This is a genomic window from Vitreoscilla stercoraria DSM 513 (assembly GCF_000382305.1).
GTDB lineage: Bacteria > Pseudomonadota > Gammaproteobacteria > Burkholderiales > Neisseriaceae > Vitreoscilla > Vitreoscilla stercoraria.
Genome location: NZ_KB908019.1, coordinates 57672 through 115342 on the forward strand (window position 1 = coordinate 57672; position 57671 = coordinate 115342).

53 protein-coding genes (2 of these 53 cut by a window edge) are annotated in these 57671 nt (G+C 43.5%); 35 read left to right on the top strand and 18 right to left on the bottom strand.

The window, feature by feature from the left end:
* A protein-coding gene (locus H150_RS0101650) for an ATP-binding protein (protein WP_019957303.1) crosses the window boundary here: on the bottom strand, nt 1-1352 show its 5' portion. 145 nt of this gene lie to the left of the window's left edge; only the first 1352 of its 1497 coding nucleotides appear in the window; its start codon is at nt 1350-1352; its stop codon lies beyond the left edge, outside the window.
* Nucleotides 1353-1949: 597 nt separating this feature from the next.
* Here H150_RS0101650 and H150_RS0101655 point away from each other — a divergent pair.
* Nucleotides 1950-4763 carry a hypothetical protein gene (locus tag H150_RS0101655; protein WP_019957304.1) on the top strand — a complete coding sequence of 938 codons (2814 nt, stop codon included), beginning with the start codon at nt 1950-1952 and terminating at the stop codon, nt 4761-4763.
* A gap of 105 nt (nt 4764-4868) precedes the next feature.
* Here H150_RS0101655 and clpB read toward each other — a convergent pair whose 3' ends face one another.
* On the bottom strand, nt 4869-7445 hold the full coding sequence (gene clpB, locus H150_RS0101660) for an ATP-dependent chaperone ClpB (RefSeq protein WP_019957305.1): 2577 nt from the start codon (nt 7443-7445) through the stop codon (nt 4869-4871).
* 111 nt (nt 7446-7556) lie between these two features.
* On the opposite strand from clpB, the gene H150_RS0101665 reads away from it, so the two are divergent.
* Nucleotides 7557-8507 carry a TraB/GumN family protein gene (locus H150_RS0101665; RefSeq protein WP_081619522.1) on the top strand — a complete coding sequence of 317 codons (951 nt, stop codon included), beginning with the start codon at nt 7557-7559 and terminating at the stop codon, nt 8505-8507.
* A gap of 51 nt (nt 8508-8558) precedes the next feature.
* On the opposite strand, the gene fnr is transcribed toward H150_RS0101665, so the two are convergent.
* Nucleotides 8559-9275, bottom strand: a complete 717-nt coding sequence (gene fnr, locus H150_RS0101670) for a fumarate/nitrate reduction transcriptional regulator Fnr (RefSeq protein ID WP_019957307.1) — start codon at nt 9273-9275, stop codon at nt 8559-8561.
* Nucleotides 9276-9565: 290 nt separating this feature from the next.
* On the opposite strand from fnr, the gene hemN reads away from it, so the two are divergent.
* From hemN to H150_RS0101710, 7 genes are all read left to right on the top strand, one after another.
* A complete protein-coding gene (hemN, locus tag H150_RS0101675) occupies nt 9566-10978 on the top strand; it encodes an oxygen-independent coproporphyrinogen III oxidase (RefSeq protein WP_019957308.1) in 1413 nt (470 codons plus the stop codon).
* Nucleotides 10979-11121: 143 nt separating this feature from the next.
* Nucleotides 11122-11616 carry a ribonuclease E activity regulator RraA gene (rraA, locus tag H150_RS0101685; RefSeq protein ID WP_040755584.1) on the top strand — a complete coding sequence of 165 codons (495 nt, stop codon included), beginning with the start codon at nt 11122-11124 and terminating at the stop codon, nt 11614-11616.
* A 25-nt stretch (nt 11617-11641) separates the two neighbouring features.
* Entirely contained in the window at nt 11642-12055 is a 414-nt protein-coding gene (locus H150_RS0101690) for an OsmC family protein (RefSeq protein WP_019957310.1), read from the top strand.
* Between the two features lie 2 nt (nt 12056-12057).
* Nucleotides 12058-12495 (top strand): hypothetical protein, encoded by a 438-nt coding sequence (locus H150_RS0101695; RefSeq protein ID WP_019957311.1) that lies wholly within the window; start codon nt 12058-12060, stop codon nt 12493-12495.
* Nucleotides 12496-12657: 162 nt separating this feature from the next.
* Nucleotides 12658-13500 (top strand): sulfurtransferase, encoded by an 843-nt coding sequence (locus tag H150_RS0101700; protein WP_019957312.1) that lies wholly within the window; start codon nt 12658-12660, stop codon nt 13498-13500.
* A gap of 86 nt (nt 13501-13586) precedes the next feature.
* The gene (gene aqpZ, locus H150_RS0101705) at nt 13587-14282 is read left to right on the top strand and encodes an aquaporin Z (protein ID WP_019957313.1); all 696 of its coding nucleotides are present in this window, start codon (nt 13587-13589) and stop codon (nt 14280-14282) included.
* A gap of 48 nt (nt 14283-14330) precedes the next feature.
* Entirely contained in the window at nt 14331-15152 is an 822-nt protein-coding gene (locus H150_RS0101710; protein WP_081619523.1) for an SMI1/KNR4 family protein, read from the top strand.
* Nucleotides 15153-15186: 34 nt separating this feature from the next.
* On the opposite strand, the gene H150_RS0101715 is transcribed toward H150_RS0101710, so the two are convergent.
* Nucleotides 15187-16542, bottom strand: a complete 1356-nt coding sequence (locus H150_RS0101715; RefSeq protein WP_019957315.1) for an MATE family efflux transporter — start codon at nt 16540-16542, stop codon at nt 15187-15189.
* A gap of 366 nt (nt 16543-16908) precedes the next feature.
* Complete coding sequence (locus H150_RS0101725) at nt 16909-17694, bottom strand: inositol monophosphatase family protein (RefSeq protein WP_019957317.1); 786 nt, start codon at nt 17692-17694, stop codon at nt 16909-16911.
* Between the two features lie 149 nt (nt 17695-17843).
* On the opposite strand from H150_RS0101725, the gene H150_RS0101730 reads away from it, so the two are divergent.
* The 8 genes from H150_RS0101730 to H150_RS0101765 all read left to right on the top strand — a co-directional run bounded on the left by H150_RS0101730 (nt 17844) and on the right by H150_RS0101765 (nt 28149).
* Nucleotides 17844-18650 carry an RNA methyltransferase gene (locus tag H150_RS0101730; protein WP_019957318.1) on the top strand — a complete coding sequence of 269 codons (807 nt, stop codon included), beginning with the start codon at nt 17844-17846 and terminating at the stop codon, nt 18648-18650.
* Between the two features lie 21 nt (nt 18651-18671).
* Nucleotides 18672-19535, top strand: a complete 864-nt coding sequence (locus tag H150_RS0101735; RefSeq protein WP_019957319.1) for a DUF1853 family protein — start codon at nt 18672-18674, stop codon at nt 19533-19535.
* Between the two features lie 166 nt (nt 19536-19701).
* Nucleotides 19702-21015, top strand: coding sequence for a trigger factor (gene tig / locus H150_RS0101740; protein WP_026353389.1), 1314 nt, complete (start codon nt 19702-19704; stop codon nt 21013-21015).
* A gap of 87 nt (nt 21016-21102) precedes the next feature.
* Nucleotides 21103-21723 (top strand): ATP-dependent Clp endopeptidase proteolytic subunit ClpP, encoded by a 621-nt coding sequence (gene clpP, locus H150_RS0101745; protein ID WP_019957321.1) that lies wholly within the window; start codon nt 21103-21105, stop codon nt 21721-21723.
* Nucleotides 21720-23015, top strand: coding sequence for an ATP-dependent Clp protease ATP-binding subunit ClpX (clpX, locus tag H150_RS0101750; RefSeq protein WP_019957322.1), 1296 nt, complete (start codon nt 21720-21722; stop codon nt 23013-23015). The genes clpP and clpX overlap by 4 nt, the downstream gene beginning before the upstream one ends.
* Before the next feature lie 303 nt (nt 23016-23318).
* Nucleotides 23319-25793, top strand: coding sequence for an endopeptidase La (lon, locus tag H150_RS0101755; RefSeq protein ID WP_019957323.1), 2475 nt, complete (start codon nt 23319-23321; stop codon nt 25791-25793).
* 173 nt (nt 25794-25966) lie between these two features.
* Nucleotides 25967-26236, top strand: coding sequence for an HU family DNA-binding protein (locus H150_RS0101760; protein ID WP_019957324.1), 270 nt, complete (start codon nt 25967-25969; stop codon nt 26234-26236).
* 74 nt (nt 26237-26310) lie between these two features.
* A complete protein-coding gene (locus H150_RS0101765) occupies nt 26311-28149 on the top strand; it encodes a peptidylprolyl isomerase (RefSeq protein WP_019957325.1) in 1839 nt (612 codons plus the stop codon).
* 71 nt (nt 28150-28220) lie between these two features.
* Here H150_RS0101765 and H150_RS0101770 read toward each other — a convergent pair whose 3' ends face one another.
* Nucleotides 28221-28802 (bottom strand): superoxide dismutase, encoded by a 582-nt coding sequence (locus H150_RS0101770; protein ID WP_019957326.1) that lies wholly within the window; start codon nt 28800-28802, stop codon nt 28221-28223.
* A 202-nt stretch (nt 28803-29004) separates the two neighbouring features.
* Between H150_RS0101770 and dnaB the strand changes: the two genes are divergently transcribed.
* The 10 genes from dnaB (at nt 29005) to H150_RS0101820 (ending at nt 40084) form a co-directional block, all read left to right on the top strand.
* Nucleotides 29005-30417, top strand: coding sequence for a replicative DNA helicase (gene dnaB / locus H150_RS0101775; protein ID WP_051082972.1), 1413 nt, complete (start codon nt 29005-29007; stop codon nt 30415-30417).
* Between the two features lie 129 nt (nt 30418-30546).
* Complete coding sequence (locus H150_RS14655; RefSeq protein ID WP_019957328.1) at nt 30547-31188, top strand: GspH/FimT family pseudopilin; 642 nt, start codon at nt 30547-30549, stop codon at nt 31186-31188.
* Nucleotides 31189-31270: 82 nt separating this feature from the next.
* Entirely contained in the window at nt 31271-31939 is a 669-nt protein-coding gene (pilV, locus tag H150_RS0101785; protein ID WP_019957329.1) for a type IV pilus modification protein PilV, read from the top strand.
* A 12-nt stretch (nt 31940-31951) separates the two neighbouring features.
* A complete protein-coding gene (locus H150_RS0101790; protein WP_026353390.1) occupies nt 31952-33157 on the top strand; it encodes a PilW family protein in 1206 nt (401 codons plus the stop codon).
* Entirely contained in the window at nt 33142-33756 is a 615-nt protein-coding gene (locus tag H150_RS0101795) for a pilus assembly PilX family protein (protein ID WP_019957331.1), read from the top strand. The genes H150_RS0101790 and H150_RS0101795 overlap by 16 nt, the downstream gene beginning before the upstream one ends.
* A gap of 28 nt (nt 33757-33784) precedes the next feature.
* The gene (locus tag H150_RS13520; RefSeq protein ID WP_019957332.1) at nt 33785-34210 is read left to right on the top strand and encodes a type IV pilin protein; all 426 of its coding nucleotides are present in this window, start codon (nt 33785-33787) and stop codon (nt 34208-34210) included.
* 86 nt (nt 34211-34296) lie between these two features.
* Nucleotides 34297-35148, top strand: coding sequence for a presqualene diphosphate synthase HpnD (gene hpnD / locus H150_RS0101805; RefSeq protein ID WP_026353391.1), 852 nt, complete (start codon nt 34297-34299; stop codon nt 35146-35148).
* A complete protein-coding gene (hpnE, locus tag H150_RS0101810; protein WP_019957334.1) occupies nt 35145-36449 on the top strand; it encodes a hydroxysqualene dehydroxylase HpnE in 1305 nt (434 codons plus the stop codon). Before hpnD ends, hpnE begins: the two co-directional genes overlap by 4 nt.
* Before the next feature lie 103 nt (nt 36450-36552).
* Nucleotides 36553-37920, top strand: a complete 1368-nt coding sequence (gene radA / locus H150_RS0101815) for a DNA repair protein RadA (RefSeq protein WP_019957335.1) — start codon at nt 36553-36555, stop codon at nt 37918-37920.
* 22 nt (nt 37921-37942) lie between these two features.
* Complete coding sequence (locus H150_RS0101820; RefSeq protein ID WP_019957336.1) at nt 37943-40084, top strand: AAA family ATPase; 2142 nt, start codon at nt 37943-37945, stop codon at nt 40082-40084.
* Between the two features lie 64 nt (nt 40085-40148).
* Here the strand turns inward: H150_RS0101820 and H150_RS0101825 are convergent, their stop codons facing one another.
* From H150_RS0101825 to H150_RS0101855, 7 genes are all read right to left on the bottom strand, one after another.
* Nucleotides 40149-40640, bottom strand: a complete 492-nt coding sequence (locus tag H150_RS0101825) for a DUF4442 domain-containing protein (RefSeq protein WP_019957337.1) — start codon at nt 40638-40640, stop codon at nt 40149-40151.
* Complete coding sequence (ygfZ, locus tag H150_RS0101830) at nt 40637-41518, bottom strand: CAF17-like 4Fe-4S cluster assembly/insertion protein YgfZ (RefSeq protein ID WP_019957338.1); 882 nt, start codon at nt 41516-41518, stop codon at nt 40637-40639. Before ygfZ ends, H150_RS0101825 begins: the two co-directional genes overlap by 4 nt.
* Nucleotides 41519-42640 carry an N-ethylmaleimide reductase gene (gene nemA / locus H150_RS0101835; protein ID WP_019957339.1) on the bottom strand — a complete coding sequence of 374 codons (1122 nt, stop codon included), beginning with the start codon at nt 42638-42640 and terminating at the stop codon, nt 41519-41521. It lies immediately after the preceding gene.
* A 78-nt stretch (nt 42641-42718) separates the two neighbouring features.
* On the bottom strand, nt 42719-44692 hold the full coding sequence (locus H150_RS0101840; RefSeq protein WP_019957340.1) for a DNA topoisomerase IV subunit B: 1974 nt from the start codon (nt 44690-44692) through the stop codon (nt 42719-42721).
* 137 nt (nt 44693-44829) lie between these two features.
* Entirely contained in the window at nt 44830-45315 is a 486-nt protein-coding gene (locus H150_RS14660; RefSeq protein ID WP_051082961.1) for a hypothetical protein, read from the bottom strand.
* 42 nt (nt 45316-45357) lie between these two features.
* Complete coding sequence (locus H150_RS0101850; RefSeq protein WP_019957342.1) at nt 45358-45906, bottom strand: RNA pyrophosphohydrolase; 549 nt, start codon at nt 45904-45906, stop codon at nt 45358-45360.
* 122 nt (nt 45907-46028) lie between these two features.
* Nucleotides 46029-46637: a hypothetical protein gene (locus H150_RS0101855; protein ID WP_019957343.1), complete on the bottom strand. Its 609-nt coding sequence runs from the start codon at nt 46635-46637 to the stop codon at nt 46029-46031.
* 241 nt (nt 46638-46878) lie between these two features.
* On the opposite strand from H150_RS0101855, the gene H150_RS0101865 reads away from it, so the two are divergent.
* The 5 genes from H150_RS0101865 to argF all read left to right on the top strand — a co-directional run bounded on the left by H150_RS0101865 (nt 46879) and on the right by argF (nt 51013).
* On the top strand, nt 46879-47673 hold the full coding sequence (locus H150_RS0101865; protein WP_019957345.1) for a thymidylate synthase: 795 nt from the start codon (nt 46879-46881) through the stop codon (nt 47671-47673).
* The gene (locus H150_RS0101870; protein ID WP_019957346.1) at nt 47670-48161 is read left to right on the top strand and encodes a dihydrofolate reductase; all 492 of its coding nucleotides are present in this window, start codon (nt 47670-47672) and stop codon (nt 48159-48161) included. Before H150_RS0101865 ends, H150_RS0101870 begins: the two co-directional genes overlap by 4 nt.
* A gap of 158 nt (nt 48162-48319) precedes the next feature.
* On the top strand, nt 48320-48673 hold the full coding sequence (locus tag H150_RS0101875) for a hypothetical protein (protein ID WP_019957347.1): 354 nt from the start codon (nt 48320-48322) through the stop codon (nt 48671-48673).
* Nucleotides 48674-48877: 204 nt separating this feature from the next.
* Entirely contained in the window at nt 48878-50002 is a 1125-nt protein-coding gene (gene dapE / locus H150_RS0101880; protein ID WP_019957348.1) for a succinyl-diaminopimelate desuccinylase, read from the top strand.
* 12 nt (nt 50003-50014) lie between these two features.
* The gene (argF, locus tag H150_RS0101885; protein WP_019957349.1) at nt 50015-51013 is read left to right on the top strand and encodes an ornithine carbamoyltransferase; all 999 of its coding nucleotides are present in this window, start codon (nt 50015-50017) and stop codon (nt 51011-51013) included.
* A 63-nt stretch (nt 51014-51076) separates the two neighbouring features.
* Here argF and lptG read toward each other — a convergent pair whose 3' ends face one another.
* On the bottom strand, nt 51077-52147 hold the full coding sequence (gene lptG, locus H150_RS0101890) for an LPS export ABC transporter permease LptG (RefSeq protein ID WP_019957350.1): 1071 nt from the start codon (nt 52145-52147) through the stop codon (nt 51077-51079).
* Nucleotides 52144-53253 carry an LPS export ABC transporter permease LptF gene (gene lptF / locus H150_RS0101895; RefSeq protein ID WP_019957351.1) on the bottom strand — a complete coding sequence of 370 codons (1110 nt, stop codon included), beginning with the start codon at nt 53251-53253 and terminating at the stop codon, nt 52144-52146. Before lptF ends, lptG begins: the two co-directional genes overlap by 4 nt.
* Before the next feature lie 107 nt (nt 53254-53360).
* On the opposite strand from lptF, the gene H150_RS0101900 reads away from it, so the two are divergent.
* The 3 genes from H150_RS0101900 (at nt 53361) to H150_RS0101910 (ending at nt 56355) form a co-directional block, all read left to right on the top strand.
* Nucleotides 53361-54800 (top strand): leucyl aminopeptidase, encoded by a 1440-nt coding sequence (locus H150_RS0101900; RefSeq protein WP_019957352.1) that lies wholly within the window; start codon nt 53361-53363, stop codon nt 54798-54800.
* Between the two features lie 282 nt (nt 54801-55082).
* Nucleotides 55083-55586 (top strand): PAS domain-containing protein, encoded by a 504-nt coding sequence (locus H150_RS0101905; protein WP_019957353.1) that lies wholly within the window; start codon nt 55083-55085, stop codon nt 55584-55586.
* 1 nt (nt 55587) lies between these two features.
* Nucleotides 55588-56355: a phosphate/phosphite/phosphonate ABC transporter substrate-binding protein gene (locus H150_RS0101910; protein WP_019957354.1), complete on the top strand. Its 768-nt coding sequence runs from the start codon at nt 55588-55590 to the stop codon at nt 56353-56355.
* A 48-nt stretch (nt 56356-56403) separates the two neighbouring features.
* Here the strand turns inward: H150_RS0101910 and iscX are convergent, their stop codons facing one another.
* The 3 genes from iscX to hscA form a co-directional block, all read right to left on the bottom strand.
* On the bottom strand, nt 56404-56598 hold the full coding sequence (iscX, locus tag H150_RS0101915) for a Fe-S cluster assembly protein IscX (RefSeq protein WP_019957355.1): 195 nt from the start codon (nt 56596-56598) through the stop codon (nt 56404-56406).
* 28 nt (nt 56599-56626) lie between these two features.
* Complete coding sequence (gene fdx / locus H150_RS0101920) at nt 56627-56965, bottom strand: ISC system 2Fe-2S type ferredoxin (protein ID WP_019957356.1); 339 nt, start codon at nt 56963-56965, stop codon at nt 56627-56629.
* A 135-nt stretch (nt 56966-57100) separates the two neighbouring features.
* On the bottom strand, nt 57101-57671 hold the end of the coding sequence (gene hscA / locus H150_RS0101925; protein ID WP_019957357.1) for a Fe-S protein assembly chaperone HscA. The gene runs 1280 nt beyond the window's last position; 571 of the gene's 1851 nt are visible here — the last part of the coding sequence; its start codon lies off the right edge, out of view — the gene reads right to left on this strand; its stop codon occupies nt 57101-57103.

Below are 57671 nucleotides of genomic sequence, written 5' to 3' on the forward strand. Positions count from 1 at the left end.
GCAAATTCAGGTTCAAAAAGACAATGTAACAATTGTTCTGAATTTATAGGCGAAGTTTGATTTTCTGCAAGCCAGCCCAAGTCCATTGCATATAAAGTAATGGCGTCAAAATCTATGCCTTGACCATCATCTTCGATGTTTAAAATGTGTTGTGAATCTGTGCTGGTGAAAGAGACGGTGATTTGCCCTAATGAATTTTTGCCTTGGTGTTCGCGCAAAAGAGGTTCTTCAATCCGATACATGGCTGCATATTGAATCAAATACCATGCGCAGTCTTGTAATTTATAAGCCAACTGCAAAGGAAGATGTTGAAATAAATGTGATGGGCACGTTAAGTGAATGCTTTTGTGATTGTGTTGTGCGATGTTCGCCAAATCGTGTTGCCATTGTTGAAGTTGATCATCTTCTTGCCAAGCCAGTTCCATAGAATAATTGGTTGGTTCGGATGCCAAATGCGCTTCTTGAGGTGTTTGTTTTAAAGCCTCAAAACGGGCATCAATTTGTTCCATCAGATGGACAAGATTTTGTAGTCTCTGGGTTAACACAAGTAGCGGCTGAAAATGGGTGCGGTTTAAATAATGTTGTTGTTTTAAATCGAGTAGTTGTAAATTAAATTCATCCAGTAAATGGCACAATACAGTTAATTCGTATTGATTTGCCATTTGTTGCAATTGTTCAGTGTGTTGTAATAAAGTTGGAATGAGTAGTTTGTAAGCTTCAGGACGGCTACATTCTTGTTTTAAAAGATAGGATAAGGCTTCAATATGTTTGGTGGTTTGTGCAATGATGTTTTGTAGAGAACTGGTATCTAAGTAAATCAGTGACAGTAAAAACTGAGTATGTGTATCAATAGCATGAGGCATGACATTATCGACTTGAGAGTCTAGGGTGATTTCGTTGACGGTCACCAAGATGTGTGTAATGTCTTGTTGCTCATAAATACGTGTAAAGTGAAAGCTTAAGCACTTTGAGATATGTGTGCCAGTGTTTTGGTCGGTGAAGTGTAAGTCTATGTGGCTTAATGGATTGAGTTCTTGTAATAAGTGAAGTGAAATAGTAGGGTCAAATAATTGTTGCAAAAAGCGCTCAATCAAAGGCACTTCTGTTTTTGAAATGAAGGGACGTAAGGCTGCGACCATATTTTTACCGCGCAATTCAGATTGGTGTAGCAGGGTATTTAGATGGCGTGAGTGTTGTTGGTTTAGATGGTGGTTTCTATCTAGTAAAAACAGTCCGCTGTTGATGTTTTGAAACATCATTTCATATTGCTGTTGTTGTGCTAATGAATGTTGTTGTTGTCGTTGAAATTGGTTTTGTTGTTGCCAAATAAAATAAGCATATAAAAACTGCATGACTATGCCTAACAGCGGCATGATGTACCAGGCGGACTGAAATTGCCACAGCAAATAAGTTGTGAAAAACAGAATGCCACTTAATAGTAAGTTAAATAAAAAAATAAGATGTAATTTTTTATAGTGGCTGATAGATGTTTGGTCAAAGAAATCGGTAAAGTGCATAAATTCACCTAATTTATACTTAAGTCATTAAAATTTAAACAATTTAAAATTTAAAAATACCGTTAATCAACGCGTGACATTCAATAACGCTCATGGAAAAGTTTTGATGATGGAAACTTTTATATTGTTTAACTTACTAATTAATATTAGAGATGTAGGTGAGTATCCCATTTAATTTATTAATTTAAAATGATTATTTTATGTCTGGCCTATTATTCGGTGGAATCAATATATGGGCATTGAATCATGGTGTGATGGTCATTGTTTTTATGATTTTGGCTTGTGAGTTTACATTGAATTGCATATTATGCAACTGTTTATTGATTAGATCGATGCAATTGAGATCTATATATTATTCCATGCAAATTATCATTGCTTTGTATAACATGAAAAGTCTTGAAGGTGATCCATCCGTGATTCGGAGAGTGTGAAATGAATGCTGAAAAGAAGCTGATTATTGGATTGGGGGATTTGTTTAAATCTTCTAGTGAATTAGATGGAATGGCTGCTCCCGTAGCAAACAGTTCTTATGCAGCAGTGCGTATTTGCAGTAGCCAAAATCAGTTTGTACCTACTGATGGTCTATTTTTGTGGCAACCGTATTGTGTGGATTTAAGACGCACTTTATTAAAGCAATTACTACCATTCTTAGATAATGAGCCAGCTCAAAAGAAAAAAATTCCGTTTGCAGATTTTAAGGTGTCACGTCGTTATGCACGGGTGTTGTTTTCTCAACATCAAGATTGGGTGTGGAGTTGTGTGGCTTCTAGTTTGAGAGACAATGCCATTGAGCCTGACAGTGTGGTTATGCTTATTGATATGGTGGATTCTTTTGCCAATGCAGTATGGGTAGATTGTTTGTTTGGTTTGAAGCAGCAATATCCTAATTGTCACTTTTATCCTGTATTCTTCTTGCCGAAGATGGATGACTTATCGGTTGAGCAAGCCGCGGTTATTGGGGCTGCGGTGACTGAATTAAGTCAATTAAGCCAAGGTAAATGGACGCCCTCGGATATTCGTACTGGCAATGCTTATACTAATGATGCACCTTTATGGGACATTGCTTATTTACAGCAATATCCAGAGGCGCAAAGCAATACGGTAACTTTGCAATTAATAGATGCTTTGTTGAAGTTGTCCAATGTCGAGCACAATGATTATGGGACTTTGCGTCAAAGTTTGAGTCAAGAGGGGCATAAGATTTTTCAAGGCAGTACCGCTAAAAGTATGCAGTTACTACCACGCTTTGCTTCTATGCTTGAAATTGCATTGGACTTTGATGTGGAGGCTTTAGAAGAATTATTAATGCTCAAATGCCAAGCAAAATTATTGACTGCTTTAAGCCAAGGTAAGGGTGCTGAGCAAGAGCAATACAGCTTAGAAGCTTTGAATCAATTGGGTTTTATTTTAACCAGTGAGCAATTGTGTTTAGATGCTGATAGTTGCAATATGGTTTTGGGTGAGTTACACAGTATTGAAAATGAATGGGATCAATACAAACGCCAAGTTTTATTGGAATTGGAGCACAGAAAAGACAGTTGGCATGATAAAGCTGAATTCATTGCAACCAATTTTCGCAGTTATTATGATACTAAATTTCGTCAAAAAGGCGTTGAAAAGTATTACGACCATTCCGATATTCGCTTAAATAAAATGTCTAAAGCGTATATTGCTAAAATTGAAAAACATTTTTGGCAATCATGGCAGCAAGGTCAAAGCGGTTTAAGTACCTTGAAATCAGTCATTGAGAGTTTAATCATTCATTATGTTCAAGACCATCACAATTATTTGATTAAGCAAGAAAAATCCATTGAGCAGGTTAAAACTGGCGCGGCGTGGTGGGAAAGTATGTCTGGGCAATGGCAACGTGGTGATTGGACAGAGCGTGCAAAAATTGAAACTGAGGTTTCGATTGAAGAAGTGGCCAATCAAATGAGTGATTTGTTCATGCATCGTTGTCACTATAAAGCCAATGTGTTTGCCGAACGTTTGATTTTAGGTATGCAGCCTTATTTATTGAATTTACAACAGCAATTGTCTAATGCCGCTGAAGCATGGTTAAGTCATGCCACTCAAGCACAAAAAAAACTGAATCAGTCTTTAAGTTTACAGCAAGAAAAATGGTTTCATCGCATCAGTGACAGTGTTCAAAGCTGTTATCTCTTGAAGCCAAATCAAGCCAGCTTGCAATTGTTTGTGGATGTGATTCGGGCGAAGACGGATGCCGCCGCAATTGAGTTGCATCAATTATGGACCAAAGGTTTAGACAGTAATTCTAATTTCAACGTTTTGTTGAATTTTATTGGACAAGGTTCTTGGCAAAGTCACGCTGATGAAATTTCAGCGCAAACAGCGAGAGAGGTTATTCAAACCAATCCTGATATCTTAAGCAAAGTGTTTGAGTTGCGCATCACTGCTTTGGATCAAAAACAAGTACAACATCTTGGTGGTTTGACCTTGAGTAATTTGAATCAGCAATTTGAAACACTGATTCGACCATTAGGCGATATGTTGACAACGCAATACAGCATCAATGAGAGTGCATGTTTGCTGTGTGAAGACAATATTCAGAAAAATGAATTGGTGGCTGTTTGGTTGGCGCAATGTGTGCAACAAAGTATGCCAACTGCAAAAGTAATTTCTTTCCATGGTGAGCGCAGTGTGCAGTTTGTGTATGCCAGTACATGTTATTTAGACGAATGGGTAGAGCTACCTGAGTTTTTGAATGCCTACCGTCAGTTTAAATTTGATGAAGAGGCTTTGTTGCATCTGCATATTGATGGCAGTAACGATACCATTGAAGTGATGCAAAGAAATAGCATTAACCGCAATCGTGAATTAATCCGTCAGCATTTATTATTGGCTTTGATTACAGGACGCTTGGTTGAGGAATCTTCGGCATATGTATTGAATATATCGGATACCAACACTGCTTTGCGATTTGAAACCAATGATTTGGTTGAAGTGGTGGACTATATTGCATTTGAGCACATTCAGCAATTGGTGGAAGCCAATGAGCAAATGCGCACGAAGAAAGTATTTACCAATCAATCTGAAGCATTGCTAAATCAATTGGACGTGGTATTGAATCACATCAAAGAAGCGAGTTTGCCTTTAGGTGTGGATTTGGAAGATGCAGATTGGCGTGATGCGGGTCGTTATGTGGTTTGGAGTAGGGCTGCGCATTATTTGCGTAAGCAATGGCTTAAGCCCAGTGTCAATGGCAAAAAACAACGCGTAGCATGATGTATGGAATCAATAAAAAAGACGCTAACAGCGTCTTTTTTTGATGGTACTTATCATCTATATAAGCGTCCTGTAAGCTTTACAGGACGCTTGGTTTATCCAATATTATCCAAATACCAATTGACCATTTTGGGCAGAAATCAAAATGGTGCTGTTTGGGGCGTATGAGCCTGACAACAATTTTTGTGCCAATGGGTTTTCAATTTGTGCTTGAATCGCGCGTTTGAGTGGACGTGCGCCATACACAGGATCAAAACCAACTTCAGCCAAAACATCCAAAGCATCATCATCAATTTGCAAATGCAAATCCAAACTTGCCAAGCGTTTGCGCAAGCTGCTCAATTGTATGCCTGCAATGGAACGAATTTGCGCTTGTCCCAAACTGTGGAATACCACCACTTCATCAATACGGTTAATCAATTCAGGGCGGAAATGCACTTTCACATCATCCATGACGGCAGACTTGATGTCTTCGTATGCTGCATGCTCGCCGAGCAATTGAATGTTGGCACTGCCGATGTTGGAAGTCATGACAATGACGGTGTTTTTAAAATCTACGGTGCGGCCTTGTCCATCGGTCAAGCGACCATCGTCCAATACTTGCAATAAAATATTGAACACATCAGGATGCGCTTTTTCCACTTCATCCAAAAGCACCACGCTATAAGGTTTGCGGCGCACTTGTTCGGTCAAATAGCCGCCTTCTTCGTAACCGACATAGCCCGGAGGCGCACCAATCAAGCGCGAAACCGAGTGTTTTTCCATGTATTCGGACATGTCGATGCGAATCAAGTGTTCTTCGCTGTCAAACAAAAAGCCTGCTAAGGTTTTGCACAACTCGGTTTTGCCTACGCCAGTGGGACCTAAGAACAAGAAGCTGCCGTAAGGCTTGTTTGGGTCGGATAAGCCTGAGCGTGAACGGCGAATGGCATTGGCCACAGCCGTTACCGCTTCGTCTTGCCCAACCACACGTTGGTGCAATACCGCTTCCATATTCAGCAATTTTTCTTTCTCGCCTTGCATCATTTTGGCTACAGGAATACCAGTCATGCGGCTGACGATCTCGGCAATTTCTTCAGCACCGACTTCGGTGCGCAACAATTTATTGCCTTCTTCACCTTTGGGGCTGTTTTCAGCGGCCTGTAACTGTGCTTCTAATTTAGGCAATTCTTCGTATTGCAATTTGGCGACCGCTTCCCATTTGCCTTCACGCTGCAATTGCGCCATTTTGATTTTGATTTGATCAATTTGCTCTTTGATGCCGGCAGAGCCTTGTGATACGGCTTTTTCAGCTTTCCAAACCTCGTCTAAATCAGAGAATTGCTTTTGTAAATCACGCAATTCTTCTTGTATTAAATCCAAACGTTTTTTAGAGGCATCGTCGTTTTCTTTTTTTAAGGCCGCTTCTTCAATGGTCAATTGAATGATGCGGCGATTGAGTTTGTCCATGCTTTCGGGCATGGATTCGCTTTCCATTTTGATTAAAGACGCTGCTTCATCAATCAAATCAATCGCTTTGTCTGGCAAAAAGCGGTCGGTGATGTAGCGCGCTGACAATTCGGCTGCGGCCACAATCGCAGGGTCGGTGATGTTGACTTTGTGGTGGATTTCGTAACGCTCTTTTAAGCCGCGTAAAATCGCAATCGTTGACTCTACGCTCGGTTCATTGACCATGACTTTTTGGAAGCGGCGCTCTAAAGCGGCATCTTTTTCAATGTATTGGCGGTATTCGTCCAAAGTCGTCGCACCCAAACAATGCAATTCGCCACGTGCCAAAGCTGGTTTTAACATATTGCCCGCGTCCATCGCGCCATCGGCCTTGCCTGCGCCAACCAAAGTGTGGATTTCGTCGATGAAAATGATGGTTTGACCGTCGTCTTTGGCTAAATCGTTCAGAACGGCTTTCAAACGTTCTTCAAACTCACCCCGAAATTTCGCGCCCGCAATCAAACTCGCCAAGTCCAATACCAACAAGCGTTTGCCTTTCAAAGACTCGGGCACTTCGCCATTGACAATGCGTTGTGCTAAACCTTCGACAATCGCGGTTTTGCCCACGCCCGGTTCACCAATCAACACAGGATTGTTTTTAGTGCGGCGTTGCAAAACTTGAATGGCACGGCGAATTTCGTCGTCACGACCAATCACAGGGTCGAGTTTGCCATCGCGTGCGCGTTGGGTTAAATCCAAAGTGTATTTTTTCAAAGCTTCACGTTGGTCTTCGGCATTGGCATGGTCCACGCTTTGTCCTCCACGAATGGTGTCTATGGTTTGGTTGATATTGGCTTCGGTGGCGCCAGCTTGACTGAGTAATTTGCCCAAGCTGCCTTTTTCTTGCAACGCTGCTAAGAAAAACAATTCACTGGCAATGAATGTGTCACCTCGTTTGGCAGCGGCTTTGTCCATCAAATTCAAAATATTTTGTAGCTCACGGCTAGGCAATAATTGACCGCCTTGACCTGTGACTTTGGGCAAACTGTGTATCATTTGTTGGGCTTCATTTTGTAAGCGCAACACATCGACACGGGCTTGCTGCAACAGCGACTGGCTGCCGCTGTCAAAATCGTCTAATAATACTTTTAAGATATGTACCGCTTCCAGATAGCCGTTATCATTGCGCATCGCTAAACTTTGGGCGTCCTGTAAGGCTTGTTGGAAACGCTGAGTCAATTGTTCAAAACGCATGGAACACTCCTGTAATAGGTTTACTTGATGTATCCCATATGGGTTTAGATATGGCAGAGTCAAGGTTTAGGTTGCATATTTTTACATCAATAAACAGAAAGTAGAGAAAGCGTGAATAGAGTTAGGCAAACTTGTTTATTAAAATGGCATTTATTTTTATTGGGTATTTTTTTATTTTTTTGGAATGTGTCTATTGCATGGGCAAACGATGCTCATGGTGGTTTTGTGTGGCAAGTCACTGCACCGAATCAAACCACATCTTATTTAATCGGAACGATACACACAGGTAAAAAAGGCAGCACTTTACATCCAGATTATGCACAAGCTTTACAGCACAGCCGTTTGTTGGTGGTGGAGTCTAGAGAAGAGGATTGGCAAGGGGTGGATGGTATTGCCAATGTGATGGCTTTGCAGGTGATGATACATGATGAAAAGTCTTTGCATGCACATTGGGGCGAAAAGCGTGTTGCGGCTTTAAATCGTTTGCTGAGTCAACATGGTAGCGCAGTGGTTTTGGATGGCGATGCGCACATTGCACCATGGATGGCTTATATGATGATGGTGACCGATTACAATTTTGCAGAATACAGCATCGAATATGGTGTGGATGCTTTGCTCAATCAAGCAGCTAAAAAGCAGCAAAAAGCGGTATTGTCATTGGAAACTTTAGAGCCAATAGTGGCATTTATGCAGATTCCTAAAGCGGTTTTATTGCGTGGTGTGGACAGTAGCTTGCAACATTACGAGCCTGCTTTGCAAGAACAATTGAAATTATTGCAATTATATCAACATGAAAACAGCCGCCCATTTGTACAAGAAATTTTAGATCAAAAAGCAGCGGTGCGTTATTTGGCTGCGCAAGATCAATCATTTTGGCAGGCGTTTTTGTATGAGGATTTATTGGCACAGCGCAATCGTGCGTGGATGCCTAAAATGGAGCGTCATTTCAAACAACAGCCAACGACTGTGGCCGTCGGTGCGGCACATTTGTTTGGGAAGGATGGTTTGATTGTGTTATTGCGTGAGCGTGGTTTTAAGGTGGAATCGGTTTTGGCACATTAAAAAAATAAGCGTCCTGTAAAGTTTACAGGACGCTTGATATAGTTGTTTGTTTTATGGTGTTTGGTGAACACAGCCAGAGACCATGTCTTTTAATTTGTGAATGTCATTGATGCGAATGTGTTTGTGGTCCACATCAATCAAACCGCTTTGATGGAATTTTGACAAATTGCGACTGACGGTTTCCAGTTTTAAGCCCAAGTAACTGCCGATTTCTTCGCGTGACATGCGCAAAATAAAATCGGTGGCAGCAAAGCCACGTTTTTGTAAACGTTGGGATAAATTCAATAAGAATGCAGCAATGCGTTCTTCCGATTTCATGTTGCCTAAAAGCAACATCACACCTTGATCTCGGACAATTTCACGACTCATCAAGCGGTAAAAATGTGTTTGCAGCGATGGAATCTCTTGGGTCAAATCTTCCATACGATCAAATGGTAATTCACACACTTCGCTGTCTTCTAGGGCGATGGCATCACAGGTATGGGCGCCTGATGAAATGCCGTCCAAGCCAATCAACTCGCCAGACATAGAAAAACCAGTCACTTGGTCACGGCCATCTTGGCTGGCAATGACGCTTTTGAAAAAGCCTATGCGAATGGCAAACAAGGCAGAAAAGGGTTCACCTGCTCGAAACAGGTATTCACCACGCTTAATGCGGCGGCTTTGGCGAATCACAGCATCTAATTGTGTGATTTCTTCTGGATTTAAACCTACTGGTAAACACAGTTCGCGCAAAGAGCAGGTGGAGCACAAAGTTTTTAGTTGCATTCAGAGACTTTTCATAAAGTGAATAATTAAAAAAAAAAGGCTGCAACAAAATGAGCAAATTAAGGTTGAAAAAGCTTTATTACTTTGTTGTACGAGCTATTTGAAGTGCATAGCTTTTATATATTTTGGAATCTACACATCATTTTACTTCAGCCATTTCCTGATGTGAATCAAAAAAAAATGATTCAGATGGTTTATGTTGATATAGGCTAAACCGCTTTGGCATAAAAAGTGGCACGATATTGTTTAATTAAATGATGTATGAGCATGATATATAGATAGGTTTTCGAGTGTTTACTTATAAAAATACAGCAGTAGATTTTGACCGACCATTGGTTGAAAAATTATTTAAAAATGGTCCTCGTTATACCTCGTATCCCACTGTAGAGCGATTTGATAAGCAGTTTGGACCCAAACAATACTTGCGAGCCTTGCATCAAAGGCAGGCAGGGGCTTTGAGTCGACCATTGTCTTTGTATGTGCATATTCCATTTTGTGATACGGTTTGCTACTACTGCGGTTGCAATAAAATTGTGACCAAAAATGTGGCGACCGCAGATGAATATGTGGCGTATTTGGGGCGTGAGTTAGATTTGATTGGCAACCATTTAAAAGGTCAACACCAATTGGCTCAATTGCATTTTGGTGGTGGCACGCCGACTTTTTTAACAGCGACGCAATTGACACAAATTTTGGAACACATCCAGCGCCATTTTCAGTTGAGTGAACGTGGCGAGTATTCAATTGAAATTGATCCGCGCCAAATATCGGTAGAAACAGTGTATCGATTGCGTGAATTGGGTTTTAATCGTTTGAGTGTGGGTGTGCAAGATTTTGATGAGTCGGTGCAAAAAGCGGTCAATCGTGTGCAATCGGTAGAGCATACTCGTGCCATCATTGAGGCGGCGCGTGCGGCAAAATTTCATTCGGTGAATGTGGATTTGATTTATGGTTTGCCGCATCAAAGTTTGGCTTCGATGCAAAAAACGTTGCAAACAGTCATTGAATTGGATCCCGATCGTTTGGCTTTTTACCAATACGCGCACATGCCACACATGTTCATGCCACAACGGCGCATTGACGATGCTCATTTGCCTTCAAGCAAGGAAAAAATGGACATTTTACAATGGGCGGTCAATTGGCTCACTGAGCAAGATTATGTGTTCATTGGTATGGATCATTTTGCCAAACCGACGGATGAATTGGCAGTAGCATTTCAACAAGGTCGCTTGCAACGCAATTTTCAAGGTTATTCCACTCATGGCGATTGTGATTTGGTTGGGGTAGGCGTGTCTAGTATTGGTAAAATCGGTGCCAGTTATGTCCAAAACGAAAAAGATTTGCAGCAATATTATCAAAGCATTGATGAAGGTCGTTTGCCGACCATGCGTGGCTTTTTATTGACACCTGATGACATTTTGCGCCGAGGGGTGATTCATACGTTGATGTGTCAATCGAGTTTATTGTTTGAACCATTTGAAGAGCAGTATGGCATTTTATTTCAACAATATTTTGCAGAAGAGTGGCCTGAATTATTGCAACAAGAAGAACAAGGTTTGATTCGCATTGATCGTGACGGGTTGGATGTGACACCCAAAGGTCGTTTTTTAATTCGCAATGTGGCGATGGTATTTGATCGATATTTACGCCATTTCAATACCCATCCTATCAATTTGTCTAGGCGTTATTCTTCTACTTATTAGCAATCTATTTGATTTTCAAGGCATCTTTACAGGACGCCTTTACTTTGTGTGTGGGTTCATGCAAAAATTTGACCTTGCATTGCATCATTAAATGCCGCTTCGCTGTTTTGAATACCATATTGGAAGCTCATTGGAGAGTGATTATGCCCTTAGAACAAGCCATACAAACTGCTGATTTGATTGATTTGGCACCTGAAACACCTTCTTGTGAAGTACAATTCAAGCGTTATGGTAAACACCAACGCTTTTCAGGCCGCATCCGTACCGTTCGTTGTTTTCGTGACAATGGCTTGGTCAAAATCTTGGCCAACAGTTCAGGTAACGGAGATATTTTAGTAGTAGATGGTGGTGGTTCTTTGGCAAGTGCGTTAATGGGTGACCAAATTGCACAAGCGGCGTGTGACAATCAATGGGGTGGCGTGATTATTTATGGTGTGATTCGTGACAGTGTGGCTATCAATCGCATGGAAATGGGTTTGAAAGCATTGGGCACCAATCCACGCAAAAGTGCTAAAGATGGTGTGGGCGAAGTGGATGTGACGGTGAGTTTTGGTGCTGTGGATTTTGTGCCAGGGCATTATGTGTACAGTGATGAAGATGGTATTTTGGTTTCACCCGAGCCGATTCATCACAGTTGATTGAAAGAAAGAAAAGAGGCTTTACATGTTCATTACCTCTCAATGGGTAGATGGAAATTGTTTTGTAGCAAGCAATGCAACCGGTCACACTGTGGTGATGGATGGCAGCGCTACGGCAGGTGAAAAGCGCGGTGCCAGTCCAATGGAATTGTTGTTGATGGGCATTGCAGGTTGTTCAAGTATTGATGTGGTGAGCATTGCTCAAAAGCAGCGTCAAGATGTGGTGGATTGTAAGGCGCGTGTGGAAGCGGTGCGTGCTGAAACAGTGCCTAAAGTATTCACCGAGATTCATATTCATTTTACTGTTGTCGGTCGCAATTTGAGTGAAGAAGCTGTGGGCAAAGCGGTGAGTTTGTCTGCGGATAAATATTGCTCAGCTTCGATTATGTTGGGTCAAGCTGCCAAAGTCACTCACAGTTTTGAGGTTGTAGAGGCATAAAAATGAAGTTAATCAAAAGCAACCAATGGATATTGGTTGTGATTTTGACCATGTGTTTTGGTGCGGCGCAAGCTGCGTCAAGCGAATATCAAGACAGTGGTAAATGGCAATTTATTCATGATGATGGCCGTGGACAAAAAACGTTTATGGATACCAAACATTTTCAGGCCGGTTATCCTGCTTCGATGTTGGTCAAAACCGATGTGGTGCAATGTCATAGTAAATACCGAATGAATACTTGTGCTGAAATTGCCTTATTTGATGTTGATTGTAAAAAAGGTCAACTTAAATATGTGAGAGACATGACGCGTGATGTGGTTGGTAATGTGGTTAAAGAATGGGACAATGCCCGCGCCAAAATGGTGTATCCACCACCTGGAACAGGTTTGGAGACTTTGCTGATTCGAGCATGCCAATACAATAAAAAAGCATTGAAATAAAAAAATTTTAGACAGGGGATTTCCTGTCTTTTTTATTGCTTGGATGAAGTACTGATATTTAAATAAACTAGACAAAGAGGATGGCTTGAGTTAGCGTAAGTCATCGGTTTATAGCCAAGATTTTGTCTTGGCATCTCTTCCCTTTTTTCAAGGAGTCGCACGATGTACACCACTTTAATCAGCGCCCAAGAATTACAACAAATACAGCAACAAAATCAACCTGTTTTACTATTAGACGTGCGTTTTGATTTGAATGATGCGACGTTTGGACAGCAGGTTTATGAATTGGGTCATATTCCAGGCGCATTCTATTTGCATTTAGAGCGTGAATTGTCTGGTCAAGTCAGTGGTCATAATGGTCGTCATCCTTTGCCTGAGCGCAAGCATTTGGCGCATTGGTTGCGCAATCATGGCTTACAAGAACGTGTACAAGTGGTGGCATATGATCAAGGCAGTACGATGTTTGCAGCACGGGCTTGGGCTTTGGTGCGTTGGTTAGGACATGAGCAAGTGGCGGTATTAAATGGTGGCTTACCCGCTTGGCTGCGAGAAGGTGGAACCTTAAGCAATGTAGCGCCTCAAAAACCAGTGACCACCGATTGGCAACCACAAGAAAGCTTGTTGCACATTAAAACTGCCAGTGATATTGAGCACAACATTCAAATGGCAGAGGCGGTGGTGATTGATGCTCGCAGTGAAGAGCGTTATGCAGGGGAGCCACATCCTTTGGACAAAGTATCAGGGCATATCCCAGGTGCGGCGAACGTATTTTTTCAACGCAATTTGGATGGGCAACATTTGTTTATTAGCCAAGAGCAGTTGAAGGCTTTGTGGCAGCCATGGGCAAACAATAAACCTTTGATTCATCAATGTGGCAGTGGTGTGTCCGCTTGTGTGAATTTGTTGGCACAAAAACATGCGGGCTTGGGTGATGGTGCTTTGTATGTTGGTTCGTGGAGTGAGTGGACCAGTAATGGTCAAAGACCTGTGAGTGTGACTGTGTAACATGGCTTGTCTTCTGGATAGAGCAATGCGTATAGAGTCCATTTACAAAGGACAGATACGCAATAAAAATATATCTAGGAGGCAATATGAGCAAATATTTTGCGGAGTTCTTAGGAACTTTTTGGCTGGTGTTTGGTGGCTGTGGTTCAGCTGTTTTGGCTGCGGCTTATCCTGAGTTGGGCATTGGTTTTGCTGGTGTATCCTTGGCGTTTGGTTTGACTGTTTTGACCATGGCTTATGCTGTGGGTGGTATTTCGGGTGGCCATTTTAACCCTGCTGTTTCAGTCGGTTTGTTGGTGGGTGGGCGTTTTGATAGCAAATTGTTGTTGCCTTATATTGTGTCACAAGTTTTGGGTGCGATTGCCGCAGGTGGTGTGTTATACCTGATTGCTTCTGGCAAAGTGGGTTTTGATGCGGCTGCTTCTGGTTTTGCCAGTAATGGCTATGGCGAACATTCACCTAATGGCTACAATATGCTGTCGGCGTTGGTGATTGAAATTGTGTTAACTGCATTTTTCATCATCATTATCTTAGGTGCGACTTCTAAAGCATCTCAGCCACATTTTGCACCGATTGCCATTGGTTTGGCTTTGACCTTAATCCATTTAATCAGCATTCCAGTGACCAATACTTCGGTGAATCCTGCACGTTCTACGGGTGTGGCGATATTCCAAGGCGGTTGGGCATTGGGTCAATTGTGGTTATTTTGGGTGGCGCCTATTGTCGGGGCGGTGTTGGGTGCGATCATTTACAAAGTGGTTGCTGCTGATCGCGAAGATTAAAATAGTAATTAAGAAGCGTCCTGTAACTTTACAGGGCGCTTTTATCATATGAAAAGGCAAGATATGTTGAGTTTGGCAGAGCGTTTGTATCAAGCCATCCACCAAGCCAGCCACAATGTGGTGGCTGTGGATTGCTTTCAATTAGGCGTGACGCCAGAGTGTTTGGATGCGGCGGCACAACAGATGGACATGGTGTTGCCTGAAGACTTCAAAGCGCTTTACCAAGTTTACAATGGTGACAATGTTTCTGTGGCCGAGTATTTTTATGTGTTGGCAGGCTATGAATGGCTGAGTTTGGAGCGTGTGGTTGCGGTGTGGCAAGACTTTAAGGATGCAGGTTTGGCACAGTTTGAAGAAGATGATTTGGCACATGACTCTCGTGTTCGACCTGTGTTTTGGTCGGAAAAATGGCTGCCATTTGCCGATGACAATGGTTATTACTTGATGTTGGATTTGGACCCTGCGGAAGGTGGGGAATATGGACAAGTAATTTTATTGGCGAATGATGGTGAGCCTGTGAGCTGGATTGCGCCTTCTTTGAGTGTGTGGTTGGCATCTTACATTGAGGATTTGCACAATAAAATATGGGTATTTGACGTGGATTATCACGGTATGATTTTAGCCAGTGAACGAGCAGATTACCAACGTATTGAGCATGAAAAATCTACTCAAACGGGTTGTTTTGATCCGAACAGATTGGCGCAACAAGCGGCGTTAATGCAACAAATGAGTGAGCAAGTCAAACAGCTGGTTCCTGAAGCGATGTGGGCGCAATGGCAAAACATGGCGCACATGCCACTGTTGGATATGGATGATGCAACGTTAAAGGTTTTGCAAAATTTACAAAAATGCCTAAGTCAATCAGACTGATAGGTATTAAGCGTCCTGTAAAGTTATTTTGAGCTTAAACCAAAGCGGTAATGGATTTTTTCTTCCACACCCAATGGTAATATTGTCCTTGCATGATGCACAAACACACGAATGCTAAGGCATAAGCCATCCAAATGCCTGATAAACCCCAAATTTGGCTGAACCAATACGCGCATGGCAATTCGATGCCAATCACGGCTACAATGTTGATAATCATTGGTACCACGACTGTGCCACTGGCACGCATGATGCCTGCAAAAATGGCGCCTGCACCAAAAAACAGCAAACTCCACAACACGATGTGTAATAAATCCGAACCTAAAGCGACCACTTCTGGATTGGTAATGAACAAAGCCATTAAGTGATCTGCAAATAAATAGGCCAAGATAATCAAACCACCCGTCAAATATAAATTCATAGACAGTGCCGTCCATGTCACTTGAGCCAATTTTTGCATTTGTCCCGAGCCTATGGCTTGTGCGGCAAAAATAGAAGCCGCAATGGAAATAGATATCGCAGGAAACTGTACATAATTGTTCACTTGATTGACTGCGCCATAAGCGGCGGTGGCGTGTGGACCAAAGCCGTTGACCAATCCGATGATGACCAAACCTGCCAAAGAATTGGTGACCATTTGCACACCCGTGGGAATGCCCAATTTTAAAACCAACGGTGAAAGCTCGCGGTTAAAACGCAATTGGCTCAGGAGATTTTTATCAATGCGTAAAATATGGTGGCGACGATTCAAATAAACGACCAAAAACAGCATCACCAAGACATAACCTAAAATCGTGGCAACCGCAGGAGCCAAAATGCCAATAGCAGGAAAAAACAGCCAACCTTGGATGAGTGTGGGTGTGACGGTTAAACCGATAATACTCGTGAGTCCTAAAGCCAGTAAAGGGGTTTTGCTGTCACCTACGCCACGCAAAATCGATGTGTAAATAATGTAGACAAACAAAATAGGGCTGCCTGCGAGCATGGTTTGGACATAAGGTAGAGACAAAGGCAGTAAAGAAGGATCGGTGCCTAACAATGTTAAAATGTCTTTGGCGTAAATCACCCCCAAAATCGCAATCAAAGTGCCACCAATGAGCGTCATGAACAGCGTTGTGCCCATGATACGCCGTACTTGATCAGACTCACCTTTGCCCCAAGCTTGACCCACCAAAACAGTGGCTCCTGCCGACAAACCGATGGTGAATGCCATGAGGAAAAACAAAATGGGAAAGAAAACCGAAATGGCTGCAATGGCATTGACCCCCATCATTTGACCGACATAAATGGTATTGATGGTGCCTGAGAGTGATTGCAAAATATTGGTGGCAATCAAAGGCAGCAGGAAAAATAAAAATTGCTTGGTAAATGAGCGGCTGTGTTGATTAGGCATGGGCGTGTCCATCACAAATTATGAAAACATAGTAGGATGAATATAGGATAAAGACAAACCATGTATGGTTCAGTGATGGAATATTTGTGTTAAAGCAATGAAAAGCGGTGGTGAGGTTAAAATGTTGAGATGGGATGTGACAGGCAGTTTGCCTGTGGATAAGTTGGCAATTCATACACATTTTTTGTGTATAACCATGTTGATAACTGACCCAAGTGCTGAATCATAAGGAAAAATTACCCTTGATTAAAAAATAAGCAGTATCTGCCTCTTTTAATCTGAGATGGATAATTAATATAGATATAAATACAGACTATACTTAAAAAAGCGTCCTGTAAATACTTTACAGGACGCTGATTAATTTTATTAACGGTTTGCAGCAATCACTTGCAACATTTGCGCCAAAACTTTCGGAGGTGCTGCAACGATATTGCCAGTTTGCAACCAAGTTTGTTCGCCTTCAAAGTCGGTCACGATACCGCCAGCTTCTTGTACAATCAAAGAGCCTGCAGCGATGTCCCAAGGTTTCAAATTGTATTCAAAGAAACCATCCAAGCGACCTGCAGCCACATTACACAAATCCAAAGCAGCAGAACCTTCGCGACGTGCGCCTGCGGTTTTGCCCAAGAAGTCTTTCAAAATCGCCAAGTATTCGTCCATCATAGATTGGTCTACCACAGGGAAACCTGTACCAATGACGCATTCGTTCATGTCTTTGCGTTTAGAAACACGGATACGGCGGTCGTTGAGCAATGCGCCTTTGCCTTTGGCTGCCATGAACAATTCATTGCGTTCAGGTGCGAATACCAAAGCTTCTTGTACTTGACCTTTTTGTAAGAATGCAATCGAGATGGCGTATTGTGCGTGACCGTGCAAGAAGTTGGTGGTGCCATCTAATGGATCGATGATCCATTCGTATTCAGCTTTTGCTTTGCCGTGGCTGCCCGATTCTTCGGTCGTGATACGATGGTGAGGGTAAGCCTCAGACAATACTTCCAAAATGATGCGCTCAGATTCTTTGTCGACGTCTGATACAAAGTCATTAAAGGCTTTGCTGTCATAAGCCACTGCATCTAAATTGTTAGAAGCGCGGGTAATCATGCTGGCTGAGCGGCGAGCGGCTTTCAAAGCCGTATTCAAAAACGGGGTCATATTGTGATTTCCAAATTCATCGGGTGTAGCGTTACAATAGCCTCTTTCGTCGCAAGGGCGACGAGGCGGCAAAACTAAAGCTGTTAAAGAACAAAATCTAAGGCGTGCATTATAAACCAAATGCCGCCGCTACCCAAGAAGCAAACACCATGGAAAAACCTCAATTACCTGATTTTTTACAGAATATTACCGTTGTTTTGGCGCGTACTTCGCATCCATCTAACATCGGTTCGGCAGCTCGTGCAATGAAAACCATGGGTTTGACGCGTTTGACGTTGGTCGCGCCCAATTTGATTGCGACGCCACAAACAGAAATACCACCTGTGTTTGATGCTGAGCGTCCTGAAAACTTTGTGTTGCCAGAAGAAAGTTTTGTGTTGGCCTCTGGTGCGAAAGATGTGTTGGAAAACGCTCGCATTGTGGCAACCTTACAGGACGCTTTGGCGGACACGACTTTAAGCTGTGCTTTGACCAGCCGCAAACGCGAATTGACCGCGACCATGCACACACCGCGTGAACTTTGTCCGAATTTGATTGAAGCGGCACGCCAAGGTGAAAAAGTGGCGCTGGTGTTTGGCAATGAAACTTTTGGCTTGAGCATAGAAGAAGTGATGTTGTGCAACCGTTTGATGACCATCAATGGCAACCCGAATTATTTTTCGCTCAACTTGGCGCAAGCGGTGCAAGTGGTGTGTTATGAGTTGTTCAGCCATGTGGATTTGAGCATGGATTATTTGCGTCCTGAACACGAATACGCCACACATGCGCAAGTAACAGGCATGGTCGGACATTTACAGGACGCTATGGATGCGGTGGGCTTTTTTGACCGCCGTCCGCCTGAGCGTTTGATGCGCCGTATGCAATCGGTGTTTGACCGTGCGCAATTGGAACGTGAAGAGATCGACATTTTGCGTGGCTTTTTTCACAATATTGAAAAAAAATTGAAACAAGATTGATTGTGTAAAGGCGGTCTGTAAATGAATTTTGCTTTGGATGCTTTGTGGTGGGAGCTCAAAACGCCACAAGTGCGGGATTTGGCGAGTTTGCTCACCGCACCGCCGCTGTGGCACAGCGGTGTGGAATTGTCGCACCGCACTTTGATTGGCGAGCAAGGTTTTCGTTATTTATTAAGCTTGGATGAGCGTCCTGAAAGCTTGTTAACGTATTTACAGGACGCTCGTCCGCAGTCGCATCGATTGGGTATTTATGCTGAGCATTTGTTGGCGTTTTGGTTAAGTCATGCACCGCATTGTCAATTGCTTGGACAAAATATTGTGTTGCAAGAACATGCTAAAAGCCCAACTTTGGGTGCTTTGGATTATGTCGCTCGTATCAATGATCGGCTTTATCATTTGGAATTGACGTGTAAATATTATGCGCACGCCCAACCTTTGCCACAACAATTGCGCGGCATACAAGCGCACGATACCTTGCAATCTAAGGCGGACAAATTGGTGCAGCAATTGGCTTGGAGTCGGCATGATTTGTTTGCGCGTTGGTGTGAAATGCAAGGCATTGATATAACTAATATTAAAGCAGTGACGGTGATTCGAGGCATGGGTTTTTGGCGTGATGCGGCGGTACCAATGCCGATCAATTCTTATGCTTGGCGTGGTGTGTATCTTGAAAAAAATGAGGTATGGCAGCATTTAGAGGGAACTCGTTATGCACAAGTCATGTCTAGGCAGTTATTATCACCATTGCGTGTGCCGTTAGAGGCGACTTTTGAATCTGTGGCGCCGTTGGGCGAAGCCGTTTGGTGTGCGCAATTGCAACAAAGACCTGATGGTTTTTGGCATGAAATCAGTCGCAGTATGCGTTTGCCTTGCAATGAGTGCTGAGAAGACTGTTTCAATTGGATTTGATTATGCTACACTAACGGACTATTTGTCCCTAGGATTGTCAAGCATAGAGACTTGATAACTTGGACAAGCTTTAATGATGCGTCCTGTAAACCTCAATGAGGGCGTAATTAAGATTGATTGATAACATATAAGGTTAATGGATATGGACGTAACTGTGGAAAACTTGGAAGGCTTGAACCGTAAAATCACTTTGGCATTGCCATGGGCTGGCATCACTGCAGAAGTAGACAAAAAATTGTCTCAAGCGCAACGCAAAGCTAAGGTTCAAGGTTTCCGTCCAGGTAAAGCACCATTGAAAATGGTTGAAGCGATGCACGGTGCGGATATCCGCAATGAAGTGTTGAACGACGCTGTCGTTAAAGCATTCTACGAAGTGGTTGAAGCACAAAAATTGCGTGTGGCTGGTTTCCCACGTTTTAACGAAGTTGAAAACCAAGACGACGAAACCACTTTCAAAATTGATGCTCAATTTGAAGTGTTTCCAACTATCGTAGTAGGCGATTTGTCTGCTCAAGAAATCGAAAAATTCACGACTGAAGTATCTGATGCTGAAGTAGACAAAACCATCGACATCTTGCGTCAACAACGCACTCGTTACAACCACGTTGAACGTGAAGCACAAAAAACTGACCGTGTCATCATCGATTTTGAAGGCAAAATCGACGGTGAATTGTTCGAAGGCGGCGCTTCTCAAAACTACCCATTCGTTTTGGGTCAAGGTCAAATGTTGCTTGAGTTTGAAGCGGGCGTTGAAGGCTTGAAAGAAGGCGAAACCAAAGACGTTGAAGTGAATTTCCCAGAAGATTACCAAGGCACACAAGTAGCTGGTAAAACTGCGGTATTCACCATCACTTTGAAAAACGTGTCTGAAGCTGCGTTGCCAGAAGTGAACGAAGAATTTGCGAAGCAATTGGGTGTTGAAGATGGCGACGTTGCGAAAATGCGCGACGAAGTGAAAAAAAATGTTTCTCGTGAAGTGAACCGTCGTGTTGCAGAGAAAACCAAACAAGCGGTAATGGATGCTTTGTTGGCTGTGACTGAATTTGACGTGCCACAAGCTTTGATTCAAGATGAAGTGGCTCGCATGATGGAAGATGCGCGTCAAAACTTTATCAATCAAGGTTTTGATGCTGCTCAATTGCCACAATTGCCTGCGGAAATGTTTGCTGAACAAGCAACGCGCCGTGTGAAATTGGGTTTGATTTTGGCTCAATTGGTAGAAGAAAACCAATTGCAACCAACAGATGATGAAGTTCGTGACATTGTGGCTGAATTTGCTGAGAGCTACGAAGATCCTGCTGAAGTCATCGAATGGTACATGAATGACGCTGAGCGTCGTCAAGGTCCTACCGCTTTGGCAACTGAAGGCAAAGCAGTGGCGTTTGTATTAAGCCAAGCAAAAGTTGCTGACAAAGCCTTGTCATTTGACGAAGTAATGGGCAATACTGCTGCTTAAGTAGAGTATTAACATACACTAAGCACCAAGACAGCTGAGTGTTGTTTTGGTGCTTTTTTCACAATTGTGACCAAAAGGTGAGACGATATGCAACCGACTATTGAATCTTTGGGCTTAGTGCCTATGGTAGTAGAACAAAGCGGCCGTGGCGAACGTGCTTATGACATTTATTCACGTTTGTTAAAAGAACGCATCATTTTTATGGTCGGTCCTGTAACAGATGATTCTGCCAATTTGGTGGTGGCACAAATGTTGTTTTTGGAAAGTGAAAATCCAGACAAAGACATTTATTTGTACATCAATTCTCCAGGCGGCTCAGTGACAGCGGGTTTGTCTATTTACGATACGATGAACTTCATTAAGCCAGATGTGTCCACTTTGTGCTTGGGACAAGCTGCCAGCATGGGTGCATTCTTATTGTCAGCAGGTACCAAAGGCAAACGTTTTGCATTGCCAAACAGCCGTATTATGATTCACCAACCATTGTTGGGTGGTTTAGGCGGTCAGGCTTCTGACATTGAAATTCATGCCAAAGAGTTGTTGAAAATCAAACGCAAATTGAATGAATTGATGGCAGAACACACAGGAAAACGTGTGGCGCAATTAGAAAAAGACACCGATCGCGACAATTTTATGTCTGCTGAAGAAGCGTACAAATATGGTTTGGTCGATCAAGTCATTAACAGCCGAGATAGCGTAAAAGCATGATGGATAAACTAAAAGAATGCTCATTTTGCGGCAAAAATGAAAATGAAGTCCGTAATCTGATTGAGGGTCAGCAAGGCTGCATCTGCAATGAGTGTGTGGCAGCATGCAGCGTATTGTTTGAGCAAGGTCAAGAACACAGCACAGACAATGAAACGAGTATTGATTGGGATGATGGCAATTTGCCGACGCCTGCGCAAATGGTTGAGAGCTTGAATGACCATGTGATTGGTCAAGATGCGGCGAAAAAAGCATTGTCTGTGGCAGTGTACAATCATTACAAACGTTTGCGTCATCCTAAGGCCAAGCAAGATGATGTTGAATTGGCTAAGAGCAATATTTTGTTGGTTGGTCCTACGGGTTCGGGCAAGACTTTATTGGCACAAACTTTAGCACGCAAATTGAACGTACCATTTGTAATGGCAGACGCGACCACCTTAACTGAAGCGGGTTATGTGGGTGAAGATGTTGAGCAAATTATCACTAAATTGTTGGGTAAGTGCGAGTTTGATGTGGACAAAGCGCAACGTGGCATTGTGTATATTGATGAAATCGATAAGATTGCACGTAAAAGCGAAAACCCATCTATTACCCGAGATGTATCTGGTGAAGGCGTGCAACAAGCTTTGTTGAAATTGGTTGAAGGTACTGTGGCATCTGTACCGCCACAAGGTGGCCGTAAGCATCCTAATCAAGAATTCATTGAGGTAGATACCACGAATATTTTGTTCATTTGTGGTGGTGCGTTTGATGGTTTGGAGAAAATCATTCGCCGTCGCTCTGAAAAAGGTGGTATTGGTTTTGGTGCGGAAGTCGTGAGCAAAGACGAAAACAAATCGGTGGGTGAACTGTTCAAAACAGTGGAACCTGAAGATTTGATTAAGTTTGGTTTGATTCCTGAGTTGATTGGTCGTTTGCCTGTTATCACAACTTTGGCTGAGTTAGACGAAGTAGCAATGATTGAGATTTTAACCGCACCGAAAAATGCTTTGGTGAAACAATACCAAGTGTTGTTTAACATGGAAAATATCGAGTTGGCGTTTGAGGATGAAGCCTTGCGCTCGATTGCAAAATTGGCGTTGGCGCGTAAAACGGGTGCTCGTGGTTTGCGTTCGATTATGGAATCTGTATTGCTCGAAACCATGTACCATTTGCCTGATTTGAAAAAACAAGGTTTGCAAAAAGTGGTGGTAACTCGAGCAGTCATTGATGACAATGCGCAGCCTGAATTTATTTACGATGTTGACGATATGAAACCTAAGCGTCGTAGCACTGCTAAAAAAAGTGCTAGTTAAATCAGTTTGACGTATGAAAACGCTGCCTAATGGTGGCGTTTTTTGTTTGGATTGATGGTTAAAACCACGCTCAGAATTAAAAAATGTTGTGGTGCAATGAATCGTTTGCATTAAGTAACAGTCATATGTAAAGCTTATCATGTTGATGAATAGAAAAAGTGTATTGGGAGGTAAAAGTGAGAAGTGAACAGCCAATTATTTTTACTTGTGGGATTGAAATCTCATTGCAAAGCACTTGAATTTTCTTTGATGAGACCCATTTGTTAGCCAATTAATTAATTTAAGATAGAAAGATGAGACCCTATGGCTGGAGAATCTTCTGCTGACAAAAATCAGCAAACCTTACCGATGTTGCCATTGCGTGATGTGGTCGTTTACCCATTCATGGTCATCCCTTTGTTTGTTGGGCGTGATAAATCTATTGCAGCATTGGATGCAGCAATGGAGCAAGACAAACCCGTTTTTCTATTGGCGCAGTTAAATCCTCATGAAGAAGACCCTAAAGTCGATGATTTACATCGCATGGGTACGATTGCCAATGTCTTGCAAATGTTGAAGTTGCCTGATGGTACGGTGAAAGTGTTGGTTGAGGGTGTGGAACGTGCTCAGGTTTTGGACTTGAATGATACTGACCAAAATTATTTTTTGGCACAAGTAGAACAAGTGCAAGAGTTTCAGGACGACCCTGTTGATACTGAAGCCATGCGTCGTACTTTGTTGTCTCAATTCGAACAATTGAGCAAATTGAATAAAAAAATTCCATCAGAAGTGATTAGCACTGTTAATGGTATTGAAGATGTGAGTCGCTTGGTAGATACCATTGCAGCGCATTTGCAAATTAAGCTAGAGCATCGTCAAGAATTATTGACCATGTTGAATGTGTCTGAGCGCTTGGATGCTTTGTTACAGCAGTTAGAAGCCGAATTGGATATTTTGCAAGTTGAAAAGCGTATTCGTGGTCGCGTGAAACGTCAGATGGAAAAATCACAACGCGAATACTATTTGAATGAGCAAGTGAAAGCGATTCAAAAAGAATTGGGCGAAGGCGATGAGCGTAGCGAGTTAGAAGCGTTAGAGCAAAAAATTAACACTGCTGGTATGAGTAAAGAAGCGGAAGAAAAAGCCCTGTCAGAACTCAAAAAATTGCAAATGATGCCGCCGATGTCAGCAGAATCAACCGTGGTTCGCAATTACATTGATACTTTGTTGGATTTGCCGTGGAAAAAGAAAAGCCGTGTGAGCAAAGACATTGCCAAAGCTGAAAGCGTCCTGAATGCTGACCATTATGGTTTGGATAAGGTCAAAGAACGCATTTTGGAATTTTTGGCAGTACAAAAACGTGTCGATCGCATTAAAGGTCCAATTTTGTGCTTGGTAGGCCCTCCTGGCGTGGGTAAAACGTCTTTGGGTGAGTCGATTGCCAAAGCTACAGGTCGCGAATATGTGCGTATGGCTTTGGGTGGTGTGCGTGACGAAAGCGAAATTCGTGGTCATCGCCGTACTTATATTGGTTCTATGCCTGGCAAAATTTTGCAAAATATGACCAAAGTCGGTGTGAAAAATCCATTGTTCTTACTCGATGAAATCGACAAAATGGGTCAAGATTTTCGTGGTGATCCAGCCAGCGCATTGTTAGAAGTATTGGATCCTGAGCAAAACCACAGTTTTTCTGATCATTATGCGGAAGTGGAATACGATTTATCTGATGTGATGTTTATTGCGACATCCAATACTTTGAATATCCCATCGGCTTTGCTCGATCGCATGGAAATCATCCGCTTGTCAGGCTATACCGAGGATGAAAAAGTCAGTATAGCGATGCAGTATTTGGTGCCCAAACAGCTGAAAACCAATGGTGTGAAAATCAATGAAGTCGTGGTGGAAGAATCGGCTGTACGTGACATTGTGCGTTATTACACGCGCGAAGCAGGTGTGCGCTCATTAGATCGTGAAGTGGCTCGCATTGCACGCAAAGTGGTGATGCAGCAGGTATTGGCAGAAGACAAAGCAAAAACCAAAGCAGCCAAAGCGGAAATTAAAGCTGCAGCGAAAGAATCGATTGTGGTCAGCGCTGCAAATTTACACGATTATTTGGGCGTGCGCCGTTTTGATTTTGGTGTGGCGGATTCTGAAAACCGTGTCGGTCAGGTGACAGGTTTGGCATGGACGGAAGTCGGCGGTGAGTTATTGACCATTGAAGCCACTGCTTTGAAAGGCAAAGGCAATATCATTCGCACAGGTCAATTGGGCGACGTGATGCAAGAGTCTATTACGGCAGCGATGAGTGTGGTGCGTACGCGTGCCGCTAATTTAGGTATTGCGCCTGATTTTTACGAAAAACACGACATCCATGTGCATGTGCCTGAAGGTGCAACTCCTAAAGATGGTCCAAGCGCAGGCATTGCCATGACTTTGGCGATTGTCTCTTCATTGACCAATATTCCTGTGCGTGCGGATGTGGCGATGACCGGTGAAATCACTTTGCGTGGCGAAGTATTGCCGATTGGCGGCCTGAAAGAGAAATTGTTGGCGGCATTGCGTGGTGGTATCAAACACGCGTTGATTCCAAAAGACAATGTCAAAGATTTGGAAGAAATTCCTGCTAATGTCAAAGATGCGTTAACTATTCATCCAGTGCAATGGATTGATGAAGTCTTGGCATTGGGCTTGGCAGAAGAGCCTAAGCCTTGGGTTGAGCCAGAAAGCATTGAAGCTGTTTTACCTGTTGCCGATAACGAATCTGTTGCAAAAACGGGTACGAAAGCGACTAAGCATTAATTTTTCTGCAAAAATGTGGGCTTGTTCGTAAAACAGTGGTAAAAATAGCGGCAAGCCCCCATTGCTGCTTGACATGCTAATTTTAGCCTTGTTATAAAGCAGGTATGGATGGAATTGCTTAACCTTAGGCGATGAACTCTATCAACGAATAACCACAGAAAGGGACTTTCATTGTGAATAAGTCTGAACTCATTGATGCAATCGCACAAAGTGCGGATATTTCTAAAGCAGCTGCAGGCAAAGCTTTGGATGGAATGGTGACTGCCGTTACAGAAGCTTTGAAAGAAGGCGATACCGTAACTTTGGTTGGCTTTGGCACCTTTTATGTGGGTGAGCGCGCTGAGCGCAAAGGTCGCAATCCAAAAACTGGCGAAGAAATTACTATTGCTGCTGCCAAGTCACCTAAATTCCGTGCTGGCAAGGCATTGAAAGACGCTTTATAATTGTATTTGGCCGTAACTGAAAAGGTGAACATTCGGGTTCACCTTTTTTATTATTTTAAGGTAGGCATACCAACATGTTTAATTTTGTTCAGAAGTATTCGACTGCATCCAAAGTAATTTTGGGTTTGATTGGTTTGACATTTGTAGTAGCTGGCGGTGTTGCAGGTACTGGCGCCATCAGCAGTGACAATTATTTGGTAAAAGTAGGCGATCAAGAAGTGACTTTGGATAAGGTGCGAGATGTTTTGCGCCAACAGCAAGGCGATATTACTGATCAAGTGCAAAAAGACATTTTGCAGGCTTTGACTCAAGAGGCTTATTTGTTTGCTGGCGCGCAGCAAATGGGCGTGACCGTGTCCGATGAGCAATTGAAAAAAATCATCATGGCGCAGTCTATTTTCCAACAGGACGGTACGTTTCAAGAAAAATTGTACCAAGATTACTTGCGTAATAATGGTTTGAAAGAAGAACAATTTTTAGAAGGTTTGCGCAAGGATTTCTCTTTGCAAACGGTTTTGAATTTGATTCAATCTAGTCAAATTATGGCTGATAGCCAATTGAATCAAGCCATCCAGTTGTTTGAAGCACCGCGTACCATTCGTACTATGACGTTCAGCCCTGAGCAATTTGCTAGCAAAGTGGACACCAGCGATGCGGCCTTAAAAGCTTATTACGATGCCCATCAAAAAGACTTTATTCAAACCCAAGGTTTGAAATTTAATTTTCTGGTGTTAAGCGGTAATGAAGTTTTGAGTCAGTTGAAAGTCACTGATGAAGAAGCCAAAGCTTATTTTGATAAAAATCAAGCCTCTTTACCTGAAAAGCGCCGTGTAGCGCATATTTTGCTTGCATTTGAACAAGGTGCAGACGAAGCATCTAAAGCACAAACCAAGAAAAAAGCAGAAGCTTTGTTAGCCAAAGTGAAAGCCAAGCCAGCTGACTTTGCTGCTTTGGCTAAAGAAAATTCGCAAGACCCAGGTTCGGCACAAAATGGTGGTGATTTGGGCTTTTTTGCCAAAGATGGCACGATGGTCAAGCCGTTTGAAGATGCTTCATTTGGCTTGAAAAAAGATGAAATCAGCGGCTTGGTAGAAACAGAGTTTGGCTATCATATTTTGAAAGTATTGGAAGTCGGCCAGACATTCGACAGTCAAAAAAATCAAATCATTGATACTTTGCGCCAAGAAAAAATTAAAGCTGCGGTAGATGCCAAGAAAAAACAATTGATTGATGCGGCGATCAAACATGGCGATGATTTGAATGCGGTGGCTAAAGCCACAGGCTTGGCTTCGCAACCTGTGGGTGAGTGGGTGACGGCCGAGCAAGCCAAGCAAGCACAAATGCCAGAAGCTTTGCAAAAAGTCTTGTTTGATGCCAAAACCATTGCTGATAAAAAAGTGACTGAGCCGATTGATGTGGGTCAAAATACTTATTGGGTGGTACAAGTGACCGATGTGCGTCCTGAAAAGCAATTGAGCTTGGAAGAAGCCAAAGCACAGGTGAAACAAGCGCATACTGTGGCTGAGGCGAATAAATTGGCGCAAGCGGCTGCCAAAGAGGCTTTGGATAAATTGCAAAAAGGTGAAAGCGCGACGGTAACGTGGTCGCCTGCGGCTGAAATGTCGCCACAACAAGCACAACAAACCATGCCGCCTGAAGCATACCGCCAATTGATTGCGGTGCGTCCAAGCGAAGGTAAACCACAATATGTTTTACTCGAAGGTTTACCTGCGCCCGTTTTGGTGGCGGTGGATAAAATTGGTACGGTCGAAGCCAAGCCAGAAATGTTACAGCAAATGCAAGGCTTGTTGGGTAAAAACCAAAATGATGGTGCTTTGATGGGTTATATTCAGTATTTGCAAACACAATTCCCAGCTCAAAAAGGGACACAAGAATTGACTTCAGCACAATAATGCTGTGATGGGTAAAGTATGAAAAAAGCGTCCTGTAAATATTTACAGGACGCTTTGTTTATTGGGTTGAATTAAGCAGCGAAGCGTTTAGCCACTTCTGCCCAATCCACGATTTCCCAGAAGCCTTTCAAGTAGTTAGGACGGCTATTGCGGTAGTCGATGTAGTAAGCATGTTCCCAAACGTCACAAGTCAACAAAGCGGTGTTTTCTGTGGTCAATGGGGTTGCTGCATTGCTGGTAGATACCAATTCCAATTCGCCAGCTGGAGTTTTAACCAACCAAGCCCAACCTGAACCGAAAGTGCCCGCAGCTACTGCGCCAAATGCTTCTTGGAATTTCTCGAAAGAACCCCATTTTGCATCGATGGCAGCAGCCAAGTCACCAGCAGGTTTGCCTTCGCCTTTAGGCGTGAAACCCAACCAGTAGAAGGTGTGGTTCCAGATTTGAGCGGCATTGTTGAATACGCCACCAGAAGATTTTTTCACGATTTCTTCCAAAGACGCTTCTTCAAATTCAGTGCCTTTGATCATGTTGTTCAAGTTGGTGATGTAAGTTTGGTGGTGTTTGCCGTAATGGAATTCCAAAGTTTCTTTAGACAAATGAGGCGCTAATGCATCCAAAGCGTATGGTAATTCTGGTAATTTATGTTCCATGATGTGACTCCATATAAATTCATCGTTAAACAATTTGAATAACATATTGTTATGTTGTGGGACTATTCTACTGTGTTTTGTTTGATAAGGTAACTGTTGATGTGCAGCTTTTCGGTAATTGAAAACGTCTGCTTTGATTTAGGTTCTAATAGATTTGTAGAACAGTGTTAAAATAACGCTCGAATTGAATTAAAGGATGAGCATGTCTGAGCCTTTTGATGCCCGTGATTACGAGGCTGGCCATGATGAAGTATTGGCAGTGTTGCCGCCGCATTCTATTGAAGCGGAACAGGCTGTGTTGGGTGGTTTGTTATTGGAAAATAGCGCCTATGATCGCATTGCGGATATTTTGAGCGAAGAAGATTTTTACCGCCAAGAGCACCGTTATATTTTCCGTGCCATTGCACGCATGATTGAGTTATCGCGTCCTGCTGACGTGGTTACAGTACAAGAGCAATTGCAGCAGCAAGACGAATTGCAAGCTGTGGGCGGTTTGGCATATTTGATTAGCGTGGCACAAAATACGCCATCGGCTGCGAATATTCGCCGTTATGCTGAAATTGTACGTGAGCGTTCGGTACGCCGCCAATTGGCCAAAGTGGGTATGGAAATTGCCGAAATGGCACGCAATCCACAAGGGCGTGAGGCCAGTCAATTGCTTGACGAAGCGGAAAATCAAGTATTCCAAATTGCCGAAAGCAATAGCCGTGGTCAGCAAGGTTTTTTGAAAATGCCCAATTTGCTCAAAGAAGTGGTTGAGCGCATTGATATGTTGTACTCGCGTGACAATCCAGATGAAGTTACGGGCGTATCCACTGGCTTTTTGGATTTAGACAAGCGCACTTCAGGCTTGCAGCAAGGTGATTTGATTATTGTTGCAGGACGCCCATCTATGGGTAAAACGGCATTCTCGATGAATATTGCCGAACATGTTGCCGTACATGAGCATTTGCCTGTGGCTGTGTTTTCGATGGAGATGGGTGGTACGCAATTGGTCATGCGTATGCTCGGTTCCGTGGGGCGTTTAGATCAACATGTGTTGCGCACAGGTCAATTGGGCGATGAGCATTGGAATAAGCTCAATGATGCGGTAGTGAAGTTGTCTGATGCGCCGATGTATATTGATGAAACACCGGGTTTGACTGCATTGGAATTGCGTGCTCGTGCTCGCCGTTTGGCGCGTCAATATGGTGGTAAATTGGGTTTGATTGTCATTGACTATTTGCAATTGATGTCAGGTTCAGGACGCAGCAGTGATAATCGTGCGTCTGAATTGGGTGAAATTTCTCGCTCTTTAAAAGGTTTGGCTAAAGAGTTGAGTGTGCCTGTGGTTGCTTTGTCACAATTGTCCCGTTCGGTTGAGCAAAGAACCGATAAGCGTCCGATGATGTCTGACTTGCGTGAGTCTGGTGCGATTGAGCAAGATGCAGATATCATTATTTTCATGTATCGTGATGAATATTATAATCCTGATACCCAATACAAAGGTTTGGCAGAAGCCATCATTGCCAAGCACCGTAACGGTCCAACAGGGAAAGTGGCTTTGACCTTCTTAGGTCAGTATGCCAAATTTGACAATGCAGCGTTGCCTGAAGGCGGTTGGGATGATGAGTAGTTTGCTTCGTTTGTCTAAATGAGTTGCCATTGGTCATATCTTGATATGGTAGCCATGACTTTGAATCTATACTGATTGTATGTCATCAAATTATTTACTAGGGCAATTTTGTTAAATTGAGAGTTTAGGATGAAAAAGCAAATAGGCTTTACCTTAATTGAGTTGATGGTCACCATTATTATCATGGGTATTATGGCCGCTATTTCCCTGCCTGCCATGAATGGATTTATGGAGCGTCAGCGTATTAAAAGTGCATTAAATGGCTATGCCAATGCGTTAACTTTTGCACGCAATGAGGCCATTCGTCAAAATGTACCAGTGATAGCTTGTGGTGCCAGTATCAGTACAACAGGTCAATTGGCAGGTTGTGCCAATAATACGAAGTCTTGGTCTGAGGGTGTCTTTGTTTATGCGGATGTGAATAGAAATTCGGCTTATAACAGCACTGTCGATCGCAATATTCGTGTATTCAACAGTCCTAATGCGGGTAGTGGCGTGGCAGATGCGAACAAGTTGGATATTGCAGTTAAACTTAGTCCCTTGACTGGTACTAGTGCTGTCACAAATCCAAATATTCAATTTTTACCCAATAGCCAAGTGGTGATTAATGATGTCGCCAGTGCCAATTATGTGGTGATTGATATGCAATCCAAAAACAATACGCAACATACAGGTCGTGTATTGTTAGGGCCAACGGGAAAAATCATATCTTGCTCACAGCAAGTTAAATCTAATAATACAGGCAATAAAATTGCTGAATTATGTGGCTAGTGAGTCCAAGTAATATTAGATTGTGTTGGTTCCGTTATTCGTAAAAGTCATTAAGTAACCTAATCGTTTTGTGGATTGAAAAATGAAAAACCATCATTACCCATTTAGTCACAGACAACATGGCTCAACCTTGCTAGAAATTTTAGTCTCTGTATTTGTGTTGGGTTTTGGTTTGTTGGCATTGGTTTCCATGCAGTTGAAAACTGTGACTTCGGCCAGAGAGGCTGAAAATCAGACCATTATTGCCCATGCTGGTGATTCTTTTGTTGAAGCAATGATGATGAATCCTGCACGCAGCTTGGTAGAAAAAAACAATGAGGCATTGGCATTGCAGCGCGATTTTGGTGCATATGTGGATTTGACTGATGGCAGCATTACTAAAAATTGTACTGATGACAGTGCATTGTCTTTAACGGGCACTGCAGGAACGAGTACCAGTGGCGTTAATAAGGAAGCTGTTGCCAAAGCACATGTATGTAGCTTTGTGAAGAGAATCAATCAAATTCCAAGTTCAGGTAAAGTGAGTTGGAATATTTGCCAAGAGCAATCAGATAGCATTGCCACCGCACCGAGTTTTACAGGCACGGGAGATGATAAGAAAATTGCTTGTGGTGGTGCTGGAACGAATTTTGTTTTGAAGGTAATTTGGGAACAAGAATTAGAAGATGCAGAACAGTATCAAGATACAGATATTATCTTGAATGAAGACAATACTGCGGTTTTGTATACTTACCAAGTACCGATTGGTTAATAGAGAATAAATATGAAGCTTAATTCAGGAACGAAACCGCGTTTGAATGATATGCCAAGACAGTATCCACCGTCTTATACATATCAATCGGGCTTTACTTTGATTGAGTTTGTAGTAGCCTCTGCTTTAGGCTTGATGATTATTTTAGCCATAGGTGGGGCATATGTGGCCACTCAAAGAGTCAATGAAACTGCTACCATGCGGGTGGATCGTCAACAAGAGTTGCGGTTAGCAAGCAATTTATTGGTGCGAGATGCCCGTATGGCAGGAACGTTTGGTTGTGCTAATGTAGCCACTTTTACTGATAATGGTGCGACTAAGGATCATAGTGATTTAGACATAGATCAAGATGCCAGCTATTTTGACGCAAATGACGATCGTGTTTTTGCAACGCGGATTTTGCTAGCTGACTCTGATGTCATGAGTGATGTCATGAGTGCTATTGATGATACATTTGTTGCAGCAGCAGGTTCTGATATGGTGATTTTTAACTATGGAACCAATTCTCAGCCTTTGTTAGCAACCACACGCAGTGGCGTTAATCAATTGACGGGATTTTCTTTGCCAAATGGTACTGCTACGAACTTTGATGCCAATAGTGACAGTGTTGCAAATTCAGCAAGATTGGTATTGTCTAGCTGTCAGCGTGTGGATATTTTAAAGCGTAACCAGCTAACTATTTCGGGTGAGGACGCGACTTTGGATGCAAGTTTAGATCCTATTCCTATGTATCAAGCAGGTGAAAATATTAAAAATATAACAGGCGGTATTGGGGGGGAAGGTCATTTTGCGTCACAGGCAAGTTTAAGCAATCTGTATACAGTAGTTTATGTTGTAGGTAAGGTTCAAGGTGATTCACAAGCGAATGCATTGTATCGGTTTGAGTTGCAAACCAATGGCGCATGGACACCACCACAATTACTGGCCAGTCATGTCAGTAACTTGAAAGCAGAATATATTTATGTGAATAACTGTGTGGTTGTAGATAATCCTACTGTGGCTGAAAGCTATTTTGTTAGTCAAGCTGCATTCCTAGAGAAAAATAATGCTTCAGGCCATATGCAAGTATTAACGCCTAATGGCGTGCAGTTGAAAATAACCCCATCTGCAATCAATACCATTAGCAATGCATCTGAAACATTAACCAGCAATAATGACTTACAAGTGATGGTATTGAATGCCGCCATGCGAGGAGCAGATGCATGTATAGCCGAGTAAAGCAACAGGGATTCACGTTATATATCGTTTTGGTATTAATGGCGATTATTGCAACGTTGGTCTTGGCTGGAGGCCAAACGCTGAATACAGAAATGCGTATCAGCAGCAATGATGCGGATAAAAAATATGCTTTTGGATTGGCAGAAGAAGCTCTAAAAGCGGGTGAGTTGTATGCTTTAGAAACCATACATCCTACGGAAGTATTAGCCAATCCATTAATTACTAGCAGTTTAGAAGAGTTGATTCCTCGAGCTGATGTTTTTTTTGATGAAATGGTGGGCTCTGGGAAATTATTTACTGAGGACTGTGATAATGGTTTATGTGCTCCTGCCATGGAGCAGTCTGGAGGAAGTGGCGCTTATGCTGATACGCCTGCTTGGAAGCGAGATATATTTGTTGATGGTAAATCAATTGAATATATATTAAGTGACGCTAATGTTTCTCAATCCCCTCGCTATATTATTGAGTTTTTAGGTCCTTCTGCGGATGTGAGTAACACTTTATATCGTGTTACTGCAAGAGCTTGGGGTAGAAATGCCACAACAGAAGTCACTGTGCAATCTGTCATTAGCATCAACAACCAGCTGGAAATAGATTAATTACAATGATAAAGGTAGGATGATGAGTATGAGTCGATTGCATCAAAAAGGTTTTTCGCTGACTGAAATGATGGTAGCACTTGTGATTTTGGGTATTATCGTGGGTATTACTTTGCCTTTGTACAGCCGTCATGTTGAAAATACCCGTTTAACCCAAGCTAGATCTGTGGCGTTGCAATTACAACAAGAATTAAAAGTGTTGAAATTAAGAGCAGGTCAAATTACAGATGCCGAAATTGAAGCAGTCAATGAAAAAGCTGTTAGCTTAACCACTGAAAATAACTTAACGGCGTTTTTTGAGTTTGAAGCTGCTTTGGTGGGTAACAAGATATTTGTTAGCGTGACGCCTTTAGATACGTCAAAAGCTGGTTTGTATACAGATTCAACGGGTGAAGTATTTAAATGTCCAGATGCTGCCAGCGTGGCAGCTCGCTCTTCTTGTACCAAGTATTAAACGTAAACAGATTCTTTTTTACAAGCAATACGCCATGTGGGCCAAAACACGTTAAAATGTATGTGAAAATATGATTGGAGCGTGTTTTGGATTCGTTGGCCTATTGTCAGCAAAAAGCCGCCGCGAGCGGCTCTAATTTTTTGGTCAGTTTCAAATTTTTAAGTCAATCTAAAAAAGATGCTTTGACCATTATCTATGCTTTTTGTCGCGAAGTGGATGACATTGTGGATGATTGCACTGATGCCAATGTGGCGATGCAAACATTGCAATGGTGGCGTCAAGACTTGGCAAAAGTGTTTGTGGACGGTGAGGTGCCTGAGCATCCTGTACACCAAGCCATTGCAAGCATCAAAGAGCACTATCAATTGCCGCAAGAAGAGTTTGTGGCCATCATCGATGGCATGCAAATGGATTTGCAGCAAGCTCGTTATAACAGTTTTGGTGACTTACAATTGTACTGCCATCGTGTCGCTGGTGTGGTCGGTCGTCTGATTGTGCGAGTTTTGGGATTTAAAAACCCACAAACTTTGGAATATGCCGACAAAATGGGTTTGGCTTTACAATTAACCAACATTATTCGTGATGTGGGCGAAGATGTACGCAATGGTCGGATTTATTTGCCTGTAGAAGATTTGCAGAAGTTCTTTGTGTTGGCGACTGATTTGATGGCTTTGAAATCCACGCCTGAGTTTGAGCAAATGATGCAGTTTCAAATTGATCGTGCTAATCGAACGTATCAAGAGGCGATGGCTTTGTTGCCACCAGAGGACAAACAAGCACAGAAAATTGGTTTTATCATGGCAGCGATTTACCACACTTTATTGGATGAAATTCAAAAAGACGGTGGTCACAATGTCTTACGGTATAAAATTGCCATTCCCAATCCGCGTAAATTGCGCATTGCTTTGAAAACATGGTTATTTGGATTTAAGCCATGAAACCGAATATAGCCATTATTGGGGCAGGCTGGGCAGGCTTGGCTGCTGCGATGCAGCTGTCTGCCTATGCCAAAGTGACGGTGTTTGAAGCCAGCAAACAAGCAGGTGGTAGGGCCCGTGGTTTGACTGCTAAAAATCAAGTATTTGAGCATGTTGATAATGGTCAGCATTTGTTGTTAGGTGCATACCATCAAGTGTTACGCTTGCGTCAGCAAGCTGGTGTATCGGCGCAGCAAGACACATTGCGTCTGCCTTCGCAGTGGCATTTATTAGATGGTTTGGATTTTACAACGCCCAAATTACCAGCCCCAGTTCATGTTATATGGGGTTTGTTAAGAGCCAAAACATGGCGATTTTCTGATAAAAAGCGATTTTTACAGGATGCATATGCACTCAAAAGTGCTGTCTCTTGGCTGAAAACTCACGATATCAGTGTGCAAACTTGGCTGCATCAGCGTCAAGTACCGCAAAAACACATTGCTGAATTTTGGCAACCTTTGGTTTTGGCAACCATGAACACACCTCTGGACATTGCCAGTTTGCGTATTTTGGCAGTAGTGGTGACAGAGGGGATGCTCAACGAGCGTCAAGACAGTGATTTTTGTTTGGCACAAGTGGATTTACAGCAGTGGTGGGTTGACCCTGTTTGCCGTTATTTGCGTCGCCATGGTGTCAATATACAATTGCAAACCCGCGTACAAAATTTACAAAAAGATGTGGATGGTCGACATTGGTTTGTAGATGGACAATGTTTTGATCGTGTGATTGTCGCGACTGCGCCTTATCATGTGGTCGATGTGTTGGGTGAGCATGCATCTTCGGTGCAAACTTATTTTGAACAATTGACATACAGCGCGATTACCACAGTTTATCTGCGTTATCCTGAGCCATTGACTTTGCCACATACCATTCAAGGGACGGCATATGGTTTGAGTCAATGGGTGATTCATCGTGATCAATTGAATGCCAATCATCGCAACGAAGTGGCAGTGGTCATCAGTGTGTCTGAGCAGCATGAAAACATGACACCGCAAAAATGGGCGGATGCTGTGCATCAAGATTTGTTGCAATGGCAACCCAATTTGCCTCAGCCTATGGCTTCACAAGTCATTACTGAAAAACGTGCGACGGCTCATGCAACCGTTAACCGAGCTTTGCCGTCTATGGCTGCTTTGAATAAGCAAGGCGTGTATTTGGCAGGCGATTATTGTCACCCGCATTATCCTGCAACTTTAGAAGGTGCAGTGCAAAGTGGTCAAATGGCCGCAGCCATGTGTTTGGCTGATTGGAAAAGTATTTAATGTGTTTGACCAAAGTGAAGATTCAAGCGTCCTGAAAGCAATTGGCATTGGCGTGTATCTGTTATCTGTATTCTAGCAACCCATACAAGCGTCCTGAAAGATTATGGCCAAAGTTAAAACGCAATACCAATGTACAGAGTGTGGTGGTAGCACTTTGAAATGGCAGGGGCAATGTCCTGCTTGTGGGCAATGGAATACCTTGCAAGAAAGTGTCATTTTGCCTGAAAGCCAAAACCGTTTTGATGCGTGGAGCCAAACCAGCAGCAAAGTGCAAAACTTGGCAGATATTACCGCTGAAGAAGTGCCTCGCTCTAGTACAGGTTTGTCTGAATTAGACCGTGTGTTAGGTGGCGGTTTGGTTGAGGGCGCGGTGGTTTTGATTGGTGGCGATCCTGGTATAGGTAAATCTACTTTATTGTTACAAGCGAACGCATTGATGGGGGCTAATCGTGCTTGCTTGTATGTTTCAGGCGAAGAGTCGGCGCAGCAAGTGGCTTTGCGGGCACAGCGTTTGAGCTTGAATCCTGCACACATTCACTTATTGGCAGAAATTCGTCTAGAGGCCATTGTGCAACATCTGCGCGAGCGCCAGCCTAAAGTGGCGGTCATCGATTCGATTCAAACGCTGTATTCAGATCAAATCACTTCTGCTCCAGGCTCAGTGTCGCAAGTGCGGGAGTGTGCCGCGCAATTGACACGTGTGGCCAAGCAAACAGGTGTAACCATTTTGTTGGTGGGGCATGTGACCAAAGATGGCGCCATTGCAGGACCTCGTGTGTTAGAGCATATGGTGGATGCGGTTTTGTATTTTGAAGGCGATACGCACAGTAATTATCGTATGATACGAGCCATTAAAAACCGTTTTGGTGCTGCCAATGAGCTCGGTGTGTTTGCGATGACGGACAAAGGTTTGAAAGGTGTGGCAAACCCATCAGCGATTTTTTTGGCGTCTTATCGGGATGATGTCCCTGGTTCTTGTGTATTGGTCACGCAAGAAGGCAGTCGTCCATTATTGGTAGAAATTCAAGCTTTGGTAGACGATGCACATGGTTTCACACCCAAACGCCTGACTGTAGGCTTGGAGCAAAATCGTTTGGCGATGCTATTGGCCGTCCTCAATCGCCATGCAGGCATTGCTTGTTTTGATCAAGATGTGTTTTTGAATGCGGTGGGTGGCGTTAAAATCATGGAGCCTGCTGCTGACTTGGCAGTGATTTTGGCCATGGTCTCTAGCCATCGCAATCGACCTTTGCCGCAAAAAATGATTGTGTTTGGTGAAATAGGTTTGTCAGGCGAGGTGCGTCCTGTATCTCGTGGGCAAGAGCGTTTGAAAGAGGCTGAGAAATTGGGTTTTACCCATGCCATCATTCCCAAAGCCAATTTGCCGCGTCAAAAAAGTGATTTTCCCCAACTAACCCTACATGGGGTATCTTCTATCCAAGAAGCTGTTGAAATTTGTCGTCGCGACTGAGCAATCAGTGTGAGAGGAATCTATGTCAGAGAGTGAGAAACGTGTGAGCGATGAAATTGATGTAGAAGATGTAGAGCCTATCGATCCTTTGTCTTTATTGCAGCAAAACCAAATCGACCCTGCTACCGAATTGTTGTTGCAGGCTTGGATTTGGCATATGTTGTTGCCTTTGGGTGGTCAACTGGATTTCATTGGTGACCATGGTTTTGAAGACATGAATGTGGCCAATTTGTTAAAAGCACATTTGTGGTTTGAGACCGAAGATGAATATGAACCGATTGCCGCCAGAGCGCAGCTTAAGCGACATTATATGCAATGGCAACAACACATTCATTGGGATGGTTTGTACGAAAAAGGTGTCCCTAATGTTTTGAAAGCCAATATTGCTGCTTGGCAAGAATTGTTAGGCTTGAATGCCACCGAAAGCAAAATTCTGACTTTTGTGATTTTGCTTTACCATCACAATGTATTGAATCAAGCCGCACAATTGATGGGCGAGCTGAACAGCCGTCAGGTGGTTTTGGCGTTGTCGGTAATTTTACAATTGCCTGAAGCCGATGTTCGAGAAGCTTTAGGGCATCAGCAAACTTTGTTTCACACAGGTTTGCTTAAAGTTGATCACAGCAGTGAATATCCTTTGCGCAGCAAGATTGATTTGATGAGTGGTTATTTTGCCACTTGGATGTGTTTGGAGTGTATCAGTCCAGTTGAGTTGCTCAAACGCCATGTTCATGTGGCACCGAATACCGAATTGGCTTTGGATGATTTTGCGCACTTGGGGACTTTGGTGCCTGCCTTGCGCCATTATGTGCCTAAAGTCATGTCGCAACAGCAAGCAGGTTGCAATATTTTGATTTACGGTGTGGCAGGTACGGGCAAAACCGAATTCACACGCGCTTTGGCGCAAGAGTTGGGTTTAGAATGCATTGAAGTGGCATGGGCAGATGATGAAGGGAATCCTGCTAACCGTGAGGCACGCATGAGTGCGTTGCGTGCTGCGCAGCATATTTTCGCCAAGCAAAACATTCTATTGTTATTTGATGAAGTCGAAGACGTCTTTAATACGGAGCAAAAAGACTATCAATTGAACAAAGCGTGGCTCAATCGCATGTTGGAACAAAATGCGGTACCAACGGTGTGGATTACCAATCGTGTGGACATGATGGACAGGGCGGCTTTGCGCCGCTTTGACATGGTCATTGAGATGAAAGCCCCTCCAAGAGCCAAGCGGCGTGAGATGATTGCACGCTTGACCAAAGGCTTTTTGAATGCAGCCGAAGTGGAACAACTGGCTGAGCATGAAGATTTGGTGCCTGCGATGTTAGAACGTGCACACAAAGTCACCGAGCAAGTTGCCGAGGTGCTCAGTGCAGCTGAGCAAGCGGTTTTGTATAAGCAATTGTTGCATAGCACGCTCAAAGCGCAAGGCATCAGTTCTTATTTGAATCGCAAAAACGATTATGGTGCGTTATACGATGTGGCTTGGATCAATACCCATCATGATTTACAGCAATTGTCACAAGGTTTGGCCAATCATGCGGTCGGCAGTTTGTGTTTGTACGGTCCGCCAGGCACAGGTAAAAGTGCTTATGTGAAGTGGTTGGCACGCCAATTAGGACGGCCGCTATTGTATAAAAAAGGCTCGGATTTATTGTCCAAATATGTGGGCGAAAGTGAGCGTTTGATTGCGGAGGCTTTTGAAGAGGCAATACGTGACGATGCCATTTTGATTTTTGATGAGGTGGACAGTTTCTTGCAAGATCGCCGCCAAGCACATCAATCATGGGAAGTGACACAAGTCAATGAAATGTTGACACAAATGGAGGCTTTTCAAGGCATTTTTGTGGCGACGACCAATTTGATGAAACATTTAGACCAAGCGGCTTTGCGCCGATTTGATTTCAAAATCGAGTTTGGCTTTTTGCGTTTGGAACAGCGCTGGCAATTGTTTCAAGCCTATTGTCAGCATTTTGGCTTGGCATGTCCACACAGCTTAGAATATGCAGTAGGCAAATTGCATGTGTTAACGCCAGGGGATTTTGCGGTGGTGGTGAAATGTTCACGCATTACGCCGATACAATCTGCCGAGCAATTTTTACAATTGCTGCAAGCGGAATGTGCGCTCAAAGAACAAGGCTCTAAAACGGCCTTAGGCTTTATGTAGTTTGTAGGCTAAGCCATGTTTACAGGACGCTTGTAAGCGTCCTGTAAATGATGACAGCATTTTGTCAGTCTTGTCGACGGTATTCAGGCTTTAAACGGATGTACAAAGTGCGTTTGACTTTGGCAATCACTTGACCGTTGGCATCGACAATGTGATTTTCCAAGACGGGAAAATGTTTGTCGCCATCGTTACAGGCCGCTTTGATTTGGGCAATTTTTTCGGGCAACAAATGACATTCAAAATACGCCGCTTGATAAGCGGGTTTGATGAATTCAATGGTGGCTTCTTTGTCCCAAACAAAATATTGCTTACCAAAAATACCTAATAACATCAATGGATAAACCGGGTCGGTCATGGCAAACAAATTGCCACCGAACTGGCTGCCATTGACATTGCGTGTGGCAGGCCAAGCGCGCAGCTTGACTTTGCAACGACTAAAATCATCCGATAACTCTTGGATGTAAATGCCTGCAAACAAAAATGGCGGCCAAACATTCATAAAACGGCGCAAACGTGTGGCATCGGAAAACACCCATTGTTTGAGCTGTTCTATCATGATGCTGGATTCACTTGATAAAAGCGGCGTTTGAAGTCTAAGCCAGCGGCTTTTTCAGTGTGCAAACGTTCTTCACCCACGCTGTGTTTGACCACTGCCAAAATCAAAGAACCCATCGCTTGCGGTACGGTGTTAATGACCACGCCCACTTCTTCATCCGCATCGTCCAACAAAGCTTCGCCAGCTTCCACTAAATTCTGAGAGCCATACATCACCAAACCACGTTTGACCTGACCTCGGTATTGTGCGCGGGCAATGATTTCTTGGCCTGGGTAACAGCCTTTGCGAAAATGCACGCCACCTAAAAGGTGTTGGTTTAACATTTGCGCCACGCAAGTTTCGGTATTGGCTGCTACAATCCATGGATAACCATGATTGATTTCATGGCTCAACCATTGGTAAGCTGACTTTTCATGGTATTCAGGCAAGCTTGCAGTATCGCCGACCAGTAATTCGCCAGCATGTGGCAATGCAATGCGCCAAAAATCTTGTTGTTCTGTTGCATTTAATAATAATGGTGGCGTTTCTGGTAAATCAAAATCTTCATCAGTAGGTTGTAAGCTGCCAGCCACGCTTAAAGTTTCAGAGGCATTTTCCAATACTGCTTTGCTGCGCATCACAAACATGCGCAAGCGTTTGGCTGTGACTTCGATTAAATCTTGCGCCATGATGAGCCACAAAGCGTCTCCCGTGTTTAAAACCAACATATTGGCTAAGACACGACCTTTGGGCGTGTTGTAAGTGGCGTAGCAAGCTTGAGAGGCAGGCAGATTATTAATGTCGTTAGACAATTGGTTGTGCAAAAAAGCCGCACGGTCTTCGCCTGTGACTTTTAATACACCCAAAAAAGGCAATAAGCTGTTTGAGGTATGGGTCATTTACATGCTTTCTATGTGGGTAGATAAAAATGGATAATCAGTATAGCCCTTCGCATCACCGCCATAAACCGTTTCAGCACGATAAGGATTCAGGTCGCTTTGTTGGGCGATGCGCTCAGGATAATCAGGGTTGGCAATGAATGCACGACCAAAAGCGGCAGCATCGATTAGATTGGCATCTATCAAACGTTGCGCTTTTTCAGGCGTATACAAACCCGCACCAATCAAGCAGCCTGTAAAGCGTTGGCGAATTTGTTGGCGCAATTCATCGCTTAAAGAGGCTTCGCCTGCATAATCTGGCTCTGAAATATGCAAATACAACACGCCTTTTTGATGCAATTGTTCAATCAATTGCAAGCTTTCGGCTTCACCCAAATCACTTGGCATGCCGTTGAATTTACCCAAAGGCGAAATGCGGATGCCAACGTGCTCACTGTCCCAAGCTGCGATACATGCATCGACCACATCCATGATTAAGCGGCTGCGATTTTCAAAGCTGCCACCATATTGGTCGTCACGGTGGTTGATAGATGACAATAAAAATTGATGTAACAAATAACCATGTGCAGCATGGATTTCCACAAAATCAAAACCTGCGGCTTGAGCACGTTTTGTCGCTGCGGCAAAGTCAGCAATCACTTGTTCAATTTCTGCCAAAGAAGCCGCGCGTGTGGCGGTGGTATCAACACGATAAACTTGACCTTGCGCATCTTTGAGCGAAGTGCGAACCGCTTCAATGTCGACGGCAGAAGCTGAAATCGGCGCTAAGCCTTCAGGCTGTAAGCTTTGGTGCGATACCAAACCTGTGTGCCACAATTGCACACCAATTTTACCGCCTTGAGCGTGAACGGCAGCAGTAACATTTTTCCATGCCGCTTGTTGCTCATCGGTGTGTAGACCTGGTGCACCAGCATAGCCTTTGGCTTGAGCAGAGATTTGTGTGGCTTCTGCAATGATAAAGCCCGCACTGGCGCGTTGGGCATAGTATTGTGCTGCCAATGGGCCAGGGATATCGCCTGGCTCAATCGAGCGCAAACGGGTTAACGGTGCCATGATGATGCGATTGGATAATGTCATTTGACCGACAGTCAAAGGTTGAAACAAAGATTTAAATGCAGACACAGTGCTTCCTTTTGTGATTGTATGTGTGAATGAAAGTTAAAAACCGCTTCCAGTAGAAGCGGCCTGTAAAAATACAGCTTAAATATCTACGTCCACATCGCGACCTTGCGCTTCCATCCAAGCCCGACGGCTGGCTGCTTCCCCTTTGCCCATCAATTTCACAAAGATGGCATGGGTTTGTTCATGTTCTTGTTCTGGGATGGACACAGGTAACAAGCGGCGTGTATCTGGATGCATGGTCGTGTCTTTAAGTTGGTCGGGATTCATCTCACCCAAGCCTTTAAAACGGCTGATACTGTATGCTGTCTCTTTGACACCTTCTTGTTGCAAACGGTCTAAAATGCTGTTTAATTCTTGCTGATCTAGTGCATACAATTTACGTGCAGATTTGGTTTTGCCTTGCGCATTGACATCCACGCGGAATAACGGTGGTTGAGCAATAAAAATATGACCGTGAGCGATTAATTGTGGGAAATGGCGGTAGAACAGCGTCAATAATAAAACTTGAATGTGAGAGCCATCCACGTCGGCATCGGATAAAATGGCGATTTTGCCATATCGCAAACCTGATAAATCCACTTTGTCATTCGGGCCGTGTGGGTCGACGCCGATGGCAACCGAAATATCATGGATTTCATTGTTGGCAAACAATTGGTCTTGGTGGGTTTCAAACGAATTTAAAACTTTACCACGCAAAGGTAAAATCGCTTGAGTGGCTTTGTTGCGTGCCAATTTGGCAGAACCACCTGCCGAATCACCTTCGACCAAGAACAATTCATTTTCGCGTATGTCTTCGCTTTCACAGTCGGTTAATTTGCCAGGCAAAACCGCCACGCCTGAGCCTTTGCGTTTTTCAATTTTCTTAACGGATCGCTGGCGTGCTTGTGCTTGTTTGATGGCCAATTCGGCAATTTTTTTACCAATTTCAGTGTCTTTGTTCAACGCCAATTCAATGGCATCGACCGCCACTGCAGACACCAAGCGCAAGGCATCACGATTGGTTAATTTGTCTTTGGTCTGACCTTGGAATTGTGGATCTAAAACCCGCGCTGACAAAACAAACGCCGCTTTGGCAAACACATCATCGGCCTGTAATTTGATGCCTCGTGGCAATAAATTGTGGTGTTCAATGAAATTGCTAACGCCAATGAATAAAGCTTGTTTGAGCCCTGCAATATGGGTGCCACCCAATGGCGTCGGAATCAAATTGACATAGCTTTCATTGGCAATAGAACCTTCTTCTAAAAAAGACAGGGCAAATGCAGCGCCTTCGCCAGCTTGAAAATCGTCATGCTCGGAGCCGATATATTGTGCGGTATGTAAAATAGGTACCAGCAATTGAGCATGGTTTTGTTCAACCAAATCTTGCAAATACCCTTGTAAGCCATCAGGATAATGCCATTCTTGCACTTGAGAGTTGGCCAAAGTCAAACTGACTTTGACACCGGGCAACAAAACGGCTTTGGCACGCAATAAGCGTTCGATTTCAGCAATAGAATAGTGAGCATCTTCAAAATATTGTCCATCAGGCCACACTCGCACCGTCGTGCCAGTATCTTTTTTGGCGCAAGTGCCGATGGCTTGCAAAGGCTCAATAATATCGCCGCCTGCAAAGACAATTTTCGATATCACACCATCGCGTTTGACAGTAACTTCTAAACGGGTAGACAAGGCATTGGTCACTGATACACCTACGCCATGCAAGCCGCCTGAAAACGCATAAGCACCACCGTCTTTTTTATTGAATTTACCGCCAGCATGTAAACGGGTGAATACTAATTCGACGACGCTCACTTGCTCGCTAGGATGCAAACCCACAGGAATACCACGACCATTATCAGCAATACTCATCGAGCCATCGGTATGAATGGTGACAGCGATGGTCGAAGCGTAGCCACCCAGAGCTTCATCGGCTGCGTTGTCGATGACTTCTTGGCAAATGTGAGTAGGATTGTCGGTGCGAGTGTACATGCCTGGACGCTGTTTAACAGGTTCCAAGCCTTTTAAGACTGTGACGCTGGATTCGTCATATTGCTGCTGTAAATCTGACATAAGGAGTGTGAGCGATTCAAAAATGGGATTAGTGTAACGGTTTTTGCCGTATTACCACAAATGCAATACAAATCAGGCAAAATTCCGCTCAACTTACATGAGGTTGAAGGTCTTTTTTTCAATCAGAGTGTGACAGTTTATTTTTTTAAACGGATTTTGCCTTTGGGCTGAGTCCGCGCGAATTGAATTGGAGCGGCCTGTAAGCGTTCTAGCAGTAAGTTGATGCGTTTGATTTTGTGCGCTCGCACAGCTTTTCCCAAAAAAGAGGGCGCGTTGATGGGAAAGTAAATCATTTTGAATAAAAAATTAACCGCTTCCAAAACCTCTAAATTGGCACTGCCGTCGGTATTGGGTTGTAAGTGCAATTCGGTCAAGCTGGTGAGCCAGCCCTTGCCTTTGCGAAAGACTTGTATGCCGTTATGTTCGGACAGGTGTTTGTAGCCGTAAGCTTGTGCAAAGGTTTGTATGGTAGACAAGATGTTGTCTTGGCTAGGAATATGAACCACGCATTTGGGTGCCGATTTGGCAGCATTCTGAGCCATCCATGCCATTGCTCCCAAAAGAACGCCAAGATACGATAAAAAGGCCAATAAAAATATGAGCATCCAAACAATATCTGACATGGTAATCCTTCTATGATGAGCAAAAAAGATGCGTGGGTTCAGTCACGCATCTTGGTTCAGGCTGACATTGATTCCAATAGAGTGTTGTTTGCGTTGTTGATAGGTTTCCCAGTTTTCAAGCGGCCTTAAAAAACGCGATAATTCTTGTAAGGCATCCAAATAGACATTGCGTTTGAAGTCTATGACTTCATCGACAGGTGCCCAATAATCATGCCAACGCCATGCATCAAATTCAGGTTTGGTATTGGCACGCAAATACACATCGCATTCACGCCCAGTTAGGCGCAATAAATACCAAATTTGCTTTTGCCCACGATAAGAACCGCGCCATTCACGTTTCACCCAAGTACTGGGCACATCGTAGCGCAGCCAATCGCGTGTGCGCCCTAAGATTTTGACATGGTGTGGTGACAAGCCGACTTCTTCCATCAATTCTCGATACATGGCTGCTTCTGGGCTTTCGCCTGGTTTGATGCCGCCTTGTGGAAATTGCCAGTTGTATTCTCGTACACGTTTGCCCCAGAATACTTGATTGCGATTGTTGACGATGATGATGCCAACATTGGGGCGATAACCTTCTCTGTCTAACATGCTCATTCGCCCAATATGAATAATAGTTACTTACATTGTCGCATAAATGCATTGGGGCAGCCATATTTGTGTCACAGATAACGGTGGCTTTGCAATCAGTGTTCGGGCGTGATGAAGATCATTTATTTTTGTAAAAAGCGAAAAATCAAATGTGGGCAGTGCAGCATAATCAAAGTTGGTAAGTTGTGGTCATTGGCTTGGCTATTGGTGAAATCTCTTGCATGGTAGGTTAATAATGGCCACGGCGTGAGGCGTGCACGCAAGGTAATATTGGCTGGCGCTTGACTGAGTAAGTGATCGATATTGTGGTTGTAAATATCAATATAGGTGATGTTTTTTAAATCTATGGTTTTGGTACGCAGATGCAAAGTCGGTAAATACCAATACAAGCAATGTTCTTCAAAGACCAATTCCGTTTGAAAAATACCATGTAATAGATTCAAAACCAAATTTCTAAACAACATCACTGCCAAAGCCAATAAAATGATGTGCCACATAAAAGATGTTGTAGATGGGGAGAAACCAGACCAAAGAGGTAGCCAAGTGCTCCAAGAAGAGCTCATGATTTGTGAACACTGGTTACTGACCAAAGCACAAGTATAAGGCATTAAAAATGTCAAAATGAACAGCAAACCCAAAGTTTGCCAAATACAAATCAAAATATGGCGCAAGCGTGCTTCTGCGGAAAAGCCGAGGCGAAGTAAAGCGCTGGGTGGTTCAGAATGTGCCATGATAATCCTGATGATTTTGTTGCTTGGTATGATATTGATTTTGATTGTGTTTTTTGGTTCGGCGTCAAGCTTGGGAATCGTGCTTGAATGTTTGTGTTTTGCACCATTTTGCAAAATAAGTGATGGCTGAGTGGGTTTTAGAGCCATCTTCAGAATCATGTATAATAGTGTGTTTTTAAATTTTTCTGAGCATGTCTATTTCAAAAAGGCATTGCAAAATAAGAGATTGGGATGTACACACATGCAGCAATACCATGATTTGATGCGCCATGTTTTAGAGCATGGACAAGACAAAGGCGATCGTACGGGTACGGGTACACGTTCGGTTTTTGGTTACCAAATGCGCTTTGATTTGAGCGAAGGTTTTCCTGTTTTAACCACTAAAAAACTGCATTTGCGTTCTATCATTCATGAATTGTTGTGGTTTTTACAGGGCGACACCAATATTCGCTATTTGAAAGACAATGGCGTGTCGATTTGGGATGAATGGGCGGATGAAAATGGTAATTTGGGACCTGTATATGGTTATCAGTGGCGTTCTTGGCCCAATCCTAATGGCGGTCACATTGACCAAATCGCCAATGTGATTGAGCAGATTAAAACCAATCCCAACTCACGTCGCTTGATGGTGTCGGCTTGGAATCCTGCTTTGGTCGATGAAATGGCGTTGCCGCCTTGTCACGCTTTATTCCAGTTTTATGTGGCCGATGGCAAGCTCAGTTGCCAATTGTACCAACGCAGTGCCGATATTTTCTTGGGCGTGCCGTTTAACATTGCGTCTTATGCATTGCTGACGATGATGGTGGCGCAAGTGTGCGGTTTGAAACCAGGTGATTTTGTGCATACTTTGGGCGATGCGCATTTATACAGCAATCATTTTGAACAAGCGCAATTGCAATTGACCCGCACACCTAAAACTTTGCCAACAATGCAAATCAATCCTGAAGTGACCGATTTGTTCGCCTTCAAATTTGAAGACTTTGAATTGGTCGGTTACGAGCCTGATGCACACATCAAAGCGGCGGTGGCGGTATGACACCACTCATCACCTTGGTGGTCGCAACAGCAAAAAACGGATGTATTGGCATCAACAACGACATGCCGTGGCACATTCCTGAAGACTTTGCGTTTTTCAAAGCCTATACATCCGGCAAACCTGTGGTGATGGGGCGCAAAACATGGGAATCTTTGCCTAAAAAACCGCTACCGAATCGCCGCAATATTGTCATCAGCCGCAATCAAAATTATGTCGCAGAAGGCGCAGAAGTGGTCGACAGCTTACAGGCCGCTTTATCTTTGTGTGCGCAAGAAGCGGAAACCATCATCATGGGTGGGGCGCAGATTTATGCTGAGGCTTTGCCATTGGCGACCGATTTGCGTATCACTGAAGTGGACTTAATGGTCGATGGCGATGCTTTTTTCCCAAGCATAGACAAAAATCAATTTGTAGAATGCGAGCGTTTGCCACATGTCAGCGCCAAAGGCATTGGTTTTGATTTTGTGCATTATCATCGTCAAGGTTGATTTGCAATAAAGTGATTAGAAGCGTCCTGTAACGATACAGGGCGCTTTTTTATATGGTTCAAATGTAAAAAGTAAAATTACGTGAATCTATTTTTATTTTTAAACTCAAAATTCAGGAAGTGGCTCAATATGTAAGAATTGATTAAGAGGATGTGAGAATGATGTGGTTAATATGGTTGGGTATGAGCATCGTCAGTGCCATCAGTGGGCTGATGAGCAGTCGCCGTTATTTGAAATCTACATCTGCAAATCGAGGCAGTATCACGTTTTACCATGTGGTTGCGGCTTTGAATTATGTTTTGTTTGCGTTTGGTTTAGTGAGTATTGCGGGATATTTATTGGCATTAGGGACGTTGGTGCAAATCAATTTGCTGTTATTACAAACGATTACTTGTGTGATGAATGTCAGCATTGCTTTGTCGGCATTGCGAAAAGTGGGGCGTATCTTAAAAGAAAATGGTCAACAAAAAGGTGTTGAAATGGTTACACGGAGGTTACCCCAACAAATTTAAATCCAAGTGATGCCATAGTGAACAAAAGATTTTTCATGCCGTTTGGCGAGCGATTGGTATGTCACTCAGGTTTGTATGTTCTGCTTGGGTTTGTTCTTTATCAAGTGAATAAAATCATGTAAGCTTTAGAAGAGGTAAAAGTGTGCAAGCAAAAGTATATTTTGACTTGGGTTTGCGTGAGCAATGATGACGATAAAGACAGTGATGAGTACTTTAGAATTAACCAAACAATTGATGGCAAGAGCTTCGGTGACGCCTGCGGACGAAGGTTGCCAGCAAGTATTGATAAACAGATTGGAAGCGCTTGGCTTTACGGCTGAGCGTTTGCGTTTTGGTGAAACCGATAATTTGTGGTTGCGTTTTGGCACACAAAGCCCGTTGATTTGCTTTGCAGGCCACACAGATGTGGTACCAACAGGACCTGTGGAGCAATGGACTTCTGATCCATTTTTACCGATTGAGCGTGACGGCAAATTGTACGGTCGCGGTGCGGCGGATATGAAAACCAGCATTGCCGCTTTTGTGACGGCATGTGAGCGTTTGCTTGCCGATCAGCCTGATTACCCTGCCAGTATTGCATTGCTCATCACTTCTGACGAAGAAGGCGATGCACACGATGGTACGACCAAAGTGGTGGATGTGTTGCGTGAGCGTGGCGAACTGATTGATTATTGTGTTGTGGGTGAACCAACGAGCAGTACGGTTTTGGGTGACACCATCAAAAACGGTCGTCGCGGTTCCTTATCGGGCAATTTAACGGTGATTGGCAAGCAAGGTCACATCGCTTATCCGCATTTGGCGATTAATCCTGTGCACACATTTGCCCCTGCAATGGCGGATTTGACGCGTGAAGTGTGGGATGAAGGCAATGAATATTTTCCTGCGACCAGTTTTCAAATTTCCAATATTAACGGCGGTACAGGTGCTACCAATGTGATTGCGGGCAGCTTGAATGTGAAATTCAATTTCCGTTTCAGTACCGAAGTGACGGCAGAGCAATTGAAACAGCGTGTGCATGCCATTTTGGATGCGCACAATATCCAATACGAATTGGCGTGGTCTTTGTCAGGTCAACCATTTTTGACCGATGCAGGCCGCTTGACTGAAGTGGCACAAGCGGCGATTGCGGCCGAATGTGGTGTTCGCGCCGAGCTTTCTACCACAGGCGGTACCTCTGATGGCCGTTTTATCAAAGCCATTGCAAAAGAGTTGATTGAATTGGGCCCAATCAATGCCAGCATTCACCAAATTGATGAACATGTGAATGTGGCCGATATTGAGCCATTATCGAATATTTACCAACGTATGTTGGTGTCTTTGGCAGTTTAAGGGAAAGTGTAAATGTCTTCTTTGTATGGTAAACATTTTTTGAAGTTGGCGGATTTTTCACAAGCTGAAGTTTTGTCTTTGTTAAGTTTGGCGGCAGACTTGAAAGCGGCTAAGAAAAACGGTACTGAAACACAAGCTTTGCGTGGCAAAAACGTGGCGTTGATTTTTGAAAAAACCTCGACTCGTACCCGATGTGCTTTTGAAGTAGGCGCTGCCGATCAAGGTGCTACGACCACGTATTTGGGCCCCACTGGCAGCCAAATCGGTCACAAAGAAAGCATCAAAGACACCGCGCGCGTGTTGGGTCGCATGTATGATGCGATTGAGTATCGTGGTTTTGGTCAAGAGATTGTGGAGGAGTTGGCGCAATACGCTGGCGTGCCTGTTTACAATGGTTTGACAGATGAATGGCATCCAACACAAATGTTGGCGGATTTGTTGACCATGCAAGAGCATTCTACCAAGCCTCTGAATGAAATTTCGTTTGTGTACACAGGCGATGCACGTTGCAATACGGGCAATTCTTTGCTTGAAGTCGGTTGTTTGATGGGTATGGATGTGCGCATTGCAGCACCTAAAGCCTTGCAGCCAAGCGCTGAGGTGTTAGCGCATTGTATGGCTTTGGCGGCACAAAGCGGTGCGCATGTATTGGTGACGGAAGATTTACAGGCCGCTGTGCAAGGCGTGGATTTTATTCATACCGATGTGTGGGTGTCTATGGGTGAGCCTGAATCGGCGTGGCAAGAGCGCATTGCTTTGCTCAAACCTTATCAAGTGAACCGTGAATTGATGAGCGCATCAGGCAATGCCAATGTGAAATTTATGCATTGCTTGCCCGCTTTTCATGACAATGAAACCAAAGTGGGTCGTTGGATTGAAGAAACATTTGGTTTGGTGGGCGTGGAAGTGACCGATGATGTGTTTGAAAGCGAGGCCGCTGTGGTATTTGACCAAGCGGAAAACCGCATGCACACGATTAAGGCTGTTATGGTAGCGACTTTGTCACAATAAGTTTGATGGTTGTTTTTAAGCGTCCTGTAAATGTTACAGGACGCTTAAAATAGCACATGTGTATCAACGGCGTTCTTGGCGGCGTATCCAATAAATGGCAACAATCAAGAATAACAATGTTGGCAATACGGCAGCGACTGCTGCGTTGATATTGTACAACTGAGCGCTGAAAGCAAAAAAACGATTGGCAAAGTGAAATGCCACGCCAATGAAAATGCCGACAAACAATTTCAAAGTGGTGTTGCTGCGGCGCGTGTTTTGCGGCGTGAATGCCAAGGCAATCAAGGCCATCGCCAAAGCGGCAATCGGATACGTGAGTTTGCGCCACCATGCAATTTCATAACGCTCAGATTGTTGTTGGTTGGCATTCAAATGTTGAATGTAATTGCCCAAAGCCATCAAAGACATTTGTTCTGGTTTGACTTGCAAAGCGTTCAAAACATTGTCATCGATTTGCAAAGCCAGCGTTAATTGCGCTTGTTTAGAGGCTTTGCTGCTGTTGGGTTGTAAATCAGTGATGGCGACATCGGTCAATTGCCATTGGTCATTGCCTAAATTTTTCGCTTGTTTGGCATACAAAGTTTGGGTCAATTGGTAATCAGCGTTGTGGCTGTAAATGGTGAAATCGCGCACACTTAAATCAGGCAATAACTCACCAAAATTGACATAGCGACCTTCATTTTTAATCCAAACACCTGACTGTCCAACGGGCGCATCTTTGCTTTGGGCATGGTTTTTGACCCGCTCAGCCCATTGTTGGGTTTGCGGGGCGAGCCATTCACCCAAAACAGCGGTCAAAATGGCAAACACCATGCCAAATCCAAGCAAGATGGTGACAAAGCGTTTGGTTGAAATGCCACTGGCTTTCATGACCGTCAATTCACTGCTGTTAGCCAGGCCTGATAAAGCAATCAAGCCGCCAATCAACACCGCCAAAGGCAACAATTCGTAAATGTGCGCAGGAATGAGCAAGGCAACATAGACAAGCATGTTGCTTACGCTATAACCATCTTTGCCCAAATCGGCACTTTCATTCAAAACATCAAAAAACACATACAAAGCCAATAAAGCAATCAGGCTAAATAGTGTCATGGAGCCCAAGCGTTTGAGTAGGTAGCGGGTCAATAAACTCATGCGCGGTTTCCTTTCACTGCGGCTTTTAAAGTCGGCCAAAATGCGCCATTAGGTTGATTTCGATAACGCAACATCAGCCAAGCCAATGCCATCATGAAAATGTGCATCGGTAAAAAGCCAACCCAGAATGGTAAACCATCTTCAATCGCACGGCGCAGTAAAGTTAAACCGTTTTGATACACTAAAAACAGACCCACTGCGGCAATCAAATTGTAGCTGTGACCTGAGCGGGTATTAAAATGTGACAAAGGCACAGATAGCAGACCTAACACCAATACGGTTAAAGGCAGGGACAAACGCCACATCAATTCTGCTTGATGGCGAGGCTCATGACTGCCAAGGAGCGTCATTGTTGGAATGGCTTGGCGAGCGGTGCTGGCTGTAATGGGCTCAATGTCATTTTTTAGCAATAAATCCAATTGTGCAAAATGCACCACTTCATAATCGGCTTGTCCCGGTGTGCCGACATAGCGGCGACCATTGAGCAATTGTAAAGAGCGTTCAGTGGCATGTGGGTCTATGTTGAAATTACCAGATTGTGCGGTGATGACCGCACTTTTGCCATCTTCCATTTGTTCACGGATGAATAGGTTTTGGGCAATGCCTGCTTCGCTGTCGAATGTTTCGATGAAATACAAACGATGATCCCCAATACCACGAAACACACCTTGCTCGACCATAGACAAAGCTTGTTGTTGTTTGAGAATTTGTGCGTATTCTTGGCTGCGACTTTCTGCCCAAGGCAATACCGCCAAGGTCAAGCCGCCAATCAATAAAGCAAAGGGTACGACAAACCATGCCACAGGTTTGAGCCAGCTGTGCAAAGACAAGCCACCTGCGCGCCATACTGCCATTTCGCTGTCACGCCAATAACGGGTTAATACGGTTAACAAACTGATGAAGACCGTTAGAATTAACAATAAGGGCGTTAAACCAACCATCCAAAAGCCAATCAAAGCACCGACGGCATCGATGGCGACACGGCCGTCTGCGGCACGTCCAAGTAAGTTGACCACTTGCGTGCACAATAAAATCGCCAACAACACCAAAAATATACCTATGGCGGTGTAAGAGAGTTCTTTTATAAATTTGCGTTGATAAATCATAATGAGCTGTTTGCCCTAACTGGCATGGTTTTAGAGGTTGTCGTCAGGTACAATAAAGTGGTTTGACGGCATAGACTTCTATTAGCCAAAATTTGGAGATAAATGATATGAAATTTAGCATAAATAGCGAAAAAAATCAGCCAGAACCAGCATCGGCTTATGTTCAGGTCACAGTAAAAGGCGATAAAAAAGAAGCGGTAGCGTATGCTGAAGTATTGAATGCATTGCAAAATACTTTAGATGCAGATGCGGCGGTAGACAGTGTCGTAAATTTGACTATGGTAGATGCAACGCTAGTACCTATGGCAGTGTTGCAAGTGACGGCAGATGCCACACGTGCCAAAATTGAAAAACAAGCTGTCAAAATTGCACAGTATTTTGAAGAGCGTCAAGCCAGCCACGCTGTGGTGGATTTGACTGCTTTGACCGCTGAGCAAGGCGCAGAGTGCTTGGAAACTTTGGTATTGGCATTTGACAAAGCGGCTTATCGTTTTGACGAACACAAACGCGATGCCAAAGCAGTGTCTTTACAAGAAGTTGAATTTTTGGCAGATGACAGCTTACAGGCCGCTTTGAATACAGCGGTGGTTTTGGCTAAAGCGATGGCATTTGCCAAAGATTTGGGCAATCAAGCACCCAATATTTGCACACCAACATTCTTGGCTGAGCAAGCCCGAGCCCATGCTGAAGCCGTAGGTGCACAAGCGGTGTTACATGATGCAGCTGCCATCCAAAGCATGGGTATGGGTTCATTTTGGTCTGTGGCCAAAGGCAGTGTTGAAACACCTTATTTGATCGAATTGACGCACAATGGCGCCGCAGATGCCAATGAACAGCCGTATGTGTTGGTTGGTAAAGGCATTACTTTTGATACAGGCGGCATTTCGTTAAAGCCAGGCGCCAACATGGATGAAATGAAATATGATATGTTCGGTGCGGCTTCTGTGATTGCAACATTCTGTGCTGCAGCCGAGTTGAATTTGCCGATTAATTTGAAAGCCATTGTACCAACTTGTGAAAACATGCCTTCAGGTGGCGCAGTGAAACCTGGTGATATTGTCAAAGCAATGAATGGCATTAGCATTGAAGTATTGAATACCGATGCCGAAGGACGTTTGATTTTGTGCGATGCGCTGTCTTATGCAGAGCAATTCAAACCTAAAGCAGTCATTGATGTCGCCACGTTGACGGGTGCTTGTATTGTGGCATTGGGTCACCAAGTCAGTGGTGTGATGGGTAATGATCAAGCATTGGTAGATGAATTGGTACAAATTGGTACAGATGTGAATGATCGTGTGTGGCAATTGCCTTTGTTTGAAGAATATCGTGACCAATTGAAGAGCAATTTTGCTGATTTGGCCAATATTGGTACTCCTGGTGCGGGCACGATTACCGCAGCCACATTCTTGTCTTATTTCACCGAAAACTATTCTTGGGCACACTTGGATGTGGCAGGTACGGCTTGGGTTAGTGGTGCTAATAAAGGTGCAAGTGGTCGTCCTGTACCGTTGTTGTTGAATTATTTGCGTGCACAAGCTGAGAAATAATAGATTTGATATAAATCAATGAAGTCTTGATAGGCCTATATTCTGATTGAATATAGGCTTTTTTTATGTGGAAAGCTTGTCTTAGATTAAAACGCGTTCCTTTATTTTTGGCATGCTTTTGCCTGCTGAGTGAAATGTATTTTTCGTTTGGTAACCCTTGTCGCAGTCATATGCCTTGTGGAAAATGTTATTTAAATTATTGATAAAATTGTAATAATACTTTCATTGAGTATTTTTAGCATATTTACAGAAAATTATTCTAATAAGCAAAAGGAAAATGTCATGAACAACTATTTGTGGCAAGACATGTCTTTAGATGATGTGATTGCAGATTCTCATCCTTATGAATATGTTCATCAGTTTTCTAATGGTCAGAAAAGAAAACTATGGGTTTTAGATGAGGAAGTGCCGTATCCTGATGGCCGGATGATTGTTTCTAGAACAGATTTGAATGGGGTGATTACCCATGCCAACCAAGCTTTTGTTGATATTTCTGCTTATGAGCGAGAAGAGTTAATTGGTGCGCCGCAATGCATTTTACGTCATCCAGATATTCCAAATAGTGTGTTTAGTCAGATGTGGCAAACGATTCAAAGTGGTCAATCGTGGTTTGGTTATGTGAAAAATTTGCGTAAAGATGGTCGTTATTATTGGGTTTATGCTTCGGTCAATCCCAATTATCGTGATGGTAAAATCGTTGCCTATACTTCGGTTCGACGCAAACCTGCGCGGGCTAAAATTTTAGAAATGGAAACATTCATTAGTCAATATACAAAGGTGTCTTGAAATGAGTGACATTCATTTGCGTTTTGCGATTGCTCCCGATGTACATCCAGATTATTTATCAGGTTGGCATATTTTTTTGCGTTATTTGCAAAAACAACTACAAGTACGTTTGAATATTACAACGTATGAAAATTTTGGACAATTGCGCCAAGGCTTAGAAAATGATGCTTTGGACTTGGTATTTGCCAGTGCTGCCGATTGTAGTTTTTTAGTACAGCAAAAGCATTTTCAAGTGGTGGCGAGACCTGAAAATGATGTCACCGAAGTGATGGTATTGTGTCGAGAAGATGAGCCATGGCAAAGTATGGACGATATGCATGATGAGTATCATGCGATTGCTTGTGTTGATAGTCCAGAAGTGCAGCAATTGGGTTTGATTTTATTAGAATGTGCAGACATTGATGCCGATCACATTGACATGCAAACAGCGCAAAATCATTTGCAAGCCGTCAAATATTTGATGAATGGTACGGTGGATTTGGCTTTTGTGCCAACAGATGTGTATCACTCTTGGAGTGCTACTTTGCGCAAATCAGTACGCCCATTGGTGCAAACGATGAAAGACGATGTTGAGGTATTAAGCCATGTGTTGTTGTTATCACCTCAATATCCGACTGTATTAGAACCGTTGAAGAATATTTTGAATGATTTGAATGGCAATACCTATCAAGGCATGTTGCAAGATATTAATATTAGAAAATGGCGTATTTTAAACGACAACAGCGACATTGATTTTTTAATCGATTTGGTCGACACTTTGCAAATTTGAGTATTGAGAATAATGAAAATAAAAAAACGTGCCATTGGGCACGTTTTTTTATTCGGCTTCGTCTATCCAAGCTTGTTGAATCGCTTCTAAGATTTTTTCACCACAACGATCGGGATCATCGTTAAAATCAGGCAAATCCAAAACCAATTGACGCAATTGGGTAAAGCGGATGGTTTTGGGGTCGATGTCATCGTGAGTGTCAGCCAAATCTTCGGCAATGCGTAAGGTGTCAGTCCATTTCATGGTGGGTTCCTTATTTTACAGGACGCTGTTAGTGTTCACGTGCATGGTTAATGGTGTATTTTGGCAATTCTACCACCAAATCTTTGTCCGCTACTTTGGCTTGGCAGCTCAAGCGTGACAAAGAGGTCAAGCCCCAAGCTTGGTCTAACAAATCTTCTTCCAAGTCCGTCGCTTCTTCTAAGCTGTTAAAACCTTCACGTACCACCACATGGCAAGTGGTACATGCGCATGATTTTTCACAAGCATGGTCGATGTCAACATGGTGTTGTAACAACACGTCACAAATGGTTTGACCTTGTTCGGCGTTATTGATTTGTGCGCCTTCAGGGCACAAGACAGGATGAGGTAATACCGTGATTTTGGGCATGTGGTTTCCTAATGGTGGAACAAGAAGCGGATTCTTGTTCTTAATTCAGCAATTTGGTGTTACAGGACGCTGTATAAGCGACCTGTAACCTGTTTTTTTAGTTGTATGGTGTATCAATATTGGCGTATGAATGGTTTAAATATCGGCAATATTGTGACCGGTTAACGCACGTTGGATGTTGCGGTCCATGCGTGCTGCTGCAAAAGCATCGGTGGCATGATTTAAGTGTTCAATTTTGGCACGAATGCTGGCAGCATCGCCTGATTCGGTTTCAGTGCGCAAAGCTTGCATCACAGCATCGACATCGGCACGCTCTTGTTCATTCAACAAATCACCATCGCTCTCCAAAGCCACGCCCACTGCAGTCAAAATGCTTTCTGCTTCCACCAAGGCTTCTTGACGGGCACGACTGGTCATGTCTTCAGCGGCAAATTTCATGGAATCTTTCAACATTTGCATGATGGTTGTATCGTCCAAGCCGTAAGAGGGCTTCACTTCGACAGCGGCCTGTACGCCTGTGGTTTGTTCTTGCGCTGACACGGACAATAAACCATCGGCATCCACTTGGAAGGTCACACGAATGCGTGCAGCACCTGCCACCATCGGTGGAATGCCACGCAAGGTAAAACGTGCCAAAGAGCGGCAATCGCTGACCAATTCACGCTCGCCTTGCACCACATGAATCATCATCGCATTTTGACCGTCT

Bases quoted from the DNA above. Each gene is read 5' to 3' on its own strand.
- H150_RS0101655 (WP_019957304.1), top strand. From the start codon at position 1,950: ATGAATGCTGAAAAGAAGCTGATTATTGGATTGGGGGATTTGTTTAAA.
- clpB (WP_019957305.1), bottom strand. From the start codon at position 7,445: ATGCGTTTTGAACAATTGACTCAGCGTTTCCAACAAGCCTTACAGGAC.
- fnr (WP_019957307.1), bottom strand. From the start codon at position 9,275: ATGCAACTAAAAACTTTGTGCTCCACCTGCTCTTTGCGCGAACTGTGT.
- rraA (WP_040755584.1), top strand. From the start codon at position 11,122: ATGCCCTTAGAACAAGCCATACAAACTGCTGATTTGATTGATTTGGCA.
- H150_RS0101690 (WP_019957310.1), top strand. From the start codon at position 11,642: ATGTTCATTACCTCTCAATGGGTAGATGGAAATTGTTTTGTAGCAAGC.
- H150_RS0101695 (WP_019957311.1), top strand. From the start codon at position 12,058: ATGAAGTTAATCAAAAGCAACCAATGGATATTGGTTGTGATTTTGACC.
- H150_RS0101700 (WP_019957312.1), top strand. From the start codon at position 12,658: ATGTACACCACTTTAATCAGCGCCCAAGAATTACAACAAATACAGCAA.
- aqpZ (WP_019957313.1), top strand. From the start codon at position 13,587: ATGAGCAAATATTTTGCGGAGTTCTTAGGAACTTTTTGGCTGGTGTTT.
- H150_RS0101710 (WP_081619523.1), top strand. From the start codon at position 14,331: ATGAAAAGGCAAGATATGTTGAGTTTGGCAGAGCGTTTGTATCAAGCC.
- H150_RS0101715 (WP_019957315.1), bottom strand. From the start codon at position 16,542: ATGCCTAATCAACACAGCCGCTCATTTACCAAGCAATTTTTATTTTTC.
- H150_RS0101725 (WP_019957317.1), bottom strand. From the start codon at position 17,694: ATGACCCCGTTTTTGAATACGGCTTTGAAAGCCGCTCGCCGCTCAGCC.
- H150_RS0101730 (WP_019957318.1), top strand. From the start codon at position 17,844: ATGGAAAAACCTCAATTACCTGATTTTTTACAGAATATTACCGTTGTT.
- H150_RS0101735 (WP_019957319.1), top strand. From the start codon at position 18,672: ATGAATTTTGCTTTGGATGCTTTGTGGTGGGAGCTCAAAACGCCACAA.
- tig (WP_026353389.1), top strand. From the start codon at position 19,702: ATGGACGTAACTGTGGAAAACTTGGAAGGCTTGAACCGTAAAATCACT.
- clpP (WP_019957321.1), top strand. From the start codon at position 21,103: ATGCAACCGACTATTGAATCTTTGGGCTTAGTGCCTATGGTAGTAGAA.
- clpX (WP_019957322.1), top strand. From the start codon at position 21,720: ATGATGGATAAACTAAAAGAATGCTCATTTTGCGGCAAAAATGAAAAT.
- lon (WP_019957323.1), top strand. From the start codon at position 23,319: ATGGCTGGAGAATCTTCTGCTGACAAAAATCAGCAAACCTTACCGATG.
- H150_RS0101765 (WP_019957325.1), top strand. From the start codon at position 26,311: ATGTTTAATTTTGTTCAGAAGTATTCGACTGCATCCAAAGTAATTTTG.
- H150_RS0101770 (WP_019957326.1), bottom strand. From the start codon at position 28,802: ATGGAACATAAATTACCAGAATTACCATACGCTTTGGATGCATTAGCG.
- dnaB (WP_051082972.1), top strand. From the start codon at position 29,005: ATGTCTGAGCCTTTTGATGCCCGTGATTACGAGGCTGGCCATGATGAA.
- H150_RS14655 (WP_019957328.1), top strand. From the start codon at position 30,547: ATGAAAAAGCAAATAGGCTTTACCTTAATTGAGTTGATGGTCACCATT.
- pilV (WP_019957329.1), top strand. From the start codon at position 31,271: ATGAAAAACCATCATTACCCATTTAGTCACAGACAACATGGCTCAACC.
- H150_RS0101790 (WP_026353390.1), top strand. From the start codon at position 31,952: ATGAAGCTTAATTCAGGAACGAAACCGCGTTTGAATGATATGCCAAGA.
- H150_RS0101795 (WP_019957331.1), top strand. From the start codon at position 33,142: ATGTATAGCCGAGTAAAGCAACAGGGATTCACGTTATATATCGTTTTG.
- H150_RS13520 (WP_019957332.1), top strand. From the start codon at position 33,785: ATGAGTCGATTGCATCAAAAAGGTTTTTCGCTGACTGAAATGATGGTA.
- hpnE (WP_019957334.1), top strand. From the start codon at position 35,145: ATGAAACCGAATATAGCCATTATTGGGGCAGGCTGGGCAGGCTTGGCT.
- radA (WP_019957335.1), top strand. From the start codon at position 36,553: ATGGCCAAAGTTAAAACGCAATACCAATGTACAGAGTGTGGTGGTAGC.
- H150_RS0101820 (WP_019957336.1), top strand. From the start codon at position 37,943: ATGTCAGAGAGTGAGAAACGTGTGAGCGATGAAATTGATGTAGAAGAT.
- H150_RS0101825 (WP_019957337.1), bottom strand. From the start codon at position 40,640: ATGATAGAACAGCTCAAACAATGGGTGTTTTCCGATGCCACACGTTTG.
- ygfZ (WP_019957338.1), bottom strand. From the start codon at position 41,518: ATGACCCATACCTCAAACAGCTTATTGCCTTTTTTGGGTGTATTAAAA.
- H150_RS0101840 (WP_019957340.1), bottom strand. From the start codon at position 44,692: ATGTCAGATTTACAGCAGCAATATGACGAATCCAGCGTCACAGTCTTA.
- H150_RS14660 (WP_051082961.1), bottom strand. From the start codon at position 45,315: ATGTCAGATATTGTTTGGATGCTCATATTTTTATTGGCCTTTTTATCG.
- H150_RS0101850 (WP_019957342.1), bottom strand. From the start codon at position 45,906: ATGTTAGACAGAGAAGGTTATCGCCCCAATGTTGGCATCATCATCGTC.
- H150_RS0101855 (WP_019957343.1), bottom strand. From the start codon at position 46,637: ATGGCACATTCTGAACCACCCAGCGCTTTACTTCGCCTCGGCTTTTCC.
- H150_RS0101865 (WP_019957345.1), top strand. From the start codon at position 46,879: ATGCAGCAATACCATGATTTGATGCGCCATGTTTTAGAGCATGGACAA.
- H150_RS0101870 (WP_019957346.1), top strand. From the start codon at position 47,670: ATGACACCACTCATCACCTTGGTGGTCGCAACAGCAAAAAACGGATGT.
- H150_RS0101875 (WP_019957347.1), top strand. From the start codon at position 48,320: ATGATGTGGTTAATATGGTTGGGTATGAGCATCGTCAGTGCCATCAGT.
- dapE (WP_019957348.1), top strand. From the start codon at position 48,878: ATGAGTACTTTAGAATTAACCAAACAATTGATGGCAAGAGCTTCGGTG.
- argF (WP_019957349.1), top strand. From the start codon at position 50,015: ATGTCTTCTTTGTATGGTAAACATTTTTTGAAGTTGGCGGATTTTTCA.
- lptG (WP_019957350.1), bottom strand. From the start codon at position 52,147: ATGAGTTTATTGACCCGCTACCTACTCAAACGCTTGGGCTCCATGACA.
- lptF (WP_019957351.1), bottom strand. From the start codon at position 53,253: ATGATTTATCAACGCAAATTTATAAAAGAACTCTCTTACACCGCCATA.
- H150_RS0101900 (WP_019957352.1), top strand. From the start codon at position 53,361: ATGAAATTTAGCATAAATAGCGAAAAAAATCAGCCAGAACCAGCATCG.
- H150_RS0101905 (WP_019957353.1), top strand. From the start codon at position 55,083: ATGAACAACTATTTGTGGCAAGACATGTCTTTAGATGATGTGATTGCA.
- H150_RS0101910 (WP_019957354.1), top strand. From the start codon at position 55,588: ATGAGTGACATTCATTTGCGTTTTGCGATTGCTCCCGATGTACATCCA.
- iscX (WP_019957355.1), bottom strand. From the start codon at position 56,598: ATGAAATGGACTGACACCTTACGCATTGCCGAAGATTTGGCTGACACT.
- fdx (WP_019957356.1), bottom strand. From the start codon at position 56,965: ATGCCCAAAATCACGGTATTACCTCATCCTGTCTTGTGCCCTGAAGGC.